A 57,671-nucleotide genomic window follows, 5' to 3' on the forward strand; every position below is an offset into this window, starting at 1 on the left:
CCTCCTTTGAATTTTTATACTTATGACCGTTGTCATGCAAGTCACAAACCTTCGAATAAAGGACATGGAAAGCAATAACAATGTATGATCATCCTCATCATTTTATTATAAATAACATGTACTAATGAAGTTAGCTCAAAAAAAGCGGCTCCTATCACCAAGCGAATGGACGCTTTTTGAATAGAAAGCCGCTGTTACCTCATTCATATTGTTATACAGATAACGTCCTCCGAAACTTGATAAAGCTCCCAATTCGCCAGATTGAGATATATACCAGCGCCATCGTAATGGCCAGCATGCTAATTTCGGTCGTACCCAAACTACTGAGGTATTGAGTCAGAACAACCCGAATCAAAATAATAGCGATAATAATATACTTAAAATATTGGTTCGGCTTGGGATAGATGAGACCGTCATCTCGTCTTTCATACGCCGTATGCAGCAAAATAACGTAGCCAAACAGAGCCCCTAATAACCCAGCAACCAGCAGTTCCCAAAAGGCGGGAGGCGCGTACGTTTGACCAGGAATATGCATCAATTGATATACCGATATCATCATAGCTGGGAAAGCGATAAACATAGGGAGCAAAATCCGAAATCCTTTTCCCTTTACCGGGCCCCTTCGTCTTTTGGTTCTCAACCAAATCATCAGACCCACCAGAACAGCCATCAATGCATAGATAAAGATTGTCGCCATGGTGAAATTCCTTTCTAATATAGAGTCATTTATCCTAAGTTAAATCGACAGTTTTTTCTCCAGCAAATAAGCGTTCAAGCGGATCAATGCATATGCAGCAACCCAACTAATCAACACCGCAACCGGAAAATGCCAGGTAAAAGGAAACCACTGTCCGTTGTGAACATGATGAAACTGCTCATAAATCCGCTGATCGCCTGACCAATAAAAGACGCTTCCTCCACCCATCAAAAGAATCCACAGGATTGGGCTAAGCGGCCGCAAGGTGCTGTATTTGGTACTGGCCGTCAGCAGACCCAGCGCAATAACCAACGGCGTAAAGGCGATAATCATTACAAACCAGTTTAAGCCGGCTATCATAAAAGACGCTGCATCCGCAAACGTATAAGCCTGTATGGTCGATGAGATAAATAGCGCGTATAGAGAACCTACTACAAACAAGAGCAATATCACGACAATGGTTTGTAAAATAGCAGCAATCCATTTGGCGCTAATTAGCCACATACGCGGATAGGGAAGGGTCAGCCACCATCCGTAGGTGTCATTTTCCCATTCTCTTCTCAGCATTCCCACACCCATGAAAACAATCATGTACGGCAAGCCCAGGGTGACATACCACAGCCTTGTCAATTCGAGTTGGTTGTGAAGAGCGAAGTACAAGGAGATCGCGAACGCCGCAATTAGAAATAGTGAGAAATATACAAGTCTCCACGATCTGGGCAGTCGATTGCGGCTTTGCTTTCTCCAGCTTCCTTTATTTCGAAATTCATGGCGTATTAAATCTTTGAACAGCCCGGATGAATTCACGCCTTCCACTCCCTTTTGTACAAATTGCGGAACACCTGGTTCAGCGAGCCATGCTCTGCACGCAGATCATCCGATTCACCAGACCATATCACTCGCCCGCGGTCCATCATGACCGTGTAATCAAACAAGCCTTCCACTTCCTGAATATCATGTGTGCTAATGAGTATAGATTGTTGCCGATCCTCCAAATAATCAATAATCCCAGCTACGATCGCTTCTCTAGAGAGAACATCAATACCTACAAAAGGTTCATCCAGGATCATAAGCGGTACTTCTCGTGCCAGGCACAGAATCAGCAGCACACGCGCCTCCTGTCCGCGACTCAATCCGGCCATCTTTAGCTCCAATTCCACATCCATATGGTCAGCAAGTTTATAGGCATCCTCTATATTGAAGCCAGGCAAAAAGGACTTCCCCCATTCCAGCGTCTGCTGAACTGTATGATTGGGATACCAGCGTGCCCGGTCAGGAAGATAGGATATATTCCGGTTGGTTTCCCAGCTTGGCTGTTGGCCCAGCACCTGAAGCTCGCCCCCGTCCGGCTGAATTAACCCCGTGATGGCTCGAAAGAGGCTGGACTTCCCGCAGCCATTGGGCCCAAGCACACCTACAATACGTCCTGCTGGAATGACGACATCCAGTTGGTCCAATGCTTTTTTATTTCCATATTGCTTCATCAGTTGCTTTGCGGTTACCACAGACTCCGTCATGCCTTTTCGCCTTCTTCCTTGTGATCTCCGTCCTGTCGGCTTCTTATATATTGCTGTACATCTTCCCAGGATAATCCCAGGCTGCTCATCTGTCCGAGAAACTGATCGATATACGACATAGCCAATTGTTCCCGAAAGCTGGCAATCCGCTCACTGGACGAAGTTACATACGTACCCAGACCGCGTCGCTTCTCAGTCAATCCGTCCCGTTCCAGCTCCTGATACGCCCGCATCACGGTATTCGGATTCATACGCAATTCCTGCGCCAGATCACGCACAGATGGCATTTTGCTTCCCATTTCAATCTCTCCTTTAGCAATGGAGCTTCGTACTTGATTTAATATTTGTTCATATAATGGCTGGCTAAAGTCTATTAAAAATCGGAACGAGCCAACCCGTTGTTCTTCCATGGGTGTTTCCCCCTAATTCGGCTGTATCTATCGTGCCTTTAGTGTATTATATCACTTAATACACGTAATACAATAGCAATTCGTTAAAATGCTAGTCCTGCCATCCAAATTCCATTCAGTAAATGCTCAGCTTGCGCTCAGATAGCATTCAAGTTAATCCCTTATGATGTATCACGTACCAAACAAACCATAAACGAAAGGTGGAAAATGAAGATGAAGAGCACCAAGAAAGCAATTTTGGCCGGAACGATGGCGTTGGCATTTTTAGGAGGCGGAGCGCTGTACTCCACAGGCGCAGCCCATGCTGCTTCAACTACACCTGAGAAGGCTCCTACTGCAAGCAAAGCACAGGCACCTAAGGGAAACCCTGGCGATGCTAACGGTCCACAAATCGCAGGAGGAAACTATGCTGAGAACAAGGCTCTCCTGAAACTATTGAAATTGTCCTCCAGTCAGTTGGATACACAGTTGAAGGCTGGTAAATCCCTTGCTACGATCGCCAAAGCACAAGGCGTGAGCGTAAACTCCGTAATTGATGTGATGGTTTCGGATATGAAGTCAAAACTCGCTACGGAAAAACAAAATGGCAAGATTACCGCAAGCGAATATAATCAGCGTGTTTCCAATCTGAAGCAAATGATTACCGATATGGTGAATGGCGTTAAGCCCTCTAAGCCACCAGTAGACGGGGCTAAAGGAGAAGCAGGTAAAGCTCCAGCTAAAACAGATGCGGCTAAGGCACCTGCTAAGCCAAATGCAGCTCAAGCCTCTGCTAAGCAAAAATAGCTACAGCTTCTGTTTTCCAAAAGCTGTAGCTCGATAAGTCACATTCATAAGAACCATTTGTTAATCTGACACAGCCACTCCACAATAATAAATCTCCATCCGGCCTCCCTGTACGGATCGAGAATGAATAAGCCTGCCCTCTGCTACGATACAACAGAAGAGGACAGGCTTATTTTTCATGTACTTGATACAATATGTGGTAAACTAACTTAAGCCAGAGATCACACTTTTTATCCTGATTCAGCAAAAGGAGTATGTAATGAAAATAAATAAACAGGAATTTCATGTACAAGGAGTAAGCTATATCATTAGATCGGCTATGATTCAAGATGCGATGAATTTGTCTGAAATCCGCTTACGGATGGATGGAGAGACTGAAAATTTAGACAGAGAAAAGGGAGAAGCATTCATAAGTACATCCGGTTTTGAACAGCTTATTAAAGCCGATACAGAGCACGCCAAAAATCTATTTTTAGTTGCGGTCGTTCATGATAAAGTCGTTGGATTTTCAAGATGTGAAGGTCATGTTCTGCGTCGATTCGCTCATAAAGTTGAATTCGGTGTGTGTGTACTAAAGGATTTCTGGGGGTATGGAATCGGGACGAATCTTTTGAAAGAGTCTATTTCCTGGGCAGACTCTAACGGCATCCAGAAAATGTGCCTACAAGTTCTAGAAACCAATAATAAAGCCATTGAACTTTATAAAAAGCATGGATTTGAAATCGAAGGGTTATTAAAAAACGACAAGATTCTCTCAGATGGTCAATACTACAACACCATAATCATGGGAAGATTCCATAACTAAAAAAGATCCTGTTCCACAGGATCTTTCATCATTTCGAGGCGATATTGGCCCTAATAACGATAATCATCGTAGGGATTGCGATTACGATAATGGTCTCGCGGCTGCTGGGCTGCGGTAATCATCAAAAATATGCCTGAGAGCAGGTGCATTAACCAGCCTACAAATGGAATCCACCCAACAACCGAGGTCACAATCCCTAAAATAGATCCATAATAAGTCTCTTTATTAGTTACCGATAGCACCAACGTCACAATGTGGAAAATCAACATAAAGAACAATACAGTATACGCAGAATTTATGACGAGCAGCCCGCCCAAAACAGGAATAGCAAAAAATAGCTCCAATCCGCCCGTAATCCATTTTAATGTTTTTGATGGTGTCATTGTTCCACTCTCCCAATGCTGTTTCATTCCATAAGTATATCCTATCCCCATGCAGGATGACATACATATTTTACTAATTTTATACTTGTATAGCGACGACCTCACCCCTTTTTCGAATGAGCTAAGCCCTGACTACATATATGTGAGAGAGAACGAAATTTCGTGATTTTTAAAGGGGGGAGCATCATGGAGTATTATATTGAAGTGGAACGTGGCGTTAAGCTGTATGTAGAAGATATAGGAGAAGGCATCCCTGTTTTGATGGTGCACGGCTGGCCGCTGGACCATCGAATGTACGAATACCAGGTTGCCCAGTTGCCTGCTTACGGATACCGCTGTATTCAAGTTGATCTTAGGGGGTTCGGGAAGTCTGATCGACCATGGCATGGCTACAATTATGATCGACTGGCAGATGATCTCCTGGCTGTTATACAGGCCCTTCAATTAAGCCATATACGGCTGATCGGTTTTTCTATGGGGGGAGCAATTGTCACGCGCTACATGAGCAGACATAGGGGATGGGGTGTTGATCAGCTAATTTTGATCGGAGCTGCCACGCCTCGGTTTACCCCAACCAGCGACTTTCCTTACGGCACTCCTGTCGCAGAGGTAGGTAAACTCATCAAACAAGCCTATACAGATCGTCCACAACTGGTAACATCATTTGGCGAAATGTTGTTCGCCAAACCCGTCAGCCAGAGTTTACGTGACTGGTTACGTGATCAGGGCTTTGCGGCTTCGGTTCATAGCATGGCTTGTACTTTGTATTCACTGCGTGACTCTGATTTACGGCCCGATTTGCCATGTATACACGTGCCTACGTGGATTCTACACGGCAAGCTGGATCGGGTCTGCCCTTTCCCTCTAGCGCTCCAAACTCAAAAAGGAATTGCCGGCTCCAGGCTTATTCCTTTCGAACGAAGTGGTCACGGTGTATTTTATGAGGCACTACCTGAATTTAATTCCACCTTACTGAGCATACTATCCCCATCCTCTATACACCCTAATTGAAAGCCTGTTCTCAGAAAAACAAAAAAGACGCCTCAGCGCCGTTATGGCTATGGGGCATCTTTTACTACAAACATGTATCCGCTTAGGATTGTTTGGTATGATTAAAGCTCGTATTGTTTAAAACAGCCAGCTTTTTCTCGCCCTTCACCATGGCAGAACCGCAAATGGGGCATGTCGGCTCGACAGAAAAAGCGAAGTTATCCCGCATCCAGCCGTTGCATGTATCACTGGCGCAATTCCAAACAGTTGTAATTTCCTCAGGAATTTCATCCATTGGCTTTTTCCGTGAATTGTACATAAACATCCCTCTTTCTTCATGATTTATAAAGCGATAAGATGTAATCAGTTCAAAAACGGTCTTGTGAACAGATAAAAACAAATGCCCCAAACGCTATGTTCGGGGCATCTGAAGTAGGCTGTAATTTAAAATTACAGTTTTACAACGTTCTCAGCTTGTGGTCCACGGTTTCCTTCAACTACGTTGAATTCTACGCGTTGGCCTTCGTCCAAAGATTTGAAACCTTCGCCTTGGATTGCGGAGAAGTGTACGAATACATCGCTTCCACCTTCAACTTCGATGAAACCGAAACCTTTTTCTGCGTTAAACCATTTAACTGTACCTGTTTGCATGGAATTACCTCCAAAATATATTTATATGACCTTTATTTTTTACAAATAAAAATTCACATATTGCACAAGGTTATTTCAACCTAAAACAATAACCCTCTACAATATGTGAATCTCAGGTCACAATTTCAATATACTCATATTACCATAAGTGTATTGAAAACGCAAGCACTGGAGAATTTAATTTATGCAGAGTGCTTATGTCATCTATTGCTGCCTCAAGCTGTCTTCATTAGACAAGAGTGAGTCATTAACGCCTACTTAAAACATTATATCCGCAATTGCTTCCTATTATACCAGTAATCAAGAAATAAATATACACAACGTTGCGCAGGAGATGAACTTCTTGAGAAAAAGTCCATCCCCTGCTTTGTTTGCTCATTTTAATTACAAATCCGCTAGTGCTTTAATTTTCTCTGCTGTCAGCGCTTTGTTATATAACTGTACCTCGTCCATGCTGCCGTTAAAGTAGGCATCAGCGACAAAGCGGCTTTTACCGAGATACGCCTCGTTTGTCAGCAACTCATTAGGGTTAAAGGTAATACCGTCATTTACAGCTACTTCTTCACCATTTACATACAGCCTCCCTGTATTCCCCTCCAGTGTAACCGCCACATGGGTCCACTGGTTTAGAGGTAATGATGATTTGGAGAGCAGGCTCTGATCCGTACCTTCATGGATTGTAAACTGGAGTACACCGCTTCCTTGGGAAGGGGTGAGGAACATATGACGAGCCTGGCCGTTGCCGAAATCAAAAATCCGTTGCCAAGCGGCTCCGCCCTTCCAGTTCACCCACGCGGAAAAGGTAAAGTCCTTCGCATCCGTTACCGTGTTGGGCAGCTGCACGTAACCATCCTTGCCGTTCAGGGCAAGAGCACCGCCAAGCTTCCCATCTTTATCCCATGTGGCACCACCATAGGCCTTACCGTCGAGTTGATTATATGTGCTGTCGACAACCGAAGTTCCTTGATCCTCACTCCACGAGTAACGTGCGAGCTGAGGGCCTTGAGCCTGCTCGGGAACAATGGCACTAAAACTTTTCTTTGCTGTTACTTTGTCCTTTTTAATAGTCGCCGTCAATGTAACTGCTGCAGGCTGGGAACCGGCTTCTGGACGGTACACTTCACCAGTGACAGAAATAATCTCAGGGCGGGAAGATTCCCACGAAATCGTGGTATCTTGTGCAGCTTGAGTAGGTAGCGTGAGATCATAAAAAACGTTGCTTGTGTCGCCTAGACTCAGATCCTTCTGCACCGCAGCTACAATCTTGCTGGCCTTCAGGTCAGGCTTTAGCGAACCCCATACTGCAACACCCTTGGAGGACAGTGCGGTAAAAGCAAGGGTTTTGGCTCCCGTGTCTGGATCACGGTGCCGCAGGAATACCCCTTTGTACTTCGCACCATCTGCTGTAATTTCCAGCTGATTGTCTGCCCCCAGCTTCCATGTACCGTTCACTCCGCCAGACAGTTTGCCACCGTGATCCAGATTGACGGTAACAGCTTGCTTAATATTGGCCGAAATTTCCTTCCCGTGATTTACATACGAGTATTGGCCGATGACATCCTTCTCTGACAGCTTTTTCAGTGAATCCTCATCTCCTGAATAACGATAAGGAGCAACTACAGGCCAACCGTCAGCGTTCATGAACATTTCATGTACCCGCACTTCAAACTGCTCACCTCTCCCCGGAAAACGGGAATGAAAAATGACAAAATGCTTTTTCGTCTTGGGATCATAATAAGCCGAGTTGTGTCCGGGCGACACATAGCCTGTACCCAGCCCTGTTCCCGGATCACCAATTTCTCTTGGAATTAGGTAATTACCTATTAACTTGACGCCGTATGGCTCAATGGAAGCGTCATCAAAAAGAGGTTTGTCAGGATTCGCTTTAACCTTGATCATGTCGTTGCCTTCAGCATCGTAGAAAGGACCATCCGGTGTTTTGGACCGAGCCACACGCAAGTTATATCCGCCATCCGCTGACAATCCGCCATAGGACAGGAACAAGTAATAGTAGTCCGTTTGTGGACTGTATTGTATGTACGGCCCCTCCATACGAGCATGGTTACCGCCCGTCAGTTTTTTCCCGTAGCCTTGGCCTGATAAAGGCTTCCCTGTTTTTTCATCCATCTGCATAATGAAAATGCCTCCGGAATAGGAGCCATATACCATCCACAGCTTGCCGTTCTTATCATAGAAAGTGTCAGGGTCTACGGCGTTGGGATGCTTGGTTGCGTCATAGATCGTCCCATCTTCACTCGGTTGACCCCACATACCGGATTTCAGAAAAATCCCTTTATTCTTATAAGGTCCTTCAATTTTATCAGCCACCGCTAGGCCCATAGCTGAACGCGGGGAGTCTCCTTTACAAGCGTTATAGTACATATAGAACTTGCCATCCGCCAGTTGAATAACATCCGCTGCCCACAGCGTGTCTGTCTGCGCCCAATCCAGCGCTTCCTTTAATTCCTCTTTGACGTTGGGAATCAATGCATTACCATTTGCCACACCTGTCGCAATTGTATCCCAATTCATGAGGTCTTTGGATTTGGCAGCCGCCAGATGTGAACCAAAAATGTAAAATGTATCTTTCACTTTCAGGATGGATGGATCATGTACGGAAGTCTCCTTGAAGGAAACAGCCTTTTTACTTTGGCTTAAAATATTATTCAGACCTTGAGCTTGAAGGATGGTTTGCTCCAGACTTTGAATCCCAGCTGTATCTGAATTGAGTGTGGACTCGGCGCCCACCAAAGAAGCAGGCAACAACAGTGCACCTGCCAGAGAAGCAGCCGTTACTTTACGAACAAATAATTGCTTCATAAATCAATCTCCTCTCGTTTTGAACATTCCTGCTAACATAAAACAATAATGAATAAGACGGTCAGGATTATGTTTGTATTAACTTCTCCACTCTTAAATTAAATGTTGATCATCCCCCTCTTTTAATTAAAGCGCTTTCAACTAATGTGAAAAATAAAACCTCCTTCTGTTAAGAAGGACGATTCAAACCTGACGGTTAATCGTATCTCTATATTATTCAATGAATATGGAAAATTCAATATGTAATTTTATATTTTTATGAATTATTCATTTAATTATTAACCTTAATAAATGTGTTGCTTTAATTCCTAGTTTAAAGTTATAATTTGACAAGTAAAATTCTATAGGTTACCTGCCGATATATCTAAAAAGAATTGTTTTACGATGAACATAATACAAATATTTACATTTTATGAGGAGGTGAAAATATATGCAATGGTATTTAAATGGATTAAAAAACTATGTAGGATTCCAAGGTAGAGCAAGACGTACAGAATACTGGATGTTTGTTCTATTTAGTGTAATTGCCAGTTTTATAGTCGGTCTGATCGATGGTCTTTTGGGCTTAACTCCAATATTGACTCTCATCTACTCTCTGGCTGTCCTGTTGCCATCCTTGGCAGTTCTTGCTCGCAGACTGCACGACACGGGTAAAAGCGGTTGGTGGATTCTGATTGCTCTTGTGCCATTCGGTGGCATTGTACTGCTTGTATTCGCATGCCTAGACAGTCAGCCTGGCGACAATAAGTATGGGAAAAATCCTAAATTGTAATTTGATGTAGTTGGTCTAAAACCTCTTTCACTTTTGTGAAGGAGGTTTTTTTATACCCGCTTTTCCCCTATCGAAATTCCAGCTATAAGTTTACCAAGAGACTCCAGCGTCCATACTGGATTAAAAAGTATCCTCAAAGAGAGGAAGAACGTGCATGCGTTTTCGGAAAAGAACCCCCCTTAACAAATTTAGAAAGGCACCCGTTCAGCAAAGCGAGAGTAAGTCTGAACATCCCGCAGAACAGCTCAGTGCAAATATCGGAACCAATCTTCAGCAGATCAGACAAGCGCTTGGCAACAGCACCGACATCGTCATAAGAGAAATTCGAATCGGCAAGGACGGTGACCAGACCATTGCGATCCTCTATACCGACGGTTTGGTGGACCAAAATATAGTCTCCGACTTCATTATGGAATCAATGATGCTGGACAGCAGCTTGTCCAAGGACGTGGAATGCCGGATTCAAACTTCCTCTAACGTCATGCAAATGTTGAAAGATTACGCCCTCACTATTGGCAGCATCCAGGATATTAATGACTTTGAAGCCTTATATAACGCGCTGTTGTCGGGGGATGCAATCATTTTGATTGAGGGTGAGACGCAGGCAATATCGGCCAGCGCACGTGGATGGAAGGATCGGGGGGTCACCGAGCCTGCCTCAGAAAATGTCGTCCGTGGGCCTCGGGAAGGATTTTCTGAGACATTGCGTACGAACACAGCCTTGATTCGACGTAAAATTAAAGATCCGAATCTATGGCTGGAGACCAAACAAATCGGTCGTGTAACCCAGACCGATGTCGCTGTCATGTATATAAAGGGGATTGTGAACCCTAAATTGGTTGAGGAAGTACATGAACGATTGAATCGCATTGATGTAGACGGCATTCTCGAAAGCGGATATATCGAGGAATTAATCCAAGACAAAACCTTCACCCCCTTTCCGACAGTATACAATTCGGAACGCCCAGACGTGATCGCCGCCGAGCTGCTGGAAGGAAAAATTGCGATCCTGGTGGATGGTACCCCTTTTGTGCTTGTCGTGCCTGCATTATTTGTCTCCTTCCTGCATGCGGCGGAGGACTATTATCAGCGTGCAGACATTAGCAGCTTCATCCGTGTCCTTCGTTATACCGGAGTTTTTATTTCCTTGCTCGGTCCGTCCTTATATGTTGCCATCACTACGTTTCATCAGGAAATGCTGCCGACCTCACTGCTAATCGGTCTAGCAGCACAGCGCGAAGCGGTCCCCTTCCCTGCCTTTATTGAAGCACTCATGATGGAACTGACATTTGAAATATTGCGGGAAGCTGGCGTTCGCATGCCCAAGTACATTGGGGCAGCCGTCTCTATCGTCGGCACACTCGTCATTGGACAAGCTGCTGTCGAGGCGGGCATCATATCTGCGGCAATGGTTATTGTTGTATCGATTACTGCTATTTCCAGCTTTGTTCTTCCTGCCTACAATATGTCCATCGCTTTTCGTATGCTGCGATTCCCCCTGATGGGGCTTGCCGCTTCCTTTGGGCTGTTCGGAATTATCGTCGGAGGCATTGCCCTGATCCTGCATATGTGCAGCCTTCGTTCATTCGGCGTTCCCTATATGACTCCTTTTGCACCTCTCATACCGTCAGACACCAAAGATACCATCTTTCGATTCCCTCACTGGATGATGATGTCACGTCCCCGGTTAGTCGATCAAAAAAATGTCAAGCGTCGAAACAGCACTCCGCCCCGCAAATCACGGGAATAGAAAAAAGAGAAACCGTCAGAAAGGAGTGATCATCATGAAGCGGAAGAAGGCGTTTCTCTTCCTGATTCTTGCACTCGTCTTACTTCTGACAGGCTGTTGGAATCGTAGAGAGTTGAATGAGCTTGCCATCGCCGTCGGTATGGGAATCGATAAGCAAGGGGATCAATTCCGGGTCTCTATCCAAGTGGTGGACCCTGGCAAGGCATCGGCTAAAAAAGGAGCAGGAGGCGGGGCTCCAGCCACCTTGTATACAGAGGAGGCGGACACCATATTTGAAGCGATCCGGAAAATAACAACAATTAGTCCCCGGAGAATGTATTTTTCTCACCTGCGCATATGTGTTATCGGTGAGTCGTTAGCTGCCGAAGGGATGGCAAAATCTTTAGATTTACTCTCCAGATATCATCAGTTCCGCACTGATTTTTATATTGTAGTGTCCAAGGACGTTAGTGCGGAGGATACGTTGAAAATTATGACGCCTTTAAATCCGATTCCCGCCAATGACCTTTTTTCTTCCCTGGAAACATCACAGAAAAACTGGTCGCCTACTACGACGGTAACCTTGGATGAATTGATTGCAGCTATGACTAGTGAAGGAAAGCAGCCTGTGTTGACAGGACTTCGGATCATTGGCAATAAAGAAATGGGAGAAACCAGCGACAATGTGCAAAAGATCGCTCCGTTCAGTCGTTTACAGTATTCAGGACTTGCTGTATTCAGAAAAGATCGACTAATCGGATGGTTAGATGAAACTGAAAGTAGGGGCTATAATTTTATCCTTGGCAAAGTGCAAAGCTCTGTCGGTTACGTTGCTTGCCCTAGAGGCGGCAAAGTCGTCTCCGAAATCATTCGCACCCAAACCACTGTAAAAGGAAGCACCTATAGGGGAGAGCCCCAGATTCATATTAAAATGCAGGTTGAGGCCAACGTGGGAGAAGTCGAGTGTACTGACCTCGATTTGACCAAGGTAGGAACGATTTATGACATTGAAAAGCAAGAAGAAGAAAAAATAGAAGATATTATGAAGTCGGCCGTTAGAAAGGCCCAACAATCGTACAAAACGGACATATTCGGATTCGGTGAAGCCATTCACCGCGCTGCTCCGAAGACTTGGAACAGACTGAAGCAAAACTGGGATGAGGAATACTTTACAGAATTACCCGTAACGATCAAAGTCGATTTCAAGATTCGGCGCTTGGGCACCATCGGTAGCTCCTTTATGAATGATATGAAAGAGTAATTCCTCACTCCACAAAAGAAGGTGTTTTGCAAAGTGCTATCTCAAATCGTAAAAATCATCGGCATATTCCTCGTCGCTGCTGTAATTAGCTTAATTGAAGTCCCCGACATGTGGAAAAAAGGATTTAAAAAAGAGCTTTGGTTGTTTTTCATCCTACTCTTTTTTGCAGTCGGAATTAGTTGTGCCAAGGTATTACACTGGCTCATTCCCACCCCCCTGGATTGGATAACAGCCATTTATAGACCATTCAGCAATTTCCTGATCCATATGGGCCTAATAAAATAAGAGGAGGTGAAAAACGGGTGCCCGCACAAATCAAAATCTCAGCACGACAAATCATGATCATATCTGCTTTATTTACGGTCGGAAGTGCAATCCTCATCGTCCCTTCAGGGATGGCACTTGTAGCCAAACAAGATGCGTGGATTGCCGCGCTCGTGGGGGTCGGGGCTGGGCTTCTTATCTTGTATATGTACAGCAAGCTTGCGGCGCTTTATCCAGAGATGACCCTGGTTGAGATGATGGAAACCCTACTCGGAAAATGGTTAGGCAAAACCGTAGGTTTTCTATTTTTCACCCTACTATTCATTAATGCTCCTGTACCGGTGTTATTTTATTTAGGAAATTTTATGACTACTCAAATGATACCGGAAACGCCGATTCTAGCGGTGAATATTCTTTTTGCACTTATCATAGTATTCGCTGCTCGGCTGGGTCTCGAAGTCCTGGCTCGTTCGGCCGAACTGTTGTTTCCTTTATTTACTCTGCTGTATATTTCTTTTGTAGGTTTAGTGGTATCCAACATTAAGCTGGAAAATGTCCAACCTGTATTGGAGGCAGGAGTAGGGCCGATTTGGCCTGCTGCCCTGTCCTTTTTTAGCACAGTATTTATACCTCATATTATTTTGCTCATGATCTTCCCTTCTTCTATACATCGTTCCGATCAAACCCGTAAAGCTTTTTTCATAGGAAGCCTGATTGGCGGATTGATGCTGGTCGTGGTGGTTGCATTGACAATTTTGGTATTTGGTCCTGACTTAACGGCAAGAAATATATATCCTAGCTATGCGTTAGCCAAAAAAATTAGCATTGGTAACTTTCTACAGCGCATCGAAGCCATCATGGCTACAATGTGGTTTATTTCACTTTTTTTTAGAATCACGCTGTATATGCACACCACAGTGACAGCAATAGCCCAAATCTTTTGTCTGAAAAGCGATCGGCAACTGGTGCTTCCTCTCGGGATGTTATTAGTCATCCTGTCCATCATCGTGTATCCTAATGTCCCTTACCAACAAACCTATGATACAAAGACGTGGATTCCCTATTCTCTATCCATTGGGTTGTTTTTCCCCTTACTGCTGCTCTGTATTCATGGGATACGAACAATCTGGTCAAAGAAAAAAACAGCATCCAAAGGGTAAATCACACTCTTTTTTCGTTATCTGCGAATTTTTTTAGCGCTACCTGTTTACAATCTTCTCTTTTAGTTTATTTTAAACGAGTATTAAGCTGACGCTAAGATTGGGCGTGTATGATGTATTTAAGAATCTGGTAACTACATAAGCCGGATGGGCTAAAGGCATAAACATCACTCCCGTTGGATATCCATATACCGTTCCACCCCGTCAGAAATTTAATGAAACACAAAAGGAGATTTACACTTATGAATCGAAAACGAATGTTGGTCATCTGCACACTGTTGCTGGCGTTATCTATTGGGCAGTCATCTACTTGGGGAAGTCGGGCTAATGCTGCTGCACTGGCTCCAGAGAGAGCCCTGCATGTACAGGACAATGAAGCTTCAAAGGATGATGATCTGTTGAAAGCACTGGGTATATCCTCGGATGAGCAATTATATGATGCGTTATATAATGGTCAAACCTTGGCTGATATTGCACAAACCCATAATCAGGATGCTCAGGCTATCGTTGATCTACAGGTAGCTCAGTTGACGGAGCAGTTGGATCAACGACTGGCCAATAAGAGCATTACCCCAGAGCAATACCAAGCCCATAAGGCAGAACTGACACAAGTCGTTGCCAAAAGTGTATTCGGGCTGTAAGCCTAGACACGACCGAACATCAAAAAGGCGCTGAACCCTAGAGGATCAGCGCCTTTTCTGTATTTGATATAACTTACGCTTGATATACCCGAATCAGATTGGTCGTGCCTGCCTCAGCGACAGGGACGCCTGCTGACAGGACTACAGTATCTCCTTTATGGATATATCCTGCATTCAGCGCGTTACGGATGGAAGATTCGAACATTTCATCCGTTGTGGCTACCTTATCCCCTTTAATCGGGAATACACCGGACAACAGGCAAATTTTAGCGAATACCGTGTTATTCGGAGTAACCGCAATGATCGGTGCCTTCGGACGATATTTGGACACCATACGAGCCGTGAATCCACTGGCAGTCGAGGTAATAATCGCTTTGGCATCCAGCTCCAGAGACGAACTCACCGCACCCTGACTAATGACTTCAGTAATGTTGGTGCTTTGGCGTGCTCTGCGCTTATCGAACTGCTCCTGGTAATCCAATTGTGATTCTGCACTGGCAGCTACCGCAGCCATGGTCCGTACGGATTCAACAGGGTATTTACCTGCAGCAGATTCGCCCGACAGCATCACTACGTCAGCTCCCTGCATAACGGCATTGAACACGTCACTAACTTCAGCTCTCGTCGGACGCGGGTTCACCTGCATGGACTCCAGCATGTGAGTAGCAACGATAACGGGCTTGCCGACCAGATTACACTTGTCGATCATTTCTTTTTGCATCACAGGCACGTCTTGAATCGGCACTTCCACGCCCAAGTCGCCACGAGCTACCATAATACCGTCCGAAGCTTCGATGATATCATCCAGGTTTTCCATACCTTCGGCATTTTCAATTTTGGAATAAATCTGTACATGCTCGGCATGATGTCCCTTCAAAATCTCACGAATTTCACGGATATCGTCGCCTTTACGCACAAAAGAAGCCGCAATAAGCTCGATACGCTGCTCCACCCCAAATTGAATGTGCTTCACGTCGCGCTCTGTTACGCCTGGAAGAGTTGTATGAATCCCTGGCAGATTCACACCTTTTCTCGGCTTCAAAATACCGCCGCTTACGATGTTACAAATCATCTCGGTTCCTTCGATGGAGGTTACAGTCAGATCAACCAAACCGTCGTCGATGAGAATGCGGTCACCTGCTTTGATATCCTTCGGCATATCTGGGTAATTCACCGAAATACGATGCTCGTCCCCCAAAATCTCTTCCGTGGTCAGAATAAGCTGGTTGCCTGGCTTCAGTAGAACAGATGCCTCCTTCAGCTTGCCAATCCGTATTTCCGGTCCTTTAATATCCATCATGACAGGGATACAGGTATTCATTTCCTTCGCTGCCTGTCTCACATTTTCAATACGTTTAACATGATCCTCCAGCTCCCCATGAGCCATGTTCAAGCGAGCTACAGTCATACCAGCCTGGATCATTTCTTTTAACAAATCAATGGAGTCGCAGGCAGGTCCCATAGTACAAATAATTTTCGTTTTAAGCATAGTAATGTCATCCTCCTGAATGTCTTTACTGTATAACTTCTTCTCCACTTTGCTTCTCTATCTACATTAAACTTATATAGTCCTATTCTACCTGTACCCGTTCACCAAGACTATGAACTATAGTATGATGGATGTATTACAGTATGATGAATGTTGAAGACATTGGAGAGTGAGTTTTGTGATTACATTGACGGGTATACGGCAGGACAATGGCGTAGACTGGTATGAAAAGGCTGGTGCAAATACCGACAACGATGACTTGCTATTCATTTTGGTCACCTTTGGCAAATGTGTATATTGGGTGAACGATAGCAAGATCATTCTGGGCAAGGGTGAAGCACTGCTTTTACCCGCTCATCTGAATTACTATGGCAAGAGCATTCCTACGCTTTTCCATACCAAGTATGTGATACATTGCCGCAAAACATGTACGAACAGCACACTTCCCATACTGAATACAGACCAGCCGTTATGGATCAAGCCCGGATGCTACGATTTGCTGCATGAACGGATCAAATCGATGTATTATCAATGGACTGAACACCCAAGCTACTACGCCCTGATGGCTGACTGTCTGCTGACCGAAGCCATGATTTATATGAACCAGGAATGGGACAAAGGTACCGTTCCTCGCGATAAAGAACGGCATGTAGAACATATGAAACAGTACATTCAGAATCACTACAGGGAAAAGGTAACCAAAGAAGAGCTTGGTGATGCCATTCGCAAAACCCCCAATTATGCCGCGACACTGCTGCGTGAGGTTACAGGCCAAACGATCAGCGAGCATGTACATACGCAACGTATTAAAACCGCCATCTACATGTTGACGGAGTCGCGGCTAACGATTCGTGAAATCTCGGAGTATGTGGGCTATAGTGATGTGTCCTATTTTCATCGGATCTTCAAACGCTTAACAGGCTGTTCCCCGTCCGAGTTTCTGGATGAACGTTCCTCCATCGTCTAATCTGATAGCCTGAAGCAGAATTTCACAGATAAAAAAATGGCCGCTTCACATCGAATGCTGCTCTAGTTATCCTTTTTTTCATTAAGGGACAAGAGCGCTCCGTGTAAAAGCGACCATTATATTTATAGTTACACGCATGAATCTGCGTATATTGGTGCTGACTGAATGATATTATTTGGAGGAACCCGCTGTTTTGACTTTGTCCAGCATTTTATCGTTAAAGCCAAACATCCAAGTCAGGACAAAGGATACTGCCATAGCAGCCAAGTTCGCCAAAATATAAAACGGAAGCTGATGGTTCATGTAGAGCAACGTACCTGGAATAACAGTAACCGCCATCCCTGTAGCCGCCAAATGCAAGACCGAAGCAATAAAACCACCAACCGCTCCGCCGATGAGACCCATGACAAAAGGCTTCATATATCTCAAGTTGACCCCGAAGATAGCCGGCTCTGTAATTCCTAGGAAAGCAGAGAACGAAGAAGGAAGCGCCAACGCTTTCAGCTTGCTGTCCTTCGTTTTCAGACCAACTGCCAGACAGGCAGCTCCCTGTGCAGCCATTGCGCAGGTAATAATAGCATTGAAGGCATTTACGCCGTTCTTTTCAAGCAGTTGAATCTCCAGGAAATTAAATATATGATGCACACCTGTAACGACGATAATCTGATGCAAAAAGCCGATGACGATCCCTGCAATACCGAAAGGCAAATCAAGTACAAATATGGTTCCGTGCAGCACCCATTCTTCAAGTGAATGGAACACTGGACCGATAGCAAACAGTCCCAAAGTGATCATAATCAACAATGTTAAAAATGGTGTAAGGATCAGATCCAGCGCTTCAGGCACCCGTTTACGCAGCGCCCGCTCCAGTTTGGCTCCGATCAAACCCACGAAGAAGGCTGGCAATACTGAGCCCTGATAGCCCACCACTGGAATGAATCCGAACATCGTCAACGGATGAGCTGAGCCGTCCGCAACACTATACGCGTTAGGGAGAGCCGGGTTTACCAGCATCAGACCGAGAACGATACCCAGCACCGGACTACCGCCGAATACTCTAAAGGCTGACCATGCGACTAACGCAGGCAGAAAGGCAAAAGCCGTATCCGTTAATACCTGTGTATATAATAAAAAGTTAGGTGAAATATCCTGCGGCGTCATACCGAGCAGAGCGAGAATTTGCGGCTGAGTAAGCAAACCGCGCAGTCCCATGAACAACCCCGTAGCGACCAGCACTGGAATAATCGGTACAAACACATCGCCAAAGGTACGAATGGACCGCTGGAAGACGTTGCCCTCCTTTTTCGCCTGACTCTTCACCTCTTCTTTAGATGAACCCGTCACGCCAAGCTTCTCAACCTCTTCAAAAATCCGATTTACCGTTCCTGTACCAAAAATAATCTGATATTGACCTGAATTGAAGAAAGCACCCTTAACCTTGTCGATCTCTTCAACTTTTTTCTGATCAATCTTCTCCTTATCATGCACCATAATTCGTAAGCGCGTTGCACAGTGAGCAAACGAAGCGATATTTTCCTTTCCACCGATCGCCTCGATCACTTCTTTAGCTATCTCTCTGTTTTCCGCCATGATGTTCATCCCCTCGTTCATTCCGTTATGTTTGATGATTAACGATCCACTTGATGAATTAGCCTACTCATGTAAAATTCCATTTTACCGCTTGGAAGAGAGCCTCTCCCTTGTCGGCAAAAAAGCGTATTTCGTCACTCTCTGGGTGCGGAAAAATACGACTGGTGAACACTTCTTCCCCATCATTGATGAAAATCTCAACCGAAGATGTATCTACAAACAGATGAAGTTTGATATGATCCTTATCCCATGCACACTGCCGCACTTCACCATACTCAGCGGCTACAGGCTCACCCGATTGCGAACGGTCCAATACAAGTTTGCGGCTGACGGCGTTATATTTTATCACCGTTTTCTCCGTCTCACTCGCACGGAATTCGATACCAAATGCCTTCGCATCCAAAAGATCTACTTCACAGATCAGCTCATACGCTGTACCTTTGAATCCTTCATAGGTTTTGCTCTCTGAAGACAACGTATCAGCTACCCGATCCTCACTATTTCTACGCAATGTGGTTAGTTCTGGGATTGGCCGCTGCAAGAGTTTTCCCTCATGAAGCGTAAGTTCTCTCGGTAACGTCAGACAATGGGCCCATCCGTTCGGATCTGTCGGGTATTCGATATCCGGCAGCCCCATCCAGGCCACCATAATACGCCGCCCCTGCGGGTCAATCATCGTCTGTGGTGCATAGAAATCAAAGCCTCTATCGAGCTCGTGGAATGCGCCATGCTCCAGTGTTCTTGTCTCTGTATTCAGCAGTTTGCCGATGACGTAGCCCGATTGATAAATGTTTTGGTTTTCGTCCCCTGAAGGCTCCAAGCCCTGTGGAGAAAAGACCAAGACCCCTGCTCCGTTCAGTTCAAAATAATCCGGACATTCCCACATATATCCAAACGATTCCAACCCGGTGTTCAGTTCCCCCTCGAACTGCCAAGTATGAAGATCGGTTGAACGATAAAGGACAACGCAGCCTGTTGAATTCGTTCTCTGGGCACCAATCACACAATAGAAACTATCGCCGTCCTTCCACAGCTTGGGATCACGAAAATGATCTGTATAGCCTTCTGGTACATGGTCAATAACAGGATGCTCCCACTTGATAATGCGACCGCTCTCATCCATCACAGCCATGCATTGATAAGGATGTCTAATCCAGTTTTCGTCTCTTGTATTTCCTGTATACATCATGTATAACTTGTCCTCATGCTCTAGCGCGCTGCCGGAATAAGCCCCATGCGAGTCGAAATCGTCCCCAGGTGTGATGCCAATGCCTGCACTATGCCATGTGACCAAATCTTTGGATTTCAAATGATACCAATATTTCATCCCATGATCGGTTCCGAGCGGGAACCACTGATAAAATAAATGGTATTCACCTTGATAATATGAAAATCCATTCGGATCATTGAGTAAACCTGTCGGTGGCTGGATATGAAATGACTGTCGCCACTGACATTGCTCCACCTTTTTCTGCAAGCTCGCTATTTCACCGGGCTCTGCCTGCTCGATCAATCGATACTTTTGTTCTTTTGTCATTTTCATAGGTGTACCTCATTTTTTAAAAACTTAGATTTAGGGAACCGGTTCCAAATTAACGAAAAAATATTATAACGGAACCGGTTCCTATACGATTAAAAAAAATACTCATCCATGGAGTTGCAACCGATTCCAATTGTGCAAGAGTAAAATGGAACCGGTTTCGAAGAAATTATAATCCACTTGTTTAACGTTTGTCAACGCTTTCTCTTTCAATAAGGGAATAATCCATGACTGTCACTTGCTCTACCGTTTTATGTTCTACCAGCCGTACAATATTTTGTGCTGCTACACGTCCAGCCTCCATATACGGATATTGAACAGTTGTTAGCGCAGGGTGAATGACCTCCGTAATATCGTATCCCCCAAAGCCAGTGACCGACAAATCCGACGGAATGGTAATTCCTCTGGAATAAGCCGCGTTGATTACCCCAAGCGCGATATTATCCGTAGCGCACACCATCAACGATGGCTTGAATTGGTCTAAGATGGCAGATGCAGCAATCCGTGCATCGGACATTTTAAACCCGGTTTCATAGTACCTGATATCATATCCTGCGACTCGCATCGTCTCGTCCGTATAACACGTAGCAGGTAACGCATCGCGAACAGCCTGCCTAAAGCCCTCTTTGCGTTGCACACCGACAGCAACGTCCCTTTCAGTAACACCGACATAGGCAATTTCACGGTGGCCCTGTGACAGGACATATGCACCGATATCATATCCGGCACGATAATCATCATGGATAAGGCTATGGATCTGCTCATGTTGTTGGCCTACCAGCAATACCGGAATACTGATGTCTCGAATCGCGGTCAGGTGGTCGTCTGTAATTTGAGCAGCCAGCAGAATGATGCCTGAAATTTTTTGTCGTGCGAACTCATAGATCGCTTCGATTTCACGCTTTACATCCTGACTCGTATTAGAGATCAGCATCTGGTAATGCTGGGAACGCAGTTCCTCATCAATCCCCATTAACGTATGAGATGTCGCAAAGGAATCCAGCCGTGGCACGACGGTTCCGATAATGTTGGTTCGTTTTGCCTTCAAACTTTGGGCAAAGGTATTGGGCACATACCCCGTGGCCTTAACCACCTTTTCAATTTTACGCTTAGTGTCCAGGCTGACAGATCCGCCGTTCAAAAAACGGGATACGGTGCTCTTGGATACACCAGCCATTTGGGCTATATCTGCAATTGTCTTATTCATGAGGTCCCCCGGAGATTTTCATTTTCATAAGCGTCCAAAACTTCTCATTTCATATAATTCTATAATACCATATGGCAGGATTGGATTGCTGTAGCTCCAGATTCATCATGCACAAAAAAGCCGTCCCTTCCATGAAGAAGGAAACGGCGTTTTATGATGGACTGAATTTTAAAAATCAAAGTTGTCCGGATCTGGACCTACCCGAAGATTGGCATTTAACGCCTGAATTTGATCCATATCCTCACGCGTCAATTCAAAGTCAAAAATATCGGCATTTTCGACGATTCGATGCGCCTTGGTGGACTTGGGAATAGTGACGACTCCCTGCTGTACATCCCAGCGTAAAATCACTTGAGCCACCGATTTACCGTACTTGTTCGCTATGTCTTGCAGTACCGGATGATCGAGCAATTGACCCTGCATGAGCGGGGACCAGGCTTCCATTTGGATGTTGTTCTTTTGACAGAATTGCAGCAGCTCGGTTTGGGTTAGCTGCGGGTGAAACTCCACCTGATTGACCATTGGCTTGATTTCTGCATCCTGCATGAGATCTTCCAAATGGTGAATTTGGAAATTGCTGACTCCGATGGCCTTAATCCGTCCTTCTTTATACAAGGACTCCAAAGCTCTCCAGGCTTCTTTGTATTTGCCTTGAACCGGCCAATGAATCAGATATAGATCCAGATAGTCCAGCCCCAGCTTGTCTAGGCTTGCTTCATAAGCTGCTCGCGTCTCTTCATAGCCTAAATCTGCATTCCACACTTTGGACGTGACGAATAGTTCTTCTCTGGACAGATTATTCTCCGAGAGGGCTTCCTGAATAGCCTGTCCTACACTGTTTTCATTCGCATAGATTGCCGCTGTATCTATACTGCGGTAGCCATGCTTTACAGCAGCCTTCACAGCATTGACCAGCTCTGAACCTTCTTCTACTTTAAATACCCCGATGCCAAACCAAGGCATGCGAACTCCGTTGTGCAATGTTGTTGTGCTTTGTAGGTTTTGTGTCATTTTGTATCTTCCTCTCTATTTTTTAAAAGTTTTAGCCTACCAAGGCGGTTGTATCCCTTTTTTCGAGCATACGACTCCATGCTGTCAGTAGAACCGCAACAAAAACCATTACCCCACCGACCCAAGTCGTATGCATAAGCCCCAGTGAATCTGTCACAATTCCTCCCACATATGCTCCGATTGCGATTCCTGCATTAAAAGCCGCAATATTAACAGCAGAGGCGACATCGACCGCTTTGGGTGCAAAACGTTCGGCTAACATAACTACATACACCTGTAGACCAGGCACATTCATAAACGCAAGCAATCCCATAAAAAAAATCGTCAACAGACCTGCCGTTTGAAATGGCACGGTAAACCACAGCAGAAACAGGATCACAGCTTGAATCAGAAACATGTAAAACAAAGCTGAAAGCGGTCTGCGGTTCGCAGCTTTTCCACCGATGACATTCCCGATAGCAATGGCGATTCCATACAATAAGAGAATGAATGTTACCGTATTTTCTCCAAAACCGGTTATGTCATGAAGTAATGGAGATAAATAAGTAAACACGACGAATGTGCCCCCATATCCCAAGGCAGTAATGATAAATGCAAGTAGCAAGCGACCATTCGTAACCAGTTTGACCTGCTCGCTGAAAGGGGTCTTGTTCCCTTTCCGAAGCGTAGAGGGCAGCAGGATCAGATTGGCAATGAGGGCCACAACACCGACGACCACAATAGCCATAAATGCAGCCCGCCAACCCCATTGCTGCCCCACGTAGGTGCCCAACGGCACTCCTGTAACGGTGGCAACGGTCAAGCCGGAGAACATAATCGAAATGGCACTCGCCCGCCGATCATCGGGAACAAGGTCGGCCGCGATGGTGGACCCGATGGACATGAACACTCCATGGGAGAACGCCGAGATGACACGTGCAATCAGCAGCAGGGTGATTCCACTAGAGACCGCAGCAAGGCTGTTGCCTGCTATAAACACAATCATGATCCACAGCAGTAGCGTTTTACGAGGAACACTCGATGTTAACGAGGTCAACACAGGTGCCCCAATGGTAACCCCTAATGCATACAGCGTTACAGTTAGTGCGGACATTGTTACGGATATGTGCAAGTCTTCAGCGATCAGGGGAAGCAATCCTACGCTGATGAACTCAGTGGTCCCAATGGCAAAGGCGCTTACGGCTAAAGCCAGTAATGGCCAGATACTTCGTTTGGATTCTGGCGACATGTTTTTCACTCCTATCTATAGTAATCTTCGACCAGCAGATGTTATTATGAGTTATTCAATCAATTATGAACAGTACGTACTTTTTAGTGATATAGGTACCAAAAAGTACCTTAGAGGCGACATACACGGAGGGATCGGCATTGGGAAAGAAAAAATACAATATCTCTGTTGAGGCGACATTAGAGGTGATCGGAGGAAAATGGAAGTGTGTGATTCTGTGTCATTTGACCCATGGAAAGATGCGAACAAGTGAATTAAAGCGCATGATGCCTTCCATAACACAAAAAATGCTGACTCAACAGCTTCGTGAATTAGAGGAAGACGGCATTGTCAATCGGATTAGTTATAATCAGGTTCCACCCAAAGTGGAGTACGAGCTTAGTGAATATGGATGTAGTTTGAAAAGCATTTTGGATTCACTTTGTGCCTGGGGAGAAAGACATATTATTAAAGAATACGGGGATAAATCTGCGGTTTTGGAGGATAACATTCTGAATAAGCTGTAAAGCAAAAAAAGCGTCTGCACTAGATCAGCAGGCGCTTTCTCTCTCTTACAATTCCAAGAGTTACGAATTGGACATCATTTTATTTGGTAAAATCAATGACCATACGTCCTTGGATTTTGCCATGCTCCATCTCTTCGAAGATCTCATTGATGTCTTCAAGCGGACGTTTTTGTACAAGAGGAACAACTTTACCTTCTGCAGCAAACTGGAACGCTTCTTTAAGGTCTTCACGAGTACCGACCAAAGAACCGATTACTTGAATGCCGTCCAGAACCAGACGCGGAATGTCCAGATCCATTTTATCGGTTGGAAGACCTACAGCTACGACACGCGCGCCAGCCTTCACAACGTCAATAGCTTGGTTGAAAGGTGTTTTGGCAACAGCAGTAACCACGGTTGCATCCAGACCAGCACCGTTCGTTAATTCCTTAGCTCGGGCGACTGGATCTTCTTTCATGCTGTTAACAATATAATCAGCACCAATTTTTTTGGCCAGTTCGAGTTTTTCATCACTGATGTCAAAGGCTACAACTTTAGCATTGAATACATTTTTAGCGTATTGCACAGCCAGGTTACCCAAGCCGCCGATACCGAAGATACCGATCCATTGTCCTGGTCTGATATCGCTTACTTTAACTGCTTTATATGTTGTAACCCCTGCGCAAGTTACACTACTTGCAGCGGCAGGATCAAGATTATCTGGTACTTTGACCGCATAGTCAGCTGTGACAATACATTGTTCTGCCATTGCACCGTCTACCGTGTATCCGGCATTTTTAACTTCACGACACAAAGTTTCCCGTCCAGTTAAACAATATTCGCAGTGACCGCAGCTTTCGAACATCCAGGCAATACTTACGCGATCGCCAATTTTAAGACTGGTCACTCCTTCACCTAATTCAATGACTTTCCCAATACCTTCATGTCCCAGAACTCTGCCTGTGACATCACCGAAATCTGCATTTTTTACGTGCAAATCTGTGTGGCAAACCCCACAATATTCAACTTGGACTAACGCTTCCCCATGTTTCAGGGAGCGCAAAGGTTTCTCTTCTACACTAACTTTCTTGTCTTTTGTAACAATTGCTGCTTTCATGTAGATCTCTCCTTTGAGTAGATATGGAATTATTTTGTAACGCACACCCCACTATTATAGTCACTTCCCCCAAAGAGGACAAACAAAATTTCACCACTCCATTATTCTTTCTACACCCCGGTAATAATAAGCAACCATTTCTACCTTTTTCCTAAGTCCTTGTACCCTTGCAGGAACTTTGTACAATAATTTACAATGTAAAAAGTTTCACATACTCTATTTGGAAGAAGGATAAAGAAACATGAAAAAACATTGGAGAGGTTGCTTGTTCAGCATATTTTCCATAATCTTGGCACTGTCGGTAACAGGATGTACATCACCCGCCACTTCTAGTCCTACTAGCGCATCATCGTCCTCAGCTAACAACGCTCATGCAGTTATTCAGAAAAGCCCGCACTGGTCCTACGAAGGGGATGAAGGACCGGAGCATTGGGGGGAGCTGGAAAAGGATTTTGTCGCTTGTGGTAACGGTCAGGAGCAATCTCCCATCAACATAGAGCATTCCCATCTGGAAGCTTCGCATACGCAGCAACCGCTGCAGGTTCATTATTCAACCACTAAAGTATCCATACTGAATAATGGACATACCGTCCAAGTCAATGCAGCTAGTCCCAGCAATAATATTGTCGTGGACGGCACTACATTCACCTTAAAGCAGTTCCATTTTCATCATCCAAGTGAACACCAAATAGACGGTAAAAATGCTGAAATGGAGCTTCATTTTGTTCATCAAAGCGACAACGGAAGCACAGCTGTCTTAGGGGTTCTTATACAAAGTGGCAAAGAAAACAAGGCCTTCAACCGCATCTGGTCCAAACTGCCAAAAGGTATCTCTCAAGAAGCGAACTTGGAGGGAGAAATAAATCTTGCCACGCTGCTGCCAAAAGACCTGCACTCCGTTCGCTACAACGGATCACTGACTACCCCGCCATGTACAGAACATGTGAATTGGACGGTATTGGAACAGCCTATTGAAATGTCAGCAGATCAAATCAATCAGTTTGCTGCCATTTTTCCCGACAACCATCGACCTGTACAACAGCTGGGAACCCGTGAGCTGAAGACTGATAAATAATAAAATATGTCTGGACCAAAGTCTTCAGGCCAGTAGTAATACTGACCATCTTCATCACAACGTCAGGAATCTTCACGATCAGATCAAGAGACACAGCCCCCCTCTTTCGGGTAGTTTCACTGTGTCTTTCCCACCGGTTGCCTTGTCACTCACTATAATATAAACGGGAATATAGTAGAAATTATGTGCCGATAACTAACACTCTCTAAATGAGAGCCACATACTTTATACTAACTATTTATAGTAAAGGAGTTGGCAAGATGTCTGTTAAAAGAGTTAGCCGCCGGACTAAAAAAGTTGTCCCTCCAATTCTTAGATATCGAACTAAACGTCAAACTAAATTTAGAGTTACTCAAGTACGTAACGGGAGTTTTGAAAATAGTTCCTTTTCGCCATGGCGTCCTGTAGGTAATGTATCTCTCTCGCGCGTTCGCCCTCATACAGGCAGGGCAAATGCCCGCTATTCGGTTCTGCCAGGTCAAAGTGCATCATTAACTCAAACTCTTTCTCTAAGTCCCTTTCGTTCATATCGATTAACATTTTTTGCTGAATCACCAAGTTCCACTGGTATCCTCCGGGTTAGACTTCTAGGTAGCACATTTTCAGGTGGAGTACTAAACCTCATAAGTATTCCTTCAGGAAGATACCAAAGTTATAGTTTGACTATTCCAGCAGCTTCTTTATTAGGCCGTTCAGTCTTTAATTTAGAATTCCAAGTTACTGGTACAGGAACAGGTTCCCAGCTGTCAGTATTAAATCTTGATACTGTTTCTATGGTTTCTATATAATAAACCAAATATAAAGGCCGCCTTATATATAATACAAACAAGAAGCCTCCTCATTCATCTGATAGAGGAGGCTTCTTGTTATTAAAGTTGCTGTCTACTTACCATCGTTATAATCGCACCAGTTGCTCCACCTTCACCGGCAGACCTGTGCGCATAGAGCGGTTGGCAGCGATGCCTGTTAAAATGGACCATGCGCCATCAATATGGGAGGCCGCACGATGAAACCGATCCTCTGCCGGCTTATCGAAAATATCCCGCAGCATGACCGGATCTCCTCCGCCATGTCCCCCCACGCCTTCCTCTACTTCGACCTCGTAAGGTGCTGCAAAGTGAGGATAGATCGTGATGGTTTTCTCTTTTAGCGCCCCCTCATCTGCCTTGCTACCACCGGAATTAACATAGGATTGCTCGGATACCCGAACTTCCATCCGTCCCTTGGTGCCGTTAAATACGATGATAAAGCCCTCCCAAGGCATATAAGCGTTCAGTGAGTAGTTCATAACCGTTTTATTCTGATACTTCACCATGACACTGAGCGTATCCTCAATACTGATATTGTCGCCAAATACGCTTTGATCACGCTCGTACCCATCCTCATGCTCCGCATCCAGATACATACTTTTTAGATGCTCGTTACGATCCAGATGTAAGGCAAAAGGGTCATTCTCCGCCGCCTTGCTGCCGTAAGCCCGTTGATAGAACTCCGTCACGCCACGCTGCTCCGCATTCTCCCGGCCATAAAATTTCAGATCGCCCAGCGCATATACCGTCTCCGGCTTCGAGCCAAGCCAGAAGTTCATCAGGTCAAAATGATGCGTTGATTTGTGCACCAGCAGACCGCCGCTATTGCGCTTGTCCCGGTGCCAGCGGCGGAAATAATCCGCGCCATGCTGGGTATTCAGCAGCCATTCAAAATTGACTGATAAGATGTCACCCAGTGTCCCGTCCATGATAACCTCACGGATTTTCGTATTATGCGGGGCATAGCGATAGTTAAAGGTGACGCGCAGCTTCCGTCCCGTGCGTTCTATGGCATCCAGAATGTCTTGGCATTTGTCCTCGTCCACCGTCATCGGCTTCTCGGAAATGACATCACAGCCCAGCTCCATCGCCCGGATAATATACCGATGATGCACCCGGTCAATGGTAGTGACGATGACGATATCCGGCTTCACCTCCGCGATCATCCGATCAAATTCGTGAGCTTTATAGGTTGGAATCAGCTGGTGCTCGTATTTCTCTTGCAACAGCCGATTGGCATAGTCCATTCTCGTCTGGTTGACGTCACAGAACGCGACTAGCTCTGATGTATCTTTGAAAACGGTAACAACTTCACCGTAAAAAAATTCAGCTCTTCCTCCGGTGCCCACAAGTGCATATTTGATTTTAGCCAATAGGTTCACACCCTTTACATGAATTACTTCTATTTTATAGTATAAGAAAGAGCGAAATCTTCGCTTTTATTGTGAATTCATCCAAAAAGTATGCATATATTATCCTCATGAATATTTTCATAAAGGAGCACGTCGTTATGATCGCCACTCCCCATTTTGCTATCGAGCAAGCGCTTCGGACGGTGCCATTTAGCATGTCTGCCGACCATGTCCATCAAGCGCATGAAATCTATTATCTGCTGGCAGGAGAGCGTTACTACTACATTAATCAGCGTGTATACGCACTACAAAAGGGCGATCTGATCTGGATTAGCAAACATGATTTCCACCGTACGAGTAACAAAGGGAACGGCAGCCATGAGCGAATTTTGATCAACTTTGATGAAGCGTTTGTAGGCTCGTCCACGTCTGTCACTCCATCCGGCGATCAGAATCACCTGCTATTGCCTGAAAAAAGCTTTTTGCTTCGCCCCTCTGCAGCAGAACAACGTGAGCTGGAGCATCTGTTCCAGCAAATGCTGGATGAATACCATCAAGAGCATGCATACCGATATATGTATCTTCAAAGCCTGCTGCTGCAGCTACTGATACGAATCCGCCGCATACAATCAGCGGCTCCTGAGACCATAGCGCCTGAGCGCAGCGAGAAGCAGCAGCGCGTGTACTCGGTGATTGAGTATCTGCATATCCACTATGCCGAGAAGCTATCGTTGGAGCAACTGGCAGGACACTTTTATATTAGCAGCACATATCTGTGCCGCATTTTCAAGCAGACCACAGGTTTTACGTTGGTCGAGTATCTTCAGGATGTACGGGTCCAGCAGGCTCGGGCGTATTTGAAGGAAACAAACTGGAAAGTGACCGCCATTGCTGAAAAAACGGGCTTTGACAGCATTGCTCACTTTGGCCGTGTATTCAAGCATTTCACCGGGCGTACTCCATTACAGTATCGGAAAGTACATAAAAAGGAGTAGGGAAAAGCCCCTACCCCTTGATACCTGTTAAGGTAATCCCCTCAATAATTTGCTTTTGGGCGATGATGTAGACGATGAGCACCGGGACGACGGAGATGGTGGTACCTGCCATCATCAGTGACCAATCGGCGGTATATAGTCCTTTGAAATTGTTGAGCAAAAGTGGAACTGTAAATTTCTCTGGTATATTTAGATAGATCAGCGGATCAAGAAAGCTGTTCCAGGTACCCAAAAAAGTGAAAATCCCGATCGCCGCCAATGCCGGACGAATGAGTGGCAGAATGACACTCCAGTAAATGCGAATGTATCCCGCCCCGTCCATGACTGCTGCTTCCTCCAGATCGCGTGGAATTCCCATGACGAATTGACGGAGCAAAAACACCGCGAATGCATTAAACAAGGCTCCAGGTACAATCAGAGACCAATGCGTATCAAGCCAGCCGATACGATCCATCACCAAGTATAGCGGAATCATCGTTACCTGCTTAGGCACCATCATCGTAGCGAGGAACAAAATAAACAATATATCCGAACCCGGAAAACGGATTTTAGCAAAGGCATACGCTGCCATAGATGCGCTAATCAGCGTCGCTGTCACGATGATAAACGTAATGTAAAAGCTGTTCATGTACGCCTGCACGAAGGGCATGGCCTCCAGCGATGCCGGATAGTTGCTCCATACAAACGGATCGGGAATCCATTGTGGCGGAACGACAAAAATTTGAGAGATATCCTTTAAAGAACTGAGGATGGTCCACAAAAATGGAAAAAACATGATTAAAGAGCCGACAGCGAGCAGCACATGGCGCAGGAGCATCCTGCCTCTGCAACTAATCTCCATAGTGCACCCACCTCTTTTGCATTTTAAATTGCAGCAGTGTAAATATGAGAATAATCACGAACAAAATCATTGCCGCTGCCGCACTTTCTCCCATCGTGAAATCAATGAATGCCTGATCGTAAATGTGATACACAAGCGTATAGCTTGCTTTGGCTGGCCCGCCGTTTGTCATGACGAACGCCTGATCGAACACCTGAAAAGAGCTGATGACCATCATGATGGTGACAAAAAAGGTTGTTGGTGACAATAGCGGCAATGTGATATACCTTAGCTGCTGGAACTTGCTGGCCCCGTCAATTTCGGCTGCCTCGTAATAGCTTTTGGAGATGCCCTGAAGTCCTGCCAAAAAAATGACCATGTTGTATCCCAGTCCCAGCCATATGCTAAGTAAAGCAATCGACGGGATCACCCAATGCGTATCGGTAAGCCACATCGGGCCTGCAATGCCAATCGCTCGCAGTAAATGGTTTAAAATGCCAAATTCACCATTCAGTATCCACATCCAGATGACCCCAACCGATACCGAACTGGTTACGACAGGCATGAAAAAAAACAAGCGATAGATTTCCCTGCCCTTCACTTTATTGAGTACGATGGCTACGAGCAGAGCCAACACAATCCCCACCGGAATGACCAGCACCATATAGTACACCGTATTAATGAGTGCCTTCCAAAAATCAGGATCAGATAATTGACCTTTAAAATTGTCCAAGCCGACAAACAAAGGCACCCCAAAACCATCCCAATTGACAAAGCTTAAGTAAAACGCATACAGCAAGGGCAGCAGTGAAAAACATAACAGACCAAGAAACTGGGGGCCAATAAATAGATAGCCCCACAGCGCTTGATGCTTTTTCTGCATCTTGTCACCTTCCTCCCTGGTCACGGCCCATCCCGTGTTTACTTGACCGCCTTGGATATGATCTGATTCAACTTTTCAATGGTTGTCGCAGCATCCTGCTTGCCCAGGAACATCAGGTCAATGGTTTCCGTTATATCGGAGTTCAACCCCGGCACCTGTGCATCATACGCCAATGCAGAACCATAAGCATGCCCTTTATCACGTCCCTCAGTCAGATAGCCCGAGTGCTCAATCGTCGCCTTTTTCATGATGCTCTCATCTGCGGCAGCAAGCGTACCCATGGCATTGCCACCTTCAACCAGCCGCGCCTCCTGCCCTTTCACAGAGACGTAGAAGGCTGCCAGCTTCATGGCCTCTTGCACATGCGGACTGTTTTTGTTGACAGCTACATATGCAACCGGGATGGCGACAGGCTCATTTTTACCAGTGTTGGAGGGCCAGTAGATATAATCAAAGTCGAGGCTTTTATTTTGACTAAACAAGGGCTCCAGCCATCTTCCTGCCGCCAGCATGCCGACCTGATTGGACATGAACATCGCATCAGCCCCCTGCCCTTTCGGAAGCGAGCCAAGGTATACCGCATTTCCCTTTTTCACCATATCGTGCATAAAAGCGAAGGCTTCCTTGCCCTTTTCATTGTGGTCCAGCACATACTTGCCTTGTTCATCAAAGATCCGGCCACCATTCGACCACACCCATGAATACCAGTGAGCCCACCAGTTTTCCGCAATATAGCCCTGCTTTCCGGCGGCCTTCAGCTTGGATGTAACCTCCTCAAAGGCGTCCCAGTTCCACTTGCCCTCATCATAGTATTCCTGCGGTGTTTTCACACCTGCTTCCTTAAATACCTTTTTGTTGTAGTACATGACCATCGGGTTTGAGTCAGGAGTGACCCCATAGATTTCCCCATCACGCTTGGCCGGACCCCATAATCCTTCCGGAAAATCCTCGGCCTTCACGTCACTTGCCTCACTTTTTAAAAATTCACCCAAAGGCTGCACCTGTTTTGCTCCGATCAAACGCGCAATCGTCGACTCATATGAATAAAAGACATCCGGTCCGCGACTTCCTTGTAGCTGTGTCAACAGCTTTTGCTCATATTGGTCTCCCGGTACTGGTACCAGCTTAACTTCGATATTCGGATTCTCTTTTTCAAATGCATCCAGTGCCCGCTGATAAACCTTCACCTCCGCAGGGTTACCCCAAACCTGCATCGTAAGCCGCACCTTTTGTCCATCTGTATTCTCTATTTTGGGAGAAGTGCTGCATGCCGTTGCAAGTAAAAACAGAATGCTGAGGAAAAATCCAATTTTTATCCAACTCATGTAATTGTCCACCTTAACCGCCTCCTGTAGCTTCGCATGGTTGTATATCACCCTTCTTTGAAGCGCTTACAAAACTTTCCCTATCATCATATGTAGAAGGAGAAAGCGCGATATCCCCATTTTCATTTTTATATAAATTTTTTTCTTTTGAGTGGCTCTGATATGACAGTAACCAAGAGAAAGACATCACGAGGACGTAAAGGTCTGCACAACAAAAAAAGAAGAATGCAGATCACCTGCTTCCTTCTTTTGTATTCCTTCAATTATGATTCCGTTTTCTATGACTTTATTAGCATCTTTTCAAAAGTGTTATAGCCATTTGTTTCGCCTATATAAGTATAGCCACATTGTTGGTAAAAACCGCTAAGCTTGTCATTGCCCGCAATACAATCCAGACGGATTCGATCCTTGCCGGCGAAGCGGATACCTTGCTCAATCCACTGCATAAGCTCACGGCCCAGTCCCTTCCCCGTGTTATCGCGATCTACAACCAAACGATGCAGATACACGGAGGTACCTCCCTCGGAATTCATCCCGTCTAATCCCCACAATCTACAATCCCAAGCACTGGGCTGCTGCTGCAAGATCACTGCGCCTGCCAAGCGATGATTGTCTGAGGTTCGGAAAATAACCACTTCTCCGCGTGCTATAGCTCCGCCCATATTGTGATCATCTTCTCCTTTTAGTAATTTGCCCCATTGCGTGGAACCCTTGCTGTGCAGCCATCTGGCCGTCTTTAAAATTAACTCCTGAATCTCAGCCTGATCTTCATTACTTGCCTGATAAGCCACTATTCCTGGTTTGACGGATGGATCGACAATCGTCATTGATGTCATGCTGCACCTCAACCCTCTGATTATTTTATTTATGTATAAAATATAGCATAAAAAAAAAAGAGTCTGACTTCATCTGTTTTTTTGCAACAGCGGTTCCCTCCGCTTACCGGATATGATTCTTTTTGCTCCTGCTCGTCATCCATACCAACACACACCTGGTCTTCTACCAACTTCCATATCGCCCATACCCTTCAATGGTTTCTACATGGAAATTTCAAATAGTTTCAAAATTATTCAAAATTACATTATATTCGCTAAAAAAACAATATTGACGCTATAAATTGGTTGTTTTATTGATTTCGAGAACTCCTACCTTATATGTACGTATATGAACATAAGGGAGGAAATTTCCGATGGGTGCTATCGAAGATTATCGACGCGAGCTTTATAGAATTGCTTGGAGAATGCAGTATCGTACAAAACGCAATCGGAAACGCGAAATTTCTTTAGAATCCAAACCTAATCTCTTTCAAACCTCGTTTTCGGAAGAGTCCGATAACAAAATAATGATGCAATCATATATTAATAGATTAAGGTCTGAGACAGGCAAAAAAGTCATCTATGAAATTTACATAAACGATAAAGCAGAAAGCCAAGTTGCCAAGGAACTTCATATTACACAACAGGCGGTGAGCAAATGGAAAAAGAAGGCGCTTCACGATTTATGTCAGATGATGAGTTTATGAAATTAGTAGAACTCGCCCAAACAAAATCCGATGTAGAGGCTATGAATGCAATTTTCCAATATTTTGATCCAGATATTAAACGATTAAGTAAATTTATCCGTATGCCAAAAGAGGATGCCATCCAGACCATGAAAACTGAACTTCTAGAGTTCATCATGAAAAAATAATGTGTCCTTGGCGATAAGCTGCTTGCGGTTACTCTACCAGAGGCAGCTTATTTAGCTTTTGCTGTAGTCAAGTTGAAAGGTACTCCTCAACTCTTCTCACATCTTGACCATAATACCGGATAAATTAAAGATTTATCCCAGCACCTATTCTAACTAGAGGGGCTATTCAAATTCAGAGGGGAATTTTCTTAACCTAAAAAAATTCATATTCGGTTGTGTAGTTACAGCCCCCAACTCCTATATAAGTGTAGGGGATAATCGAGCAAAGTACATGAATTAAAAAATTTATGTACTTTGCAATTTTCACGATTTGGTTGTAATTTACAGCCTTAAATCACCTACATAAGGGAAAGGGAATTGAAGACTGATATCAAATAAATGTGGAGCCATTTAGATGTCAGCGACTCCATCAATTCCTATAAAAAATCAGGAGGTTGATATATTATGGCAAGATCACGAGAGTATGCAACAACAATAACGGCAAGTCCGTATCAATTACTAAAAATGAGTGAAGCACAACGTGTCGCATTAGAGAGCGGGAATTTCAGAGGTGGTTCTGCCAACACAGCTGCAATCGTAGCAGGGCTGTCAGGAATAACAGCTACAGTTCTGGGGCTGATCTTCGTTGCAAGTACACCAGTAGGGGTAGCAATGGGAATTGCTTCCCTCGCCTCTTCGCTATTTGCCGCAGGCACGGGTTCGACAGTCGAAAATGTCATTAGCAACGGTATTGCGGGCATTGATAAAATCAACAATCAAATTGCCCTTTACGGTGAAAGATACGATCTTTATCAGATTAAATTCCCGTTCCTTGAGTACACTCTACAAGACGGTACCGTTATCCGTTTTATTTCGGGTAATGGCGTTGTACAAAAAGCACACTCCGGAAATGGATGGGAAGTTTTCTAAGAATAATTCCTAAATAACTGAGGAAAAGGTCGGTTGAGTTTGACAACCGACCTTTTTTATACAAACTAACTACTCCTTCTGGAAAAGTTTATCGATTGAATTTTTGAACGAATGGTAGTCGAATTCGTTTGTTATCATATATTCCTGCCTATAATTTTTTTCCTGATCAAAGATAGATACTAACTTATTATTCTTAAATGTAATTTCATACTTCGATGTTGAATCCTGATTGCTTTTCGGGCGGATGATAATAGTATAGTAAAAAGGAACTTTATCCCCGTTATTCATTCCGTTTGTTTTTTTTAGCTCAATGCCAGATAATTGATCCAATATTGTTTTAACTCCACTCTTTTCCATCACATGCACGTTATAATCGGTTGGTTCATTAGTAATTTTAGTGTGCGTTCTTATTATCTGAAGGTAGACATTATCCATATCGACCTGATCCAACACAGCTTTTTGAATAGAGGTATTTAAATTCAAAAAATAATAAGTGCCATAAATGCCCCATGCTAGTACTAAAACAATAACAACTGCAATCTTAATAGTTCGATTCTTCATCAATTCACTTCCTTATTTTTTAGTATGATCTCTTTAAAAGTATAGCTACTGTAAACGAGGAAATAGGATTCTGCTATTAGAAAAAGCGACTTATGCCACCATGTTTCTTGTGACATAAATAAAAATAGGATAATTCCGGATGAGATCATAAGCATAATCAGTTCTACAATCGTGTCGGCTATAATACTGGTTCTATGACTATTCTGGTACTTTTCGTACATCGTTCGACCAATCATAAATATAGTCGGGCGGATTATTATATACAATTCGCACCGTGAAGGTAGCTAAGAAAATCATCAAAATAAGAAAAATTGGATTCTTCAGCTTCGTCAGCATAGTTCTCTCCTCTCACTCCATTTACAATTATTATACATTATCTGTTTAGGGATTTCATAAAATATACATACTTCTCAAAAGAAGGTAATTTGTCGCGATAAAAGGGTGTTTCTGGATCAATCTAGGAGCACCCCTTTTTTATGAGCCAGTTGCAACCCTAAAGGCTGGTTAAAACCAGCCGGGGTATCTGTAGCAAATAGGCTCGCTGATCAGCAAGTAAGGGAGCGAATAGGACGAGAGTGGGGAAACTGGCTCATGCTACTGGCTCTAAGGCGGCAAGAGCGCTCACCTAAGAGCCAGTACCACCGCTGGGCCGCTACGCTGGCGCTGCGCTAATCATCATGTATGCCTGCACAGGGCAGCACCATGATTCCGCTGCACTCCATCGTCGTGCCCCTGTACAAGGCTAAATCCCTAGGAATTTTGAAGAGAAGTAAGAAGGTTCTTGAAGAAAGCTAGGAACATGACTTGCTTCGCTGCAAGGTATTTTCCCCTGGTATTCACTTATCACAGCCTGTAAGAGCAAAAAGGAGGTTTTCGATAATGTTACAATAATCGCAATTTTTTTTTACAAAGAAGGAATCTTCATTCTTTTTAACGGTTGTTAAATAGAATTTGATAACTCCCTCCCTTATATACACGTATATGAACATAAGGAAGGTAAATTTCGTTGGGAGCCATTGAACATTATAGACGCGAACTTTATAGAATTGCTTGACGAATGTAGTATCGGGAAAAACGTAATCGCAAACGTGAAGTTTCTATGGAATGCAGTCCTGACCTCTTCCAACCCTCTTTTTCGGAAGAATCTGATAACAAAGTGATGTTACAATCTTATATTAATAAATTAGAGTGTGAAGCAAGCAAAAAGGTCATCTATGAAATTTACATAAACGACAAAACAGGGGCCCAGGTAGCCAGAGAACTCAAAATCACTCAACAGGCGGTAAACAAATGGAAGAAAAAGGATCCTCGCGAATTATGTCAGATGATGAGTTTATGAAGTTAGTAAAACTTGCCCAAACCCAATCCGATGTAGAGGCCATGAATGCAATCTTTCAATATTTCGATCAAGATATTAAACGATTAAGCAAACTTTTCCGTATGCCAAAAGAGGATGCTATTCAGAGTATGAAAACCCAATTTCTTGAGCTTATCATGAAAAAATACATCCTTTTATCGATAAGCTGTTTCTGGAACTCAACCGGAAGCAGCTTATTTAGTTTTTGCTTCGACATTCTTCAGCATGGGCTAAACAGTTCAAAAAGCATTTTCTTCAATCTGAAAAAAAGTCATTGTTCAGTTGTGTAGTTACATTTTCAAACTCCTATATAAGTGTAGGGGATAATCGAGCAAAGTAGTACATGAATTAAAAAATTTATGTATTGGCAATTTTCACGATTTGGTTGTAAATCACAGCCTTAAATCACCTACATAAGTGAGAGGGAATTGAAGACTAACATTAAAGAATGTGGAGCCATTTTGATGTTAGCGACTCCATCAATTCCTCACAAAAAATCAGGAGGTTGATATATTATGGCAAGACATGGTGCAATCGTAACGGAAACTAAATCTGCAAATTACACAGGAATTACAACCAAGCTTCAAATCCCCTCTCAAGCTAACTTTGTAAATGGATATTTCGACTGGTATCTTGGCATTGGAGCAGCAAACATTGAGGCTGGCATATCGTATTCTGCTGCTGGATTCAAAGTATTTATCAACGGTGTGGAGGGCGCCGAAACTGGTTCGAGATCTCGAACTGTATCTTCTATCCAGAAAGGTCAAACTGTAGATTTGAAGCTGACATATGATCATTCCACCAAGAGATCATCCCTCTATCTTAACGGTTCAACTTTACCTTGGACAGACAATGCTTTGGTTACAAAAACCACTGGCTTGAATACTTATAACACAGTAAAAATGGTACACGGCGTTCAAGATCAGGGTGGCTCTTCCTATAGCCGTGCCAGTTTCTCACAAACTCAATTAAGAACAGATACTAGTGGAGCAACATATAAAACATGGACAAGTGATCTTTCCAACACGATTCGCAGAGTGCCTAATGGTGGCACATCGGATAGCGCAGATAAGTTTACAATTTTCAACAACGCTCCATTGATTACAAAATTAGATCCAGCATAAAATAAAATCTAAAAATAGGGTAGCTCTTAAATAAGAGCTACCCTATTTTTAGATTCCCGGGACTGCATTGGTTCAAGGAAAAATCAGGAACAAAATAAGCGAGGCAGATACTAAAACAGGGATCTACAAAAGTGAGAAGAGTCACTGAATTTGATTCATACAATCCATTTTATGTTATAATCATTAAATAGATGTAACTTTTCTCTTTTTTATCCGTCTATAATAACAAATACATTTTTGGAGGTAAAAAGTATGAATTTCATCTCAAAAATTGCATGTATTTCTATTTTGAGTCTTACTTTAAGTGCGGGAGCAGCATGGGCTTCTTCGGTACATATTATCGTTAATAATTTGAATATCCCCTCTGATGATGCTTATCAATCTCATGGCACTACGATGGTCCCGTTAAATGCTGTACAAAGTTTACCCGAGGTATCCATTACATGGAATAATACTACTAAAACAGTGGTAATAGATCGTAGCGGTAAAAAAACAGTTTTGAAAGTTGGACAAAAAAATACAACCATTGGTTCAAAAAAAATAACATTGCCTGTTGCCCCAACTTTGAGAAACGGACGGGTTATGGTGCCTCTGCGATTTATAGCCGATTCATCCGGTGCGTATGTCTCCTGGAACCCAAAATCTCAAACGGCATATGTAGCAAAGGCAAGCAATGAAATAAAAAAGAAATATACATCTGATAAGCTTAATGTATCCAGAGGAGCAGTAATCAAACTCCCTAAAATTAGTAATTTAAAAGAATTTACACCCAAAGGGTACGAAAATCTAAACACAGACTATTATTTTCCTGAAGGTAAATCAGATTCGTTTTTCATTCAGGAAATGGATGTAATCTCTTTCTATAAAGCTAGCAACGATCGTGTTGAATTAATATGGACGGCACGCTTTGACTCAACAAAAAAAGAAAGCAATGGTCTATCTTTTTTGCCTTATAAATTATTAGAACAAGATGGTCAGAGACCTACGTTTCAAAATCGAGTAGCCCATTTTAACTTTATGTCCGCCATTGGAGAAATAAGTTACAGTCTCATTGACAATAATGGAAAGGAAATAAACCAGGGACAAAAACCAGTTGATCCAACAAATTTCTTTGTTGATATCCCAGATGAACAAAAATAAACCAAAAAAAGCTATGTCTTTCTAGATTATTACACATAGACATTATGAATAGCGTAGTGCTTCAATCCCACCTACCTTCTGTTCGCAGGTAGGTAAGCGTGAGAGTGCCTAAAACGGTGCACCTAATCGGCCTAGACACTCTCGCATCAACCTAATTATTTTTTCTGTTTTTTTAGTAAACCTTACATAATTTGGTGAAAATATTTAAACATACTGGCTCAGCCTATAGAAAAATATTTATACAATTATTGGTTCCTCATATATCAAACATGAGACCACACGCTTCCTGCATGTTCAAATCATTCCTCTTTACACCCTCTTATCTCTTAGATAGTATAATAGCCAGCCAGTTAGAAGAATCCTCCCTACATCTAAATAAACTACATTAGTCACGAACGAGTTTTTTGTTCCATATTTCGCAGGTTTTTGAATTCTCGAACACTTCATCATTATAAAAAATAGCAATTTTTTTTGTTTCGATATCTATTCCGTATTATATTTTAGTACCGTTCCTATATTTACATTTTTTTCTAATAAAAAAACAAAATAAAGTATTATCCAGAAAAATTATGTCTTATAGTAACATATATATTGCAACCTTCACTTCTGTTGATTCTGCAGAATAAGCTCTACAAAGTCAACTTTTAATCTATACAGCAGGCACAATGCGGTACAATCCTGCAGTATCGCCAGTCGCGGGCCGTACCTCCTGAATGACCCAACCTAACGACAGCACCTGCTCCAGCCGATCATACTCAGCCTGCGTCAGTTCGGATGTGACAGCTTCGCTTCCTTCCTCCAGAGACAGCTCAGGCTCACGTCCGAGCGCCACGGCAAGCCACGTGCGAATGCCCCGGATCGTATTATATTTGATCTGATACCCGTCTGTTACCGCGCTGACAAACACCTCCGGTTCATTGGCCGCCAGCCCGGTGGCAAGCTCCGCATAATCAAATTGTCCGTCCGTTGGCAGCTCATTTTGCTGCACCCGACGGATGAGTTCCTCAGGGGACCAGCCTAATGAACGTAAAGATTCCAGCATGAGCGCGTCCCACTGGGAAATACGTACTCTATTCGTTGATTCAGTCATCGTTTTTTACCTCCTATAGGTTATGTACACGTACAACCAATCTTAACCTAACGGCTAACCGGGTACGCCACATAATGTCCGGGACTAATTTCTTTCAGCTCGCCGGTATCGCTGCTATCCTTGTCCCATACCCATGAACCGTCGGGTTGAGCCAAGCTATTCTGCCGCTCGCCGACCGCTCTCGGATCAGGCACAGGGATGGAGGAGAGCAGCGCCTGCGTGTAGGGGTGAGCGGGCTGCTCATACAGTTCATCTGCGTCGGCTACCTCCACCAACCGTCCATGATACATCACGCCGATTCGATCCGAAATATGCCGCACCATCGACAAGTCGTGAGCGATGAACAGATACGTCAGTCCGAACTCCTGCTGGAGATCCTCCAGCGTGTTAATGACCTGCGCCTGGATGGACACATCCAGCGCCGAAATCGGTTCATCACAGACGATGAACTCGGGATTCACGGATAAGGCACGAGCGATGGAAATCCGCTGGCGTTGACCGCCGCTAAACTCGTGCGAATAGCGGTACAGGTGCTCTCGCTTCAGCCCTACCTTCTCCAGTAAAGCCACTACGGCATCCTTACGCTCACTGCCCTGATGCAATCTGTGAATATCCATCGGCTCACCAATCAGGTCAAGCACGTTCATACCCGGATTAAGCGAGGAATATGGGTCCTGAAAAATGCTCTGAATACGCCGACGCAGCGGCTTGAGCTGCTTGTCATTCAGCTTGGAAATATCCTGACCGTCAAAGCGTACCGTACCTTCCGTATAATCGTATAACCGTGTCAGGCAGCGTCCAACTGTCGATTTGCCACTACCGGACTCACCAACCAATCCGAACGTCTCGCCGCGCTTGATGTGGAAGCTTACGCCGTCAACCGCCTTGAGCACCTCGGAGCTGCGCCCTAACAAATCCTTTGCGGTCACAAAATGCTTTCTAAGCTGGTGTACCTCCACCAAGGGCTGATCCTCACCCGCCACATGGTTGGCCTCTCTCAACGCTTCATTCACCGTCATTCCCCTCCTCTGCACGACCCGCTTCGGACGTCTCGTAGACTCCGGCAGGCACGGCGTCCGGCTCGTTCAACCAGCAGGCTGCTCGCTGGTCAGAGCGCAACTCCACCATTGGCGGCCGCTCCACACAGCGGGCAAACGCATGCGGGCACCGTTCCATGAACGGACAGCCTGATGGCGGGTTCACCAGATCCGGGGGCGTGCCCTCAATCGGCACCAGCCGCTCACGGAAGCCGTTCGTACGCTGGGGTACAGAGCGCAGCAGACCCTGCGTATATGGATGCCCAGGACGATAGAAGATATCGTCCACACGCCCCTCCTCCATCACCATGCCGCCGTACATTACGATGACACGGCTGCACACCTGGGCGACGACGCCCAGATCATGGGTGATCAAGGCAATCGCCATATCGGATTGCTGCTTGAGCGTCTTGAGCAGCTCCAATATTTGCGCCTGAATCGTCACATCCAGCGCTGTAGTTGGCTCATCTGCAATCAGTAGCTCCGGGCTGCACGAGAGCGCCATTGCGATCATCACCCGCTGGCGCATCCCTCCGCTGAATTGATGCGGGTACTGATTCATTCGACGCTCCGGTTCAGTAATACCTACCTGTCGCAGTAGCTCCACAGCTGCCTGCGTAGCTGCTTCCTTGCTCAATCCTCGATGCCTGCGAATCACCTCGACCAGATGATAGCCTACTTTTTTGACCGGATTCAGCGAAGTCATCGGGTCCTGAAACACCATTGCGATTTGGTTACCGCGTATTTTACGCCATTGTTTTTCTGTCAGCGCGGTCAAACTTTCTCCACGGTAACGGATATCGCCGTTCAGCCGCTTGCCGGGCGGGGCAATCATCGACATGATCGCTTTCGCCGTAACGCTTTTGCCGCTACCGGATTCTCCTACAATTCCTACCGTTTCTCCAGCATCAATATGAAAGCTAACCCCTCGAACGGCCTGATTCTCCCCCTCACGAGTGAAAAACGAGACCTCCAGCTGTTCGACGGACAGCAGATGTTCTGTCATTGTGTTTTCGCCCCTTCCTGTCGCTCCTGGAGCCGTTGGTAATGGATCTATGCTGTGAATCATCGTTTTACTAATTTGGGCTCAAAGCCTACACGCAGTACATCTCCCAGTACATTAAAGCTCAACACGGTCAGTAAAATAAGCAGTCCCGGAAACAATGCCATATATGGTGCCTGTGCAATATAACCTTGGGCATTATTCAGCATACTGCCCCACGTAGCGTTCGGCAGTTGAACACCAAAGCCGAGAAAGCTCAGTGATGATTCCATCATAATGGCTGAAGCGATATTGTTCGTCGCTCCTACGATAATGACTGGAATCAGATTGGGAACGATGTGCTTCAGGATAATGCCAAATGTACTTTGTCCTGAAGCCTTAGCGTATAGTACATACTCCCGTTCGCGCAGCGTCATCGTCTCTGCCCGCACCACCCGGGCGATATTCATCCACATGAGCAGGGCGATAATGACAATGATATTGCCAACGCCTGGCTTCAAAAACACACTAAGCAGCAATATAACTAGAAAAGACGGAATCGACATGATTAGCTCCAAAATCCGCATAAGCAGGTTGTCAATCCACCCGCCAAAATAGCCGCTCACAATGCCTACCACTGCACCAATACTGGTCGCAATAATCATAGAGGCAAAGCCCACCAGCAAGGATACACGACCGCCATACAGCGCTCTTGTAAAATAGTCCCGACCGTAATCGTCCGTTCCAAACCAGTGTGCGCCTCCCGGTGGTTGGAGGCGCTCCAGTACGTTCAGCTTATTCGGGTCCTGCGGTGATAAAAATGCGAAAATCGCTCCCAGCGAGAATACGATCAATAGTATGAGGGCGACGGCGCCCATTTTGCTCGTCATCAGCTCGATCCCGATGTTGCGCCATTTGCTCCGATTCATGTTTTCACCTCGTTGATTTAATTCTCGGGTCCGCCATGCTGTACAAGATATCTGCCAGCAGATTACCCAGGATCAGCAGCAAAGCGGAAAATAAGGTAATCCCCATAATGACGGGATAATCCATTCCTTTTACAGCCGTCATGCCCAGCGAGCCAATACCCGGCCAGGAAAATACCGTCTCCGTCACAATGGCTCCCGCCACCAGGTCCGCAACCGACATACCAAGCAGCGTAATGATGGGCAGCAGCACATGCTTGAGCACGTGTCGAAACAAAACCAGTCGTTGTCCAGACCCGAACGCGTATTGAATCTGCACGTACTCTTCCTTAAGCTGCGTAATCGTGCTGGAACGGATGTACCTCACATAGACAGATAGAAAGCCAAAGGCCAGTACAAAACATGGCAAAATGCCATGCTTGATCACATCCAGCACCGAATCCGTTCCGATCGTACGCATCCCTGTACTTGGAAGCCAATGCAAATAAATTGCAAACAGATAAATAAGCAAAATGCCAAGCCAAAACAATGGGACAGAAATACCGATGTACGACATTAGATTAATGAGCTTGTCGATCCAGCGATTCCGATTGGCCGCAGCAATCAAACCAAGTGGAATTGCAATCAACACAGCGAGTATGATGGAGGCGCCCATTAACCCCGCTGTCGCCGGGAGACGGCCGAGAATCTGATCCAGTACAGGCTGATGATTAATTAGCGAATAACCTAGATCTCCTGTCAGGCTTTTTTTAAGCCATAATATGTACTGTACATAAGCGGGCTGGTCCAGCCCCAAGCTATGCCTCATTCTTTCAATATCTCCCAGATGCATATTCGGTGTAACAAAAGAGAGAACCGGATCACCTGGAGCCAGCTTGATCAAGCCGAAGCAGACGATGGACACAAAAAATAGCATCGGTATAACTTGCAGCAACCTTCTGGCGATGAGTTGTCTCATACGTTTTCCTTCCCCTTGCTGTTTTCGAAAAAAATAAGCTGGTTACCCCAGCTTATTTTTTGAAAACCCTGTCTTATTTGTGATAAATTTTGGACAAATCCTCGAAAATCACGACCGGCTTCAACACAGCCTGATCAATACCGCCATACTGCTTGTCGAAGGCCACAATCGTTTTGGTGTATGCAATTGGGTAGATAACCGCATCATCAGCCAAAATTTCTTGTACCTTTTTATAAATTTCTCCACGTTTAGTCGTATCCGACTCACCCGCGCCCTCTTCCAACAACTTATCTACTTCTTTATTAGAATAATGCGAATAGTTGGAGGACGATCCCGTGCTATACAAAATACGATACGCATCAGGGTCATACCCCATGATATAGCCGCTGATCGCCAGATCGAAATCCTTGGCATTCGTATCAACGAATTTTTGCGACCACGCTGAGGAATCCATGCTGTTCACCTCCAGCTGAACGCCAATATCCTTGAACTTCTGCTGGATATACAGCGCCTGTGCTTCCTGAACCTTGTTGCCGCCCGGAATGATAATGCGCAGCTTCAGCCCTTCAGCGCCAGCTGATTTCAGCAGCTCCTTCGCCTTGTTCACATCATTATTGAAAAATGCAACATCATTCGTGTGATACAGTACATCCTGTGTCAAAGCGGACTTTGCAGTATCTGCATAATCTTTGGAGCCATACGATACCTGGATCAATTCATCCTGATTCAGTGCATAAGAAAGCGCCTGACGTACTTCTTTTTTGTTCAACTGCTTCGTATCACTGTTTTCATTAAACATCAGGTAAGCCAAGCGGCCTTCGCTGTAAGGGAAAATGTCAAACTTATCTGTCGCTTTAATGGTGTCTACGTTTTGTGGGTCGAGATAGTTTACATTGATTTCACCATTTTGCAGGGCTAAATTGGCAGCATTCGAATCTTTAACAATTCGATATGTCACAGAATCCAGATGCGGCTTGCCGCCAAAATAGTTATCGAACCGTTCAAGTGTAACGTACTCGCCGGTTTTGTACTCTTTAAATTTGAAAGGACCTGATCCAACCGGAGTGTTGTTTTTCGTGCTTTTCTCAATATCCGCTTCATTCTCAAAAATGTGCTTCGGAATCGGGGATACCTGTACCAGGGCTGCCTCAAAAGCTGGGGCTGGCTGAGGAAGCTTGAAGTCCACCGTCGTATCATCAACCTTGCTCGCCTGTACCGGCTTGCCGTTGACCATAAAATTACTTCTCAAGAAGCTGTGCTGCTTCTCATCTAAAATTTTGTTAATCGTGAAAACGACATCGTCAGCTGTCAGCTTCTCGCCATCATGCCAAGTCAGATCCTTTTTCAGTTTTAGTGTATAGGTCAACTTGTCTGCCGAAGGAGTCAGGCTATCTGCCAAATAAAACGTCTTCTTGCCATTGTTCACTTGGAACAAAGGTGCAAATATCGCTTGATCTATCGTCAGACTTACCCGGTCACCCGCATAGTTCGGATTCAGCACCACCGGATCGGCTTGCACGCCGATAATCAGGCTGCCACCATCTTTGGGCTGTCCGTTATCCGCTGTAGTTGCATCTGTGCCAGACGCACTACCATTCGTCGCAGACGAAGATCCCGAATTTCCGCCGGAGCATGCACTTACTACCAACATTAATACGATGAATACGAATATACCTGTCAAATTACGACGCATCGCTCTAGCCTCCAAATTCTTTAAGTATGTATTAAAAAATATTATAAATCGGAATAGTCGGATTTACAATCGTTCAAAAACTGTTTATTCCCCTTGTCATTAGCATTGCAGACATTATGTGATCGAATTAGCAAAAAAGACACCCGTTAAGGGCGTCTTTTAGAAGACCAGCAAACTGATTAATGCCAAGATGGCAGGCAGACCTTGCTTTAATAAAATAGACTTATTAGCCGTTAATGCACCATACACTGCAGCCACTACTACGCAAATGACAAAAAATAATTCGATTTGCCGCCCGATCACAGGATCGGGATAGAACAAGCCCCACACCAATCCAGCAGCCAGAAATCCGTTATACAGCCCCTGATTGGCTGCCAAGGACTTGGTCACTCCTGCCAGTTCCTTCGAGGTACCGAACGTACGCATCGCGCGTGGAGTCGTCCACAAAAACATTTCCAATACTAAAATGTACACGTGCTCCAGCGCTACAATTCCAACCAATATTGAACTAAGTAGGCTCAAATCGCTTCCTCTTTTCCACATGAAATTACTCTGAGGTCATCTTAGATTGATCCTCAAAAAGTATAGTTCATCTACCAAAAGCAGTAAAGAGACCGAGCCTATGGCCCGGTCTACTATTTACATGAAGTCTAAAACCTTACATCGTTCTCGCAAAATCCAACAAAGCTTTGGACATACTGTTGATCTCGTCCGTAGATGCATTGACTTGCTGTGTTAGCGCGGCTTGTGTTTGTGTCAGCGTAGACATATTCCCGATGTTGTGCAGAATTCGCTCGATGAGTGTTTTCATTTCGTCCAGACTGGTCTCGATATTCCCGGTCGCATCCGCACTATGGATGGCAAGTTTTCTGACTTCATCTGCAACTACTGCAAAACCCCGTCCCTGCTCGCCTGCACGCGATGCCTCGATTGCAGCATTCAGACCCAATAGATTCGTTTGATTCGCAATCTCTTTAATGAAGTTCGAAATGTTTTGCGTCTCTTCTGCACTGACTTTGGCCTGATTCGCTGCCTCTGTCGATTGCTCTTGAGCCGTAGCCAATTCCTGTGCCTGGTTACTAACCGAGTTAACACCGTTCACCATTTCTGTAATGGAATCGGAGAGATGCTGAATTTTGAGCGTAAGCTCGTCTGCAACAGCCTGCTTTTCCTTTTCCACTGTGATATCACGGATGGTTCCGGCAATGCGAATAGGTACTCCCCTGCTATCGCGCAATGTTTTCCCACTGCAATAGTACCAGCGATGTTCACCATTCTTACGCACTAAACGGCATTCCATTTCGTACGGTGTGCGCCCCGTATAATCATTTAAATGATCATTCAAAACTTTAATCGCCATTTCAGCATCCTCAGGATACAGGATTGAAGCCCAGCTGCTAAGCTTGCTTGGAAAATCCTGCTCGTCCTTAAAACCCAGCGTTTCGCGGAATTGCGGTGACCACCAAAATGTATTATCCGGATTCTCTATGTCCCCTCCGATAATATTTACATCGTAAGGAGCTTCAACCAACACGAGGTTAATGAGATCATATCTTGTAACTAGCGCCTGAAGCTCCTCGGACTTAATCTTCTGATCGTGCACATCCAACAGAGCGCCCGCAATACGAAGCGGCACTCCCTGCTGGTCACGGATCGTCGTTCCGGTAGCCCGGAACCAGCGATATTCTCCATGCTTCAGCCTCAAACGATACTGTACGTCATAAGGGGTTTTCCCCGTAGTATCCAGTAAATGATCAGACAATTCTGCCAAAGATCTGTCATAGTCTTCGGGGTGTAGTCGAGATGACCAGCTGTCCAATACATTGGGGAATTCCTTTTCGCTCTGATATCCCAGCATAGAACGGAATTCTTCTGACCATGTAAACGTATTACTTGGATTGACGGGATCACCCGCAATGACCTCCATGTCCCATAAGCCAATCTCTATCGCCTTGGTAACAAGCTTCAAACGGATATCAACATGTTGAGCATCATTTTTCATGGACTCTATCGCTTGGTTGACATTGTTTGCGATTTCTTGAATTTCAGGAGATGCTGAGGAAACCTGTATTGCAGCAGAATAATCCTTTTGCTGTATTCTTTGTGAGAGTTTGCGGCTTTCTTCTACTAAAGGAGCAAGTGATTGAGACTCATTTTTCTTGAGAAACATATATGATCTTCCCTTCTAAGCCAGTTATATAAAACGGTATAATTTAATATCGGAATTTTATTAAGAATCATTATAAATAAATCTATAATCGTATAGGTATTAAGACTTATTTTTCGTGTCCATATACCTATATATCCATACAAAAAACATCGAAAAATGTCGAAAAAGGAAGTGTGTTAACAAGTCTGGAAACAAAAAGAACACCTCTGCATTACTTCGCAAAGGTGCTCTTGGTATCCACTATTCGGTTCAATGTATCTTATTTAATTGAAGCAACGTATTCCTCGCCTTTTTCTTTATCATATTGTCCTTCCCATTTGGACATGACTACAGCCGCAAGCGAGTTCCCTAAAACATTGACTACCGTACGCGCCATATCCAGAATACGATCAATACCAGCGATAAAGGCCAGACCTTCCAGCGGGAGATTCACTGCTCCCAGCGTAGCGAGCAACACGACAAAGGAAGCGCCCGGCACGCCTGCAATACCTTTGGAGGAAATAATCAGCACGAGTACCAGCGTGATTTGGGTCGTGATCGGCAAATCAATGCCATACATTTGGGCAATGAAAATTGCAGCCAGTGCTTGATACAGAGTGGAGCCGTCCAGATTAAAAGAATATCCGATCGGAATGACAAAGGATGTGATTCCCTTCGGACACCCGAATTTCTCCATCTTCTCCATGATCTTAGGCAGGACACTTTCCGAGCTGGCCGTCGAATATGCAAGCAACAGCTCACTTTTCAAAATTTTAACCATAGTCCAGAGACGGGTACCGCAAAGCTTGGCGATAATTCCAAAGACAATCACAATAAACAGTAACATGGAGCCATACACTGACAGTACAAGCTTCAATAACGGCCATAACGAGGCTAATCCAAACTTGGCCACTGTCGTGCCAATCAGTGCAAATACACCGAACGGAGCGAGGCGCATGACCTGATTGGTTACCCAGAACATGGCGTCGGCTACACCTTCAAAGAAATTCAGCACAGGCTTGCCCTTGTTACCAATCGCAGCTACTCCTAGTCCAAACAACACGGAGAAGAATATAATAGCCAGCATATCTCCTTCGCCCAGGGCTTGAATAACATTGGTAGGTACAATATGCACAATCGTATCTATAAAGCTATGGCCTGACTTTTCCGCAGTCTCCACATAGGAATGGATATCGCTCTTGGCCAGGTGGGACATGTCCACGCCCTCACCGGGGCGAACCAGATTGGCAACAAGCAGACCAAACAGGATCGCAATGGTCGTTACAATTTCGAAGTACAGAATCGACTTCCCGCCGAGTTTCCCCAGTTTCTTCATATCTCCGACGCCGGCTACACCAATAATGAGCGTTGAGATTACAATAGGTACGACAATCATCTTGATTAAGCGGATGAAAATATCACCGATCGGCTTTAAGTAGACTTCCACCCCTGAATTGCCGTAAAATAAGGCACCAACAATAATACCTAAAGCCAGACCGATAAAGATTTGCATTGTTAAATTAATCTTTTTCACTTCATGTCCCCCCTGGCTGGTTTGTATATTTTTGCAGTATGCAGCTCTTAATATTCAAATGATGTTATTTATACTACAATCCGAACTATAAAAACCGACAGTTATCTACACATGTATTTGTTTTTTTCTATAAATTCACAAGTATTAATGCTAAGCCTGTGAATTTATCTTACATTGACTTTCTGAAACAAATACCCGGAGGTGAATATGGATGAAGCTAAATACCCTTCTTTTCCTGCTGATGCTTATCTTTGTACCCCTAGCAGGTGAGTTGAATATTCACCCGTTCGATAATACATTTCGTCTCAGCTTTGGTACGCCCGTATTTTTTTTCTTTCTGTTATCTATACGTCATATTCCACCTGCATTATCGGGAGTGTTTGCAGGAATAGCAGTAGTTGCATTTCGTATTTCACTCAATCATTACCTTCATCCCGGCTCTTCCTTTGAAGAATTAATGACCTTGCATGGACCTACCTTTTTTTATTATATGGTTTATGGCCTGCTCTTTCAGGTTCTTAACATTAATGCTGAGCCTTACCGCGCACTGCGTGTGGGCATCCTCTCTGTGGGAATTGAGGTTGCCGCAAGTGTGGCAGAGCTTAGTGTCCGGCGAAGCATTGATGGTGATTTCTGGGACATCGTTAAGATCAGCAAAGTGGCTTTTATGGCCATGATCCGCAGCTTCTTTGTGCTTGGGTTCTATAATATGATTCGATTAAATCAATCTGTTCAGCATGAAGAGGCACAAAGACAGCAAACGGAGCGAATTTTACTCCTGGTATCGGACTTGTATGAGGAGTCAGTCCAGTTAGGCAAAACTTTGTCACATGCAGAGCAAATCACCCGTGAAAGCTATGAGCTATACCGCGAGCTGCAGCAGGATGAATCTCTGAAAGATAGAGAACATTACGCCAGACAGGCACTTCGTATTTCCGGACAAGTCCATGAGATTAAAAAAGACAGCCAGCGGATTTTTGCCGGCTTGTCCAAGCTCATTGATTCGGAAAGCGAAGTGCATTATATGACCTCACAGGAACTTGGCGAGCTGATCGTCCGAACGAACAGCAAATACGCCCAATCGTTAGGCAAGTCTATCCGTTTCACGCTGAATTTCGATCCTTTGTTGCCCAAACTGCATGTTTATACAGTTCTCACTCTGATTAACAACCTGACCTCCAATTCAGTAGAAGCGATGAAAGACAGTGGAAGGATTGACGTCTCCATTCATTTTCTACCAGGGCAAGAGGATATAATATCCTTTAGTGTCACCGATAACGGTCCAGGTATTCCTCAGCGCAAACGGGAAATGATCTTCACACCGGGATACACGACCAAGTATGATGAGGGAGGACAGCCTTCGACCGGCATGGGTTTATTTTACGTGCGTGAAGTCGCGGAGAGTCTTGATGGAACGCTTGAACTACTACAGAATGAAGATGAGCATACAGATAGATTACAGACCACTTTTAGAATCATATTACCTTTACGGAAACTGACGGAGAAAGGAAGATAGCCCGGATGCGTTTTTATATTGTAGATGACGATCAGGGGATTCGTTCTATGCTGGCAGACATTATTGAAGACGAGGGTTTAGGAGAGGTTGTTGGGGAAGCGGAGGATGGTTCCTACGTGAATAGCGGCCTGCTGGAGCTGAACCGAATTGATGTATTGCTGATTGACCTGCTGATGCCGCTTCGTGACGGCATTCAGACCGTGCGTGCACTCGGTGATCAATTTAGCGGAAAAATCATTATGATTTCTCGGATTGAATCCAAAAACATGATCGGTGAGGCGTACTCACTCGGTATTGAATATTATATTGCCAAGCCTTTAAACCGACTGGAAATTATTGCAGTTATCCAAAAAGTAACCGAACGCCTGCGTATGCAGCAATCGATTACAGATATCCAGCGCACACTGCAAGGACTGTCGATGTTCACATCGAATGGCCCATCAGCGACACTGGAACCGACCCGAAACATTGTGAGTTCGGGACAGTTTCTGCTCTCCGAAATGGGAATGATTGGCGAAGCCGGAAGTGTAGATTTACTGGATATGTTGGAATACTTGGACCAATATGAGGAGGAAACAGGCAATCTATCCCCCTATCTGTTCCCCTCGCTAAAGGATATATTTGCCAATATAGCGTTGAAACGATTAGGAGACTCAGCTTCAGCAATAGAGCTAAGCAAGGAAATCAAGGCATCGGAGCAGCGTGTCCGCCGCGCTATTTTCCAGACATTAAGCCATATTGTATCGCTCGGGTTGACCGACTATACTCATCCTAAGTTTGAAAATTATGCATCCAAGTTTTTTGATTTTACAGAAATCCGCAAAAAAATGTTGGAGCTGCAAAACAATGTGGAGCCTTCACTGTCCCAAGCCCGGATTAATACGAAAAAGTTCGTGCAGGTGCTCTATATGGAAGCAAAACGGCTATTGCATTAAAAGAAAAGCACCCGCATCTCTCCATGTGTCTATCACATGAAGAATAAACAGGTGCACATTGTCGATGATTTAAATGTCCTTTGAATTGAGACTCATCTTCTGCTACTCCATAGCTTCCAAGAAACCTACGCCATCGGACAGCAGACGCTTCAAGACATTTAGTTCTTCCGAGCTGTAACGATCTAAAAATTGAAATAACTGATGCTGTGCCTTAGCATGCAGCCGCTCATGTACAAGAAAGAGCTTTTTCCCCAACGGGGTTAGCCGAAAATAAATCTCTTTTTTGTTGTCGTTCAGCTGGGTTCTGCGAATCCAGCCTTCCTTGAGCAGCTTGGTGCTAACTTTCGAAACGGTACCCTTGCTCAGTTCCATTCGTTCCGCTAAGGTTGTAACATTGATCGGCTCATGCCTCCCAATACAATCCATAACGTGCACATCCGTCATATTGAGCGAAGTCATTCCGTCAAAGTGCTCGCGGATTTCCTCGAGAAAGATCATGCCCTCTCTCTGCTGATGCTGCTCCAGTTGGTGATTCATCTTAATAAGCAAATCATAGACATGCTGAACCGATGTCGCCTTCTCCATACGAACAAGTAGTCACTCCTTTGGCATACTCCTCCTTTCATTATAGCCCACATTTGTTTCACAGGAAACAATATGGTCATGATCATACCTTTTTCCTTTATATTAACGTGACAATGCATCCTTAATAACACTCAATATATCCGTTTGTTTCACAGAAACAGCCCAAGCGATATACCCATCCGGACGGATGAGAACCGTATGCACATCTCTCCATCCAACGGGCAATTCTTCAGCTACGGCCTCCACATATGAAATATGTGAAATTGAGATATGGCGAAACTCATTCGATACCTTAGTATCCTGTGCAAGATGGAGAAGCACAAATCGGCCTTCATGAAGAAGATCGTAAGCATACGATGTCACTCCGTTAGGCAACCGCAATTCAAAATCAGCAAACCGTTTCCCGTTCAGCGGATGCTGCGGTATATTGCCAGCCCCTGGATAACATACATCCAGTGCACTAATCTGCTCTGCCATAGACCGATTAATTTCCGGATGGCGGAACCATTCCTCATGTAATTGGCGGTGCGCCAATACAGCAGGCGTAAAATCCATTAAGCGGGTCTGAACCTCGGTATTCCGTAAAAACTGCGTATTAACCGGATAGCGTTCGTCATGATAACTATTCAGCAGCGTGTCTGGAGCCCAGCCACGAATCACTCCTGCTAGCTTCCATCCCAGATTCGCAGCCTCTTGCAAGCCAACATTCATTCCCTGTCCGCCTGCCGGGAAGTGGATATGCGCAGCATCACCTGCTAGCAGGATTCTCCCTTTACGATAGGTCTGCGCCTGCCGCGTTGCATTCCCAAATCGAGATAACCAGCGAGGATTGGATACGCCAAGATCTGTACCAAGCAGATCGTACAGCTCTGTGCGCACTTCTTCCAGCGTTACAGGTGCGTCTTTCGGGACATCCATCAATCGAAGTGTAGTCAAAATAACCCGATAAATACCTGAAGACACGGGGGCAATCATCACCCCGCCTCGTTTACTATATTCGGAATGTACGCCATTTTCAGGCGGATTGGCTAACTCTACATCCGCTAATACAGCAGTCAGAGTAGTATCCGTGCCCGGAAAAGCAATCCCCGCTTGTTTCCGCACGATGCTACCGGCCCCATCCGCTCCTACGACATAGGCAGCAGTCATCACCGATACATTGGCTTGTGGTCCAGACGCGCGTACACTCACCACTTCTACGCCCTGCTCCTGCTCCCGTACAGATACCACTTCCATGCCACGATGGACGATAACTCCCAGCTTGAGCGCATGCTCCTCAATCAACTGCTCTGTAATCACCTGTGGGATAAACAATGTATAATTGGAGGAACTATCAAGCGCAGAAAAATCCAAGCGGGTATCCAGCATTGCAAAGTGACCTGTACGTATAGGTCTGCCGTGCTTCATAAACCGCTCCTTCAATCCACGCATATCAAACATCTCAAGTGTCCGTGGATGTAGCGTAAGCGCACGCGACTGGCGAATAGGCTCCTCCAAACGTTCAATTACACATACGCTTACCCTCGCCAATGCCAACTCAGCAGCCAACCACATCCCAACGGGTCCGCCGCCTACAACAATCACTTCGTAATCCATGTTCACACCCCTATCTAAAAACTTTATTCCCACCACCTATTGTTTCAACAGAAACAATATATATATACAGAAAGCTCCCCTTAACGTTTCCGTATATACTAAACAACACATATAAATGTCGTTTATTGTTTCTCTTGAAACAATATTATTGTAATTTAATTGAGAACAATTATCAACTACTTTATTAAAATGATTTCTGCCCTTTACTTTAAAACACGTATTCATTTACATTTTGGAAAATATAATTGTATAATCGTAAAATAAGACTAAGCTAGAAACAAGCTCTCATAGAAGGGATGATCCTACATGTCGGATGCCAACCAATTATTCGGTCAAGCGCTGGTTAAATCACTGGTCGGGGAACGTGGACATATTCGCGTGGCTCGGGCTTTGCCAGACATTAACGTCGAGCTAGCAGGGAAGAAAAACGCAGAAATGCCCTACAGCATTTATCAACTACTGAAACATATGATTTACTGGCAGCAATTTATGTTGGAGCATTTGGAAGGACGGAAGCCCCAGCTTCCGGGCAATGTCATGGAAAGCTGGCCCGAAGAAATTGGACCGCAAAGCGAAGAGGCATGGCAGGCTGTCATTAATGAATTTTTACAAGGCGTAGATCGGGCTGTGCAAATTGCCGAAACCGCGCAACTGGATGAATCACTGGCTCATTTCCCAGGTGAAACAAAAGCGGGATTGCTGCGAAATATCGCTTCCCACAATTCCTATCATTTGGGTGAAATTGTACTGCTGCGCCGTATTTATGGAGCTTGGCCACCACCAGGAGGCGGCTTCCCTGCTTAAAGGCTACACCACTCCCTTGTCATACGAACAGAGCATAAATTAAACAAAAGAATTCCTCTTATCCGCTGCTCATACCTCCATCAATGCATTGGGATTTGGGTACCGCGAGGAACTCACTTGCGTACTCTATATGGGAACCGACTAACTCGACTTGAAGCCGTTCATCCGTAATCAGGTGTAAACCGAATAACGGTTCCCACGATGCAAACCAAAGAGAGGCTCCGAGGATATGGTAAAACACTTATATTTAAATCGTAATATTGCCTGTATGATCGTGATCAGCCTTATTGCTAACATGAGTGGAAGCATGATCCTTCCACTCTTTGCTATTTATGTAGAGCAATTCGGGATATCTACACTTGGCATGAGCATTTTATTTTCTTTGTTTTATGTGGGAAGATTTCTTGGTGGAGGCATGGCAGGACAAATATATGAAAAGATCGGTGCAAAACGCTTGGGGTTGAGCTTACTCATCGCCGAAATTGTTTGTATGCTTCTGTTCCCGGTTGCAGGAAGCTTCATTGTTTTATCTATACTTAGACTTCTTCAAGGCTTGGTGGCTATAGGGCTAACCGTCTTCGTCAGAGTCACGATCAACCATATGAGCACCGCAGAGAATCGAGGCACGCTCAATGGATATATCAGCAGCAGTGAAGGTACTGGTATGATTTTAGGCCCTCTTATAAGTGGAGTTATCGTTTTTTATTTTTCTTTATCCTTTCCATTCTATTTCGTTGCTTTTTTTGCCTGTATATCCTTCGTTGCCGTTTCAAGAATGACTTTCGCTAATTCTCTCTTAAAGCCACAGCCACAGCATCCCCCCTTTCAAAAATCGCAGAGAAGAATCAAATTAACGAAACAGTTGTTGCTTTATTCCACCGTTCATTTTCTTGAAATGAGTGCATTTGCTATATTTTTAACATACTTCTCAGTATATGCGACCTACAAGCTCCATTGGAGTCCAGCAGAAATCAGCTTAGCCTTTACAATCATCGGCATATCGACCTTTGTATCAGCACCCTTTATTGGCAAAATATCTGATATGCTCAAGGATCGCTTGCTGCTATGTATCATCGGTCTATTGTTGATCATGATGGAAATCATCCTATTTCTGTGGTTCACAGAACCGTGGATCGTATACTTGGGGATGTTCATCGGAGGTATAGGAGGAGCCAGCTATCTGGATTCCTTTTACTCGCAGCTAGGAGATGTTATTCCTGAAGACAATAGAAGCTCATTTATCGGCAATGTCGTATCTTTATCCGAATTGGGGGCCATTGCGTCTCCGATCATCGCAGGTGCACTCATGGAACGTTTTAGCATCAGTACCCCCTTTTATTACAATATGATATTAGTATTGATTGCGATTGTTATTCAATATGTCATTCGATTAAAATCGAACTCCGTAAAAAAAAGGCCAATCGCATAAGCAACTGGCCTCCTTTGTGTTCATCACAGTTCCAACTCGACTGCAACGCCGAAATGATCGGATACAACGGGTCCTGTTTTCCCGTTCAGTACGACCGTTGAAGATTGAACATGTGCGGCCTTATTGGAAAAGATGTAGTCAATACGGAGCGGCTCCGCATTACTTTCCCAGCCAGCAATAGCCTTGATGACCGTGTGTCCTGCATCATGTACTACTGCATTCGGATAGGTGTCTGACCAACCGGATTGCAATACATAGTCATATCCTTCTCCGCGCACTTCAGCCGCGTTGTTGAAATCCCCCATCACAAACATAGGAGCCGGAGCTAAAGGAGCGAGCACTTCGATTGTACGATCCCATAGTCCGCGGAAGGATTCTTCATCATTCCACCAGTTATAATGCCCACTGACAAACCAGGCCTGCACTCCGTCCACCACAGTCTGAATGCCCACAATTTTACGCGAGCGGTAGTTGTCATAGTCCTGTACCGAGGAAACATATTCGTTCACCGTAGCTGTAATCGGTGCTTTGGACAGAATCGCCAAACCCTCGTCATATTTGGCAAAACCCACATGCGCAGGAGCCCACGTCCAGTGATAGGCATCGGACAATAGCCCATTCAGCACATAAGCATAGTTATCACGTTTAATGACAACTTCAGGATCTGCACTATAGTACGCGCCCAAATCGTCCGCTGACAAAGGAGTCTCTTTCATGGACTGATTCACTTCCTGCAAAGCAATGACATCAAACTGCTGTTCATCAATAAAAGCAGCCAATTGCCTCAGCTTATCGTGTTGGTTTTCTTCCATCCAAGCATGTGCATTTAAGGTTAACAATTTCAAGCTAATCACCTATTGAGTATGTCTTGTATATCT

The 57,671-nt window shown here is 44.8% G+C and carries 57 protein-coding genes (1 of these 57 only partly in view); 23 read left to right on the forward strand and 34 right to left on the reverse strand.

Annotation, left to right across the window (positions count from 1 at the left end; all coding sequences use genetic code 11):
* Positions 1-211: 211 nt before the first annotated feature.
* The 4 genes from G9G57_RS11740 to G9G57_RS11755 are packed head-to-tail and all read right to left on the reverse strand — an operon-like array spanning position 212 to position 2,624.
* A complete protein-coding gene (locus G9G57_RS11740; protein WP_017425683.1) occupies positions 212-697 on the reverse strand; it encodes a cytochrome c biogenesis protein CcdC in 486 nt (161 codons plus the stop codon).
* 39 nt (positions 698-736) lie between these two features.
* Positions 737-1,504, reverse strand: coding sequence for an ABC-2 transporter permease (locus G9G57_RS11745; RefSeq protein WP_017425682.1), 768 nt, complete (start codon positions 1,502-1,504; stop codon positions 737-739).
* Positions 1,501-2,214: an ABC transporter ATP-binding protein gene (locus tag G9G57_RS11750; protein WP_151256124.1), complete on the reverse strand. Its 714-nt coding sequence runs from the start codon at positions 2,212-2,214 to the stop codon at positions 1,501-1,503. Before G9G57_RS11750 ends, G9G57_RS11745 begins: the two co-directional genes overlap by 4 nt.
* Positions 2,211-2,624 carry a GntR family transcriptional regulator gene (locus G9G57_RS11755; RefSeq protein WP_017425681.1) on the reverse strand — a complete coding sequence of 138 codons (414 nt, stop codon included), beginning with the start codon at positions 2,622-2,624 and terminating at the stop codon, positions 2,211-2,213. Before G9G57_RS11755 ends, G9G57_RS11750 begins: the two co-directional genes overlap by 4 nt.
* A gap of 213 nt (positions 2,625-2,837) precedes the next feature.
* On the opposite strand from G9G57_RS11755, the gene G9G57_RS11760 reads away from it, so the two are divergent.
* Both G9G57_RS11760 and G9G57_RS11765 read left to right on the forward strand, forming a co-directional pair.
* Entirely contained in the window at positions 2,838-3,410 is a 573-nt protein-coding gene (locus tag G9G57_RS11760) for a hypothetical protein (protein WP_025363769.1), read from the forward strand.
* 259 nt (positions 3,411-3,669) lie between these two features.
* Entirely contained in the window at positions 3,670-4,215 is a 546-nt protein-coding gene (locus G9G57_RS11765) for a GNAT family N-acetyltransferase (protein WP_151256125.1), read from the forward strand.
* A 50-nt stretch (positions 4,216-4,265) separates the two neighbouring features.
* Here G9G57_RS11765 and G9G57_RS11770 read toward each other — a convergent pair whose 3' ends face one another.
* The gene (locus G9G57_RS11770; RefSeq protein ID WP_016820215.1) at positions 4,266-4,598 is read right to left on the reverse strand and encodes a hypothetical protein; all 333 of its coding nucleotides are present in this window, start codon (positions 4,596-4,598) and stop codon (positions 4,266-4,268) included.
* 186 nt (positions 4,599-4,784) lie between these two features.
* Between G9G57_RS11770 and G9G57_RS11775 the strand changes: the two genes are divergently transcribed.
* Positions 4,785-5,609: an alpha/beta fold hydrolase gene (locus G9G57_RS11775; RefSeq protein ID WP_044786874.1), complete on the forward strand. Its 825-nt coding sequence runs from the start codon at positions 4,785-4,787 to the stop codon at positions 5,607-5,609.
* Between the two features lie 82 nt (positions 5,610-5,691).
* Here the strand turns inward: G9G57_RS11775 and G9G57_RS11780 are convergent, their stop codons facing one another.
* From G9G57_RS11780 to G9G57_RS11790, 3 genes are all read right to left on the reverse strand, one after another.
* Positions 5,692-5,907 carry a cold-shock protein gene (locus G9G57_RS11780; RefSeq protein ID WP_013308357.1) on the reverse strand — a complete coding sequence of 72 codons (216 nt, stop codon included), beginning with the start codon at positions 5,905-5,907 and terminating at the stop codon, positions 5,692-5,694.
* 131 nt (positions 5,908-6,038) lie between these two features.
* The gene (locus G9G57_RS11785) at positions 6,039-6,239 is read right to left on the reverse strand and encodes a cold-shock protein (RefSeq protein ID WP_007428290.1); all 201 of its coding nucleotides are present in this window, start codon (positions 6,237-6,239) and stop codon (positions 6,039-6,041) included.
* 384 nt (positions 6,240-6,623) lie between these two features.
* Entirely contained in the window at positions 6,624-9,059 is a 2,436-nt protein-coding gene (locus tag G9G57_RS11790) for a LamG-like jellyroll fold domain-containing protein (protein ID WP_164964976.1), read from the reverse strand.
* A 430-nt stretch (positions 9,060-9,489) separates the two neighbouring features.
* Between G9G57_RS11790 and G9G57_RS11795 the strand changes: the two genes are divergently transcribed.
* From G9G57_RS11795 to G9G57_RS11815, 5 genes are all read left to right on the forward strand, one after another.
* A complete protein-coding gene (locus G9G57_RS11795) occupies positions 9,490-9,831 on the forward strand; it encodes a DUF805 domain-containing protein (protein WP_017425676.1) in 342 nt (113 codons plus the stop codon).
* A 154-nt stretch (positions 9,832-9,985) separates the two neighbouring features.
* The gene (locus G9G57_RS11800) at positions 9,986-11,581 is read left to right on the forward strand and encodes a spore germination protein (RefSeq protein WP_113050873.1); all 1,596 of its coding nucleotides are present in this window, start codon (positions 9,986-9,988) and stop codon (positions 11,579-11,581) included.
* A gap of 34 nt (positions 11,582-11,615) precedes the next feature.
* Positions 11,616-12,821, forward strand: a complete 1,206-nt coding sequence (locus tag G9G57_RS11805) for a Ger(x)C family spore germination protein (protein ID WP_090890780.1) — start codon at positions 11,616-11,618, stop codon at positions 12,819-12,821.
* A 302-nt stretch (positions 12,822-13,123) separates the two neighbouring features.
* Complete coding sequence (locus tag G9G57_RS11810) at positions 13,124-14,245, forward strand: GerAB/ArcD/ProY family transporter (RefSeq protein WP_126666575.1); 1,122 nt, start codon at positions 13,124-13,126, stop codon at positions 14,243-14,245.
* 242 nt (positions 14,246-14,487) lie between these two features.
* Positions 14,488-14,886: a hypothetical protein gene (locus G9G57_RS11815; RefSeq protein ID WP_090890782.1), complete on the forward strand. Its 399-nt coding sequence runs from the start codon at positions 14,488-14,490 to the stop codon at positions 14,884-14,886.
* Between the two features lie 73 nt (positions 14,887-14,959).
* Here G9G57_RS11815 and pyk read toward each other — a convergent pair whose 3' ends face one another.
* Positions 14,960-16,375 carry a pyruvate kinase gene (gene pyk, locus G9G57_RS11820; protein ID WP_151256110.1) on the reverse strand — a complete coding sequence of 472 codons (1,416 nt, stop codon included), beginning with the start codon at positions 16,373-16,375 and terminating at the stop codon, positions 14,960-14,962.
* Positions 16,376-16,553: 178 nt separating this feature from the next.
* Between pyk and G9G57_RS11825 the strand changes: the two genes are divergently transcribed.
* Positions 16,554-17,342 (forward strand): AraC family transcriptional regulator, encoded by a 789-nt coding sequence (locus G9G57_RS11825; RefSeq protein WP_016820209.1) that lies wholly within the window; start codon positions 16,554-16,556, stop codon positions 17,340-17,342.
* A gap of 171 nt (positions 17,343-17,513) precedes the next feature.
* Here G9G57_RS11825 and G9G57_RS11830 read toward each other — a convergent pair whose 3' ends face one another.
* From G9G57_RS11830 to G9G57_RS11850, 5 genes are all read right to left on the reverse strand, one after another.
* On the reverse strand, positions 17,514-18,932 hold the full coding sequence (locus tag G9G57_RS11830; RefSeq protein ID WP_185156688.1) for a sucrose-specific PTS transporter subunit IIBC: 1,419 nt from the start codon (positions 18,930-18,932) through the stop codon (positions 17,514-17,516).
* 67 nt (positions 18,933-18,999) lie between these two features.
* Positions 19,000-20,475, reverse strand: a complete 1,476-nt coding sequence (locus tag G9G57_RS11835) for a glycoside hydrolase family 32 protein (protein WP_151256111.1) — start codon at positions 20,473-20,475, stop codon at positions 19,000-19,002.
* 181 nt (positions 20,476-20,656) lie between these two features.
* Positions 20,657-21,679, reverse strand: coding sequence for a LacI family DNA-binding transcriptional regulator (locus G9G57_RS11840; protein WP_017425668.1), 1,023 nt, complete (start codon positions 21,677-21,679; stop codon positions 20,657-20,659).
* A gap of 168 nt (positions 21,680-21,847) precedes the next feature.
* Entirely contained in the window at positions 21,848-22,690 is an 843-nt protein-coding gene (locus G9G57_RS11845) for an aldo/keto reductase (RefSeq protein WP_017425667.1), read from the reverse strand.
* A 31-nt stretch (positions 22,691-22,721) separates the two neighbouring features.
* Positions 22,722-23,918 carry an MFS transporter gene (locus G9G57_RS11850; RefSeq protein WP_038978233.1) on the reverse strand — a complete coding sequence of 399 codons (1,197 nt, stop codon included), beginning with the start codon at positions 23,916-23,918 and terminating at the stop codon, positions 22,722-22,724.
* A gap of 140 nt (positions 23,919-24,058) precedes the next feature.
* Here G9G57_RS11850 and G9G57_RS11855 point away from each other — a divergent pair, with 140 nt between their 5' ends.
* Positions 24,059-24,424, forward strand: a complete 366-nt coding sequence (locus tag G9G57_RS11855) for a winged helix-turn-helix transcriptional regulator (protein WP_013368959.1) — start codon at positions 24,059-24,061, stop codon at positions 24,422-24,424.
* A gap of 79 nt (positions 24,425-24,503) precedes the next feature.
* Here the strand turns inward: G9G57_RS11855 and adhP are convergent, their stop codons facing one another.
* The gene (adhP, locus tag G9G57_RS11860) at positions 24,504-25,520 is read right to left on the reverse strand and encodes an alcohol dehydrogenase AdhP (RefSeq protein WP_016820203.1); all 1,017 of its coding nucleotides are present in this window, start codon (positions 25,518-25,520) and stop codon (positions 24,504-24,506) included.
* 241 nt (positions 25,521-25,761) lie between these two features.
* On the opposite strand from adhP, the gene G9G57_RS11865 reads away from it, so the two are divergent.
* A complete protein-coding gene (locus tag G9G57_RS11865) occupies positions 25,762-26,595 on the forward strand; it encodes a carbonic anhydrase (protein WP_164964978.1) in 834 nt (277 codons plus the stop codon).
* A gap of 260 nt (positions 26,596-26,855) precedes the next feature.
* A complete protein-coding gene (locus G9G57_RS11870; protein WP_143069152.1) occupies positions 26,856-27,383 on the forward strand; it encodes a hypothetical protein in 528 nt (175 codons plus the stop codon).
* 107 nt (positions 27,384-27,490) lie between these two features.
* Here the strand turns inward: G9G57_RS11870 and G9G57_RS11875 are convergent, their stop codons facing one another.
* Positions 27,491-28,777, reverse strand: coding sequence for a Gfo/Idh/MocA family protein (locus tag G9G57_RS11875; protein ID WP_164964979.1), 1,287 nt, complete (start codon positions 28,775-28,777; stop codon positions 27,491-27,493).
* Between the two features lie 137 nt (positions 28,778-28,914).
* On the opposite strand from G9G57_RS11875, the gene G9G57_RS11880 reads away from it, so the two are divergent.
* Positions 28,915-29,751 carry a helix-turn-helix transcriptional regulator gene (locus G9G57_RS11880; protein WP_017425664.1) on the forward strand — a complete coding sequence of 279 codons (837 nt, stop codon included), beginning with the start codon at positions 28,915-28,917 and terminating at the stop codon, positions 29,749-29,751.
* Between the two features lie 10 nt (positions 29,752-29,761).
* On the opposite strand, the gene G9G57_RS11885 is transcribed toward G9G57_RS11880, so the two are convergent.
* The 4 genes from G9G57_RS11885 to G9G57_RS11900 all read right to left on the reverse strand — a co-directional run bounded on the left by G9G57_RS11885 (position 29,762) and on the right by G9G57_RS11900 (position 33,615).
* Positions 29,762-30,592, reverse strand: coding sequence for a carbohydrate ABC transporter permease (locus tag G9G57_RS11885; protein WP_164964980.1), 831 nt, complete (start codon positions 30,590-30,592; stop codon positions 29,762-29,764).
* Entirely contained in the window at positions 30,582-31,454 is an 873-nt protein-coding gene (locus G9G57_RS11890; RefSeq protein WP_017425662.1) for a carbohydrate ABC transporter permease, read from the reverse strand. The genes G9G57_RS11885 and G9G57_RS11890 overlap by 11 nt, the downstream gene beginning before the upstream one ends.
* A gap of 38 nt (positions 31,455-31,492) precedes the next feature.
* Positions 31,493-32,791, reverse strand: coding sequence for an ABC transporter substrate-binding protein (locus G9G57_RS11895; RefSeq protein WP_113050867.1), 1,299 nt, complete (start codon positions 32,789-32,791; stop codon positions 31,493-31,495).
* Between the two features lie 266 nt (positions 32,792-33,057).
* A complete protein-coding gene (locus G9G57_RS11900) occupies positions 33,058-33,615 on the reverse strand; it encodes a GNAT family N-acetyltransferase (protein ID WP_164964981.1) in 558 nt (185 codons plus the stop codon).
* A 353-nt stretch (positions 33,616-33,968) separates the two neighbouring features.
* Here G9G57_RS11900 and G9G57_RS11905 point away from each other — a divergent pair, with 353 nt between their 5' ends.
* From G9G57_RS11905 to G9G57_RS11915, 3 genes are all read left to right on the forward strand, one after another.
* Positions 33,969-34,301: a sigma-70 family RNA polymerase sigma factor gene (locus tag G9G57_RS11905; RefSeq protein ID WP_164964982.1), complete on the forward strand. Its 333-nt coding sequence runs from the start codon at positions 33,969-33,971 to the stop codon at positions 34,299-34,301.
* Positions 34,253-34,468: a helix-turn-helix domain-containing protein gene (locus tag G9G57_RS11910; protein ID WP_225164832.1), complete on the forward strand. Its 216-nt coding sequence runs from the start codon at positions 34,253-34,255 to the stop codon at positions 34,466-34,468. The genes G9G57_RS11905 and G9G57_RS11910 overlap by 49 nt, the downstream gene beginning before the upstream one ends.
* 444 nt (positions 34,469-34,912) lie before the next feature.
* Entirely contained in the window at positions 34,913-35,377 is a 465-nt protein-coding gene (locus tag G9G57_RS11915; protein WP_058712115.1) for a hypothetical protein, read from the forward strand.
* A 69-nt stretch (positions 35,378-35,446) separates the two neighbouring features.
* Here the strand turns inward: G9G57_RS11915 and G9G57_RS11920 are convergent, their stop codons facing one another.
* On the reverse strand, positions 35,447-35,938 hold the full coding sequence (locus tag G9G57_RS11920) for a hypothetical protein (RefSeq protein ID WP_164964983.1): 492 nt from the start codon (positions 35,936-35,938) through the stop codon (positions 35,447-35,449).
* Positions 35,939-37,228: 1,290 nt separating this feature from the next.
* Here G9G57_RS11920 and G9G57_RS25865 point away from each other — a divergent pair.
* The 3 genes from G9G57_RS25865 (at position 37,229) to G9G57_RS11935 (ending at position 39,559) form a co-directional block, all read left to right on the forward strand.
* Positions 37,229-37,585 (forward strand): hypothetical protein, encoded by a 357-nt coding sequence (locus G9G57_RS25865; protein WP_238799282.1) that lies wholly within the window; start codon positions 37,229-37,231, stop codon positions 37,583-37,585.
* A gap of 225 nt (positions 37,586-37,810) precedes the next feature.
* Positions 37,811-38,419, forward strand: coding sequence for a hypothetical protein (locus G9G57_RS11930; RefSeq protein WP_164964984.1), 609 nt, complete (start codon positions 37,811-37,813; stop codon positions 38,417-38,419).
* 252 nt (positions 38,420-38,671) lie between these two features.
* A complete protein-coding gene (locus G9G57_RS11935) occupies positions 38,672-39,559 on the forward strand; it encodes a copper amine oxidase N-terminal domain-containing protein (RefSeq protein ID WP_164964985.1) in 888 nt (295 codons plus the stop codon).
* 649 nt (positions 39,560-40,208) lie between these two features.
* Here the strand turns inward: G9G57_RS11935 and G9G57_RS11940 are convergent.
* From G9G57_RS11940 to G9G57_RS11980, 9 genes are all read right to left on the reverse strand, one after another.
* Complete coding sequence (locus G9G57_RS11940) at positions 40,209-40,649, reverse strand: hypothetical protein (RefSeq protein ID WP_164964986.1); 441 nt, start codon at positions 40,647-40,649, stop codon at positions 40,209-40,211.
* A gap of 47 nt (positions 40,650-40,696) precedes the next feature.
* Entirely contained in the window at positions 40,697-41,668 is a 972-nt protein-coding gene (locus G9G57_RS11945) for an ABC transporter ATP-binding protein (protein ID WP_164964987.1), read from the reverse strand.
* Complete coding sequence (locus tag G9G57_RS11950) at positions 41,655-42,692, reverse strand: ABC transporter ATP-binding protein (protein WP_107734453.1); 1,038 nt, start codon at positions 42,690-42,692, stop codon at positions 41,655-41,657. Before G9G57_RS11950 ends, G9G57_RS11945 begins: the two co-directional genes overlap by 14 nt.
* Before the next feature lie 59 nt (positions 42,693-42,751).
* Complete coding sequence (locus G9G57_RS11955; protein WP_016820191.1) at positions 42,752-43,597, reverse strand: ABC transporter permease; 846 nt, start codon at positions 43,595-43,597, stop codon at positions 42,752-42,754.
* 4 nt (positions 43,598-43,601) lie between these two features.
* Positions 43,602-44,552 carry an ABC transporter permease gene (locus G9G57_RS11960; RefSeq protein ID WP_113050862.1) on the reverse strand — a complete coding sequence of 317 codons (951 nt, stop codon included), beginning with the start codon at positions 44,550-44,552 and terminating at the stop codon, positions 43,602-43,604.
* Positions 44,553-44,625: 73 nt separating this feature from the next.
* Entirely contained in the window at positions 44,626-46,245 is a 1,620-nt protein-coding gene (locus G9G57_RS11965; RefSeq protein WP_039276606.1) for an ABC transporter substrate-binding protein, read from the reverse strand.
* A gap of 159 nt (positions 46,246-46,404) precedes the next feature.
* Positions 46,405-46,767, reverse strand: coding sequence for a DUF1304 domain-containing protein (locus G9G57_RS11970; RefSeq protein WP_044786849.1), 363 nt, complete (start codon positions 46,765-46,767; stop codon positions 46,405-46,407).
* A 136-nt stretch (positions 46,768-46,903) separates the two neighbouring features.
* Positions 46,904-48,415, reverse strand: a complete 1,512-nt coding sequence (locus G9G57_RS26220) for a methyl-accepting chemotaxis protein (protein WP_044786848.1) — start codon at positions 48,413-48,415, stop codon at positions 46,904-46,906.
* A gap of 259 nt (positions 48,416-48,674) precedes the next feature.
* Positions 48,675-49,928 carry a cation:dicarboxylate symporter family transporter gene (locus tag G9G57_RS11980; protein ID WP_039276598.1) on the reverse strand — a complete coding sequence of 418 codons (1,254 nt, stop codon included), beginning with the start codon at positions 49,926-49,928 and terminating at the stop codon, positions 48,675-48,677.
* A gap of 211 nt (positions 49,929-50,139) precedes the next feature.
* Between G9G57_RS11980 and G9G57_RS11985 the strand changes: the two genes are divergently transcribed.
* Positions 50,140-51,444 (forward strand): sensor histidine kinase, encoded by a 1,305-nt coding sequence (locus tag G9G57_RS11985; RefSeq protein ID WP_044786846.1) that lies wholly within the window; start codon positions 50,140-50,142, stop codon positions 51,442-51,444.
* A 5-nt stretch (positions 51,445-51,449) separates the two neighbouring features.
* Positions 51,450-52,379, forward strand: coding sequence for a response regulator (locus tag G9G57_RS11990; protein WP_016820184.1), 930 nt, complete (start codon positions 51,450-51,452; stop codon positions 52,377-52,379).
* A gap of 102 nt (positions 52,380-52,481) precedes the next feature.
* On the opposite strand, the gene G9G57_RS11995 is transcribed toward G9G57_RS11990, so the two are convergent.
* Together G9G57_RS11995 and G9G57_RS12000 are read right to left on the reverse strand one after the other, a co-directional pair.
* Positions 52,482-52,964, reverse strand: coding sequence for a MarR family transcriptional regulator (locus G9G57_RS11995; RefSeq protein ID WP_016820183.1), 483 nt, complete (start codon positions 52,962-52,964; stop codon positions 52,482-52,484).
* A gap of 102 nt (positions 52,965-53,066) precedes the next feature.
* Entirely contained in the window at positions 53,067-54,560 is a 1,494-nt protein-coding gene (locus G9G57_RS12000) for a monooxygenase (protein ID WP_164964988.1), read from the reverse strand.
* 306 nt (positions 54,561-54,866) lie between these two features.
* Between G9G57_RS12000 and G9G57_RS12005 the strand changes: the two genes are divergently transcribed.
* On the forward strand, positions 54,867-55,364 hold the full coding sequence (locus tag G9G57_RS12005) for a DinB family protein (RefSeq protein WP_039276594.1): 498 nt from the start codon (positions 54,867-54,869) through the stop codon (positions 55,362-55,364).
* A gap of 229 nt (positions 55,365-55,593) precedes the next feature.
* The gene (locus G9G57_RS12010; protein WP_164964989.1) at positions 55,594-56,793 is read left to right on the forward strand and encodes an MFS transporter; all 1,200 of its coding nucleotides are present in this window, start codon (positions 55,594-55,596) and stop codon (positions 56,791-56,793) included.
* A gap of 23 nt (positions 56,794-56,816) precedes the next feature.
* On the opposite strand, the gene G9G57_RS12015 is transcribed toward G9G57_RS12010, so the two are convergent.
* Together G9G57_RS12015 and G9G57_RS12020 are read right to left on the reverse strand one after the other, a co-directional pair.
* A complete protein-coding gene (locus tag G9G57_RS12015) occupies positions 56,817-57,638 on the reverse strand; it encodes an endonuclease/exonuclease/phosphatase family protein (protein ID WP_117290263.1) in 822 nt (273 codons plus the stop codon).
* 5 nt (positions 57,639-57,643) lie between these two features.
* On the reverse strand, positions 57,644-57,671 hold the 3' end of the coding sequence (locus tag G9G57_RS12020) for a PTS transporter subunit IIBC (protein ID WP_016820178.1). The gene runs 1,637 nt beyond the window's last position; only the last 28 of its 1,665 coding nucleotides appear in the window; its start codon lies beyond the right edge, outside the window — the gene reads right to left on this strand; it ends in the stop codon at positions 57,644-57,646.

This window comes from Paenibacillus sp. EKM211P, from assembly GCF_011066175.1.
GTDB classification, from domain to species: domain Bacteria; phylum Bacillota; class Bacilli; order Paenibacillales; family Paenibacillaceae; genus Paenibacillus; species Paenibacillus polymyxa.

What these genes read in the sequence shown, in the direction of transcription:
- G9G57_RS11740 (WP_017425683.1), bottom strand. Translation starts at nt 697, where the DNA reads ATGGCGACAATCTTTATCTATGCATTGATGGCTGTTCTGGTGGGTCTG.
- G9G57_RS11750 (WP_151256124.1), bottom strand. Translation starts at nt 2,214, where the DNA reads ATGACGGAGTCTGTGGTAACCGCAAAGCAACTGATGAAGCAATATGGA.
- G9G57_RS11755 (WP_017425681.1), bottom strand. Translation starts at nt 2,624, where the DNA reads ATGGAAGAACAACGGGTTGGCTCGTTCCGATTTTTAATAGACTTTAGC.
- G9G57_RS11760 (WP_025363769.1), top strand. Translation starts at nt 2,838, where the DNA reads ATGAAGAGCACCAAGAAAGCAATTTTGGCCGGAACGATGGCGTTGGCA.
- G9G57_RS11765 (WP_151256125.1), top strand. Translation starts at nt 3,670, where the DNA reads ATGAAAATAAATAAACAGGAATTTCATGTACAAGGAGTAAGCTATATC.
- G9G57_RS11770 (WP_016820215.1), bottom strand. Translation starts at nt 4,598, where the DNA reads ATGACACCATCAAAAACATTAAAATGGATTACGGGCGGATTGGAGCTA.
- G9G57_RS11775 (WP_044786874.1), top strand. Translation starts at nt 4,785, where the DNA reads ATGGAGTATTATATTGAAGTGGAACGTGGCGTTAAGCTGTATGTAGAA.
- G9G57_RS11780 (WP_013308357.1), bottom strand. Translation starts at nt 5,907, where the DNA reads ATGTACAATTCACGGAAAAAGCCAATGGATGAAATTCCTGAGGAAATT.
- G9G57_RS11785 (WP_007428290.1), bottom strand. Translation starts at nt 6,239, where the DNA reads ATGCAAACAGGTACAGTTAAATGGTTTAACGCAGAAAAAGGTTTCGGT.
- G9G57_RS11790 (WP_164964976.1), bottom strand. Translation starts at nt 9,059, where the DNA reads ATGAAGCAATTATTTGTTCGTAAAGTAACGGCTGCTTCTCTGGCAGGT.
- G9G57_RS11795 (WP_017425676.1), top strand. Translation starts at nt 9,490, where the DNA reads ATGCAATGGTATTTAAATGGATTAAAAAACTATGTAGGATTCCAAGGT.
- G9G57_RS11800 (WP_113050873.1), top strand. Translation starts at nt 9,986, where the DNA reads ATGCGTTTTCGGAAAAGAACCCCCCTTAACAAATTTAGAAAGGCACCC.
- G9G57_RS11805 (WP_090890780.1), top strand. Translation starts at nt 11,616, where the DNA reads ATGAAGCGGAAGAAGGCGTTTCTCTTCCTGATTCTTGCACTCGTCTTA.
- G9G57_RS11815 (WP_090890782.1), top strand. Translation starts at nt 14,488, where the DNA reads ATGAATCGAAAACGAATGTTGGTCATCTGCACACTGTTGCTGGCGTTA.
- pyk (WP_151256110.1), bottom strand. Translation starts at nt 16,375, where the DNA reads ATGCTTAAAACGAAAATTATTTGTACTATGGGACCTGCCTGCGACTCC.
- G9G57_RS11830 (WP_185156688.1), bottom strand. Translation starts at nt 18,932, where the DNA reads ATGGCGGAAAACAGAGAGATAGCTAAAGAAGTGATCGAGGCGATCGGT.
- G9G57_RS11835 (WP_151256111.1), bottom strand. Translation starts at nt 20,475, where the DNA reads ATGAAAATGACAAAAGAACAAAAGTATCGATTGATCGAGCAGGCAGAG.
- G9G57_RS11840 (WP_017425668.1), bottom strand. Translation starts at nt 21,679, where the DNA reads ATGAATAAGACAATTGCAGATATAGCCCAAATGGCTGGTGTATCCAAG.
- G9G57_RS11845 (WP_017425667.1), bottom strand. Translation starts at nt 22,690, where the DNA reads ATGACACAAAACCTACAAAGCACAACAACATTGCACAACGGAGTTCGC.
- G9G57_RS11850 (WP_038978233.1), bottom strand. Translation starts at nt 23,918, where the DNA reads ATGTCGCCAGAATCCAAACGAAGTATCTGGCCATTACTGGCTTTAGCC.
- adhP (WP_016820203.1), bottom strand. Translation starts at nt 25,520, where the DNA reads ATGAAAGCAGCAATTGTTACAAAAGACAAGAAAGTTAGTGTAGAAGAG.
- G9G57_RS11865 (WP_164964978.1), top strand. Translation starts at nt 25,762, where the DNA reads ATGAAAAAACATTGGAGAGGTTGCTTGTTCAGCATATTTTCCATAATC.
- G9G57_RS11870 (WP_143069152.1), top strand. Translation starts at nt 26,856, where the DNA reads ATGTCTGTTAAAAGAGTTAGCCGCCGGACTAAAAAAGTTGTCCCTCCA.
- G9G57_RS11880 (WP_017425664.1), top strand. Translation starts at nt 28,915, where the DNA reads ATGATCGCCACTCCCCATTTTGCTATCGAGCAAGCGCTTCGGACGGTG.
- G9G57_RS11885 (WP_164964980.1), bottom strand. Translation starts at nt 30,592, where the DNA reads ATGGAGATTAGTTGCAGAGGCAGGATGCTCCTGCGCCATGTGCTGCTC.
- G9G57_RS11890 (WP_017425662.1), bottom strand. Translation starts at nt 31,454, where the DNA reads ATGCAGAAAAAGCATCAAGCGCTGTGGGGCTATCTATTTATTGGCCCC.
- G9G57_RS11900 (WP_164964981.1), bottom strand. Translation starts at nt 33,615, where the DNA reads ATGACATCAATGACGATTGTCGATCCATCCGTCAAACCAGGAATAGTG.
- G9G57_RS11905 (WP_164964982.1), top strand. Translation starts at nt 33,969, where the DNA reads ATGGGTGCTATCGAAGATTATCGACGCGAGCTTTATAGAATTGCTTGG.
- G9G57_RS11910 (WP_225164832.1), top strand. Translation starts at nt 34,253, where the DNA reads ATGGAAAAAGAAGGCGCTTCACGATTTATGTCAGATGATGAGTTTATG.
- G9G57_RS11915 (WP_058712115.1), top strand. Translation starts at nt 34,913, where the DNA reads ATGGCAAGATCACGAGAGTATGCAACAACAATAACGGCAAGTCCGTAT.
- G9G57_RS11920 (WP_164964983.1), bottom strand. Translation starts at nt 35,938, where the DNA reads ATGAAGAATCGAACTATTAAGATTGCAGTTGTTATTGTTTTAGTACTA.
- G9G57_RS25865 (WP_238799282.1), top strand. Translation starts at nt 37,229, where the DNA reads ATGGAAGAAAAAGGATCCTCGCGAATTATGTCAGATGATGAGTTTATG.
- G9G57_RS11930 (WP_164964984.1), top strand. Translation starts at nt 37,811, where the DNA reads ATGGCAAGACATGGTGCAATCGTAACGGAAACTAAATCTGCAAATTAC.
- G9G57_RS11935 (WP_164964985.1), top strand. Translation starts at nt 38,672, where the DNA reads ATGAATTTCATCTCAAAAATTGCATGTATTTCTATTTTGAGTCTTACT.
- G9G57_RS11940 (WP_164964986.1), bottom strand. Translation starts at nt 40,649, where the DNA reads ATGACTGAATCAACGAATAGAGTACGTATTTCCCAGTGGGACGCGCTC.
- G9G57_RS11945 (WP_164964987.1), bottom strand. Translation starts at nt 41,668, where the DNA reads ATGACGGTGAATGAAGCGTTGAGAGAGGCCAACCATGTGGCGGGTGAG.
- G9G57_RS11950 (WP_107734453.1), bottom strand. Translation starts at nt 42,692, where the DNA reads ATGACAGAACATCTGCTGTCCGTCGAACAGCTGGAGGTCTCGTTTTTC.
- G9G57_RS11955 (WP_016820191.1), bottom strand. Translation starts at nt 43,597, where the DNA reads ATGAATCGGAGCAAATGGCGCAACATCGGGATCGAGCTGATGACGAGC.
- G9G57_RS11960 (WP_113050862.1), bottom strand. Translation starts at nt 44,552, where the DNA reads ATGAGACAACTCATCGCCAGAAGGTTGCTGCAAGTTATACCGATGCTA.
- G9G57_RS11965 (WP_039276606.1), bottom strand. Translation starts at nt 46,245, where the DNA reads ATGCGTCGTAATTTGACAGGTATATTCGTATTCATCGTATTAATGTTG.
- G9G57_RS26220 (WP_044786848.1), bottom strand. Translation starts at nt 48,415, where the DNA reads ATGTTTCTCAAGAAAAATGAGTCTCAATCACTTGCTCCTTTAGTAGAA.
- G9G57_RS11985 (WP_044786846.1), top strand. Translation starts at nt 50,140, where the DNA reads ATGAAGCTAAATACCCTTCTTTTCCTGCTGATGCTTATCTTTGTACCC.
- G9G57_RS11990 (WP_016820184.1), top strand. Translation starts at nt 51,450, where the DNA reads ATGCGTTTTTATATTGTAGATGACGATCAGGGGATTCGTTCTATGCTG.
- G9G57_RS11995 (WP_016820183.1), bottom strand. Translation starts at nt 52,964, where the DNA reads ATGGAGAAGGCGACATCGGTTCAGCATGTCTATGATTTGCTTATTAAG.
- G9G57_RS12000 (WP_164964988.1), bottom strand. Translation starts at nt 54,560, where the DNA reads ATGGATTACGAAGTGATTGTTGTAGGCGGCGGACCCGTTGGGATGTGG.
- G9G57_RS12005 (WP_039276594.1), top strand. Translation starts at nt 54,867, where the DNA reads ATGTCGGATGCCAACCAATTATTCGGTCAAGCGCTGGTTAAATCACTG.
- G9G57_RS12010 (WP_164964989.1), top strand. Translation starts at nt 55,594, where the DNA reads ATGGTAAAACACTTATATTTAAATCGTAATATTGCCTGTATGATCGTG.